Source organism: Luteibacter sp. UNCMF331Sha3.1 (genome assembly GCF_900109915.1).
GTDB lineage: Bacteria > Pseudomonadota > Gammaproteobacteria > Xanthomonadales > Rhodanobacteraceae > Luteibacter.
Map to the genome: position 1 here is coordinate 1,083,470 of NZ_FOBU01000001.1, position 57,142 is coordinate 1,140,611.

Annotated in this window: 53 protein-coding genes (2 of these 53 cut by a window edge); 22 read left to right on the forward strand and 31 right to left on the reverse strand. The window is 67.6% G+C overall.

The window, feature by feature from the left end; all coding sequences use genetic code 11:
- The 6 genes in view from BMX32_RS04745 to BMX32_RS04770 are tightly spaced (each overlapping or abutting the next) and all read right to left on the reverse strand, a layout consistent with a single transcriptional unit that may run on beyond the window.
- Positions 1-830 carry the start of a BatD family protein gene (locus tag BMX32_RS04745; protein WP_089975138.1) on the reverse strand. The gene continues 868 nt to the left of window position 1, outside the view, so the window shows 830 of its 1,698 coding nt (coding positions 1-830); it begins with the start codon at positions 828-830; the stop codon falls past the left edge of the window.
- On the reverse strand, positions 827-2,734 hold the full coding sequence (locus BMX32_RS04750; protein ID WP_089975141.1) for a tetratricopeptide repeat protein: 1,908 nt from the start codon (positions 2,732-2,734) through the stop codon (positions 827-829). Before BMX32_RS04750 ends, BMX32_RS04745 begins: the two co-directional genes overlap by 4 nt.
- On the reverse strand, positions 2,731-3,717 hold the full coding sequence (locus BMX32_RS04755) for a VWA domain-containing protein (RefSeq protein ID WP_089975143.1): 987 nt from the start codon (positions 3,715-3,717) through the stop codon (positions 2,731-2,733). Before BMX32_RS04755 ends, BMX32_RS04750 begins: the two co-directional genes overlap by 4 nt.
- Complete coding sequence (locus tag BMX32_RS04760) at positions 3,704-4,198, reverse strand: DUF4381 domain-containing protein (RefSeq protein ID WP_139206672.1); 495 nt, start codon at positions 4,196-4,198, stop codon at positions 3,704-3,706. The genes BMX32_RS04755 and BMX32_RS04760 overlap by 14 nt, the downstream gene beginning before the upstream one ends.
- A complete protein-coding gene (locus BMX32_RS04765; RefSeq protein WP_029213253.1) occupies positions 4,198-5,115 on the reverse strand; it encodes a DUF58 domain-containing protein in 918 nt (305 codons plus the stop codon). Before BMX32_RS04765 ends, BMX32_RS04760 begins: the two co-directional genes overlap by 1 nt.
- The gene (locus BMX32_RS04770; RefSeq protein ID WP_089975146.1) at positions 5,112-6,104 is read right to left on the reverse strand and encodes an AAA family ATPase; all 993 of its coding nucleotides are present in this window, start codon (positions 6,102-6,104) and stop codon (positions 5,112-5,114) included. Before BMX32_RS04770 ends, BMX32_RS04765 begins: the two co-directional genes overlap by 4 nt.
- A gap of 186 nt (positions 6,105-6,290) precedes the next feature.
- Here BMX32_RS04770 and BMX32_RS04775 point away from each other — a divergent pair, with 186 nt between their 5' ends.
- On the forward strand, positions 6,291-7,535 hold the full coding sequence (locus tag BMX32_RS04775) for a hypothetical protein (RefSeq protein WP_089975148.1): 1,245 nt from the start codon (positions 6,291-6,293) through the stop codon (positions 7,533-7,535).
- Entirely contained in the window at positions 7,532-8,260 is a 729-nt protein-coding gene (locus BMX32_RS04780; RefSeq protein WP_089975150.1) for a hypothetical protein, read from the forward strand. Before BMX32_RS04775 ends, BMX32_RS04780 begins: the two co-directional genes overlap by 4 nt.
- Positions 8,261-8,319: 59 nt before the next feature.
- Here BMX32_RS04780 and pilQ read toward each other — a convergent pair whose 3' ends face one another.
- The 5 genes from pilQ to BMX32_RS04805 are packed head-to-tail and all read right to left on the reverse strand — an operon-like array spanning position 8,320 to position 13,573.
- Positions 8,320-10,590, reverse strand: a complete 2,271-nt coding sequence (gene pilQ / locus BMX32_RS04785) for a type IV pilus secretin family protein (protein ID WP_089975153.1) — start codon at positions 10,588-10,590, stop codon at positions 8,320-8,322.
- Between the two features lie 19 nt (positions 10,591-10,609).
- Complete coding sequence (locus BMX32_RS04790; RefSeq protein WP_029213258.1) at positions 10,610-11,137, reverse strand: pilus assembly protein PilP; 528 nt, start codon at positions 11,135-11,137, stop codon at positions 10,610-10,612.
- The gene (pilO, locus tag BMX32_RS04795; protein ID WP_089975156.1) at positions 11,137-11,787 is read right to left on the reverse strand and encodes a type IV pilus inner membrane component PilO; all 651 of its coding nucleotides are present in this window, start codon (positions 11,785-11,787) and stop codon (positions 11,137-11,139) included. Before pilO ends, BMX32_RS04790 begins: the two co-directional genes overlap by 1 nt.
- The gene (locus BMX32_RS04800) at positions 11,784-12,515 is read right to left on the reverse strand and encodes a PilN domain-containing protein (protein ID WP_029213260.1); all 732 of its coding nucleotides are present in this window, start codon (positions 12,513-12,515) and stop codon (positions 11,784-11,786) included. Before BMX32_RS04800 ends, pilO begins: the two co-directional genes overlap by 4 nt.
- Positions 12,515-13,573, reverse strand: coding sequence for a pilus assembly protein PilM (locus BMX32_RS04805; RefSeq protein ID WP_029213261.1), 1,059 nt, complete (start codon positions 13,571-13,573; stop codon positions 12,515-12,517). The genes BMX32_RS04800 and BMX32_RS04805 overlap by 1 nt, the downstream gene beginning before the upstream one ends.
- Before the next feature lie 234 nt (positions 13,574-13,807).
- On the opposite strand from BMX32_RS04805, the gene BMX32_RS04810 reads away from it, so the two are divergent.
- Together BMX32_RS04810 and BMX32_RS04815 are read left to right on the forward strand one after the other, a co-directional pair.
- Positions 13,808-16,366, forward strand: coding sequence for a penicillin-binding protein 1A (locus tag BMX32_RS04810; protein ID WP_029213262.1), 2,559 nt, complete (start codon positions 13,808-13,810; stop codon positions 16,364-16,366).
- Positions 16,367-16,425: 59 nt separating this feature from the next.
- On the forward strand, positions 16,426-17,088 hold the full coding sequence (locus BMX32_RS04815; protein ID WP_029213263.1) for a hypothetical protein: 663 nt from the start codon (positions 16,426-16,428) through the stop codon (positions 17,086-17,088).
- Positions 17,089-17,144: 56 nt separating this feature from the next.
- On the opposite strand, the gene BMX32_RS04820 is transcribed toward BMX32_RS04815, so the two are convergent.
- From BMX32_RS04820 to glnE, 4 genes are all read right to left on the reverse strand, one after another.
- On the reverse strand, positions 17,145-18,440 hold the full coding sequence (locus BMX32_RS04820) for a citrate synthase (RefSeq protein ID WP_089975159.1): 1,296 nt from the start codon (positions 18,438-18,440) through the stop codon (positions 17,145-17,147).
- Positions 18,441-18,708: 268 nt separating this feature from the next.
- A complete protein-coding gene (locus BMX32_RS04825) occupies positions 18,709-18,954 on the reverse strand; it encodes a type B 50S ribosomal protein L31 (protein WP_029213265.1) in 246 nt (81 codons plus the stop codon).
- Positions 18,955-19,036: 82 nt separating this feature from the next.
- A complete protein-coding gene (locus tag BMX32_RS04830; RefSeq protein ID WP_029213266.1) occupies positions 19,037-19,969 on the reverse strand; it encodes a nucleoside hydrolase in 933 nt (310 codons plus the stop codon).
- Positions 19,970-20,017: 48 nt separating this feature from the next.
- Positions 20,018-22,906, reverse strand: coding sequence for a bifunctional [glutamate--ammonia ligase]-adenylyl-L-tyrosine phosphorylase/[glutamate--ammonia-ligase] adenylyltransferase (gene glnE, locus BMX32_RS04835; protein ID WP_029213267.1), 2,889 nt, complete (start codon positions 22,904-22,906; stop codon positions 20,018-20,020).
- A gap of 175 nt (positions 22,907-23,081) precedes the next feature.
- On the opposite strand from glnE, the gene BMX32_RS04840 reads away from it, so the two are divergent.
- Positions 23,082-24,974 (forward strand): LTA synthase family protein, encoded by a 1,893-nt coding sequence (locus tag BMX32_RS04840; RefSeq protein ID WP_244511408.1) that lies wholly within the window; start codon positions 23,082-23,084, stop codon positions 24,972-24,974.
- A gap of 51 nt (positions 24,975-25,025) precedes the next feature.
- Here the strand turns inward: BMX32_RS04840 and BMX32_RS04845 are convergent, their stop codons facing one another.
- The 3 genes from BMX32_RS04845 to BMX32_RS04855 form a co-directional block, all read right to left on the reverse strand.
- The gene (locus BMX32_RS04845) at positions 25,026-27,395 is read right to left on the reverse strand and encodes a TonB-dependent receptor plug domain-containing protein (protein ID WP_089975160.1); all 2,370 of its coding nucleotides are present in this window, start codon (positions 27,393-27,395) and stop codon (positions 25,026-25,028) included.
- Positions 27,396-27,777: 382 nt separating this feature from the next.
- The gene (gene groL / locus BMX32_RS04850; protein ID WP_029213270.1) at positions 27,778-29,421 is read right to left on the reverse strand and encodes a chaperonin GroEL; all 1,644 of its coding nucleotides are present in this window, start codon (positions 29,419-29,421) and stop codon (positions 27,778-27,780) included.
- Positions 29,422-29,481: 60 nt separating this feature from the next.
- The gene (locus tag BMX32_RS04855) at positions 29,482-29,775 is read right to left on the reverse strand and encodes a co-chaperone GroES (protein WP_029213271.1); all 294 of its coding nucleotides are present in this window, start codon (positions 29,773-29,775) and stop codon (positions 29,482-29,484) included.
- A gap of 198 nt (positions 29,776-29,973) precedes the next feature.
- On the opposite strand from BMX32_RS04855, the gene cutA reads away from it, so the two are divergent.
- The 7 genes from cutA (at position 29,974) to accC (ending at position 36,193) form a co-directional block, all read left to right on the forward strand.
- Positions 29,974-30,318 carry a divalent-cation tolerance protein CutA gene (cutA, locus tag BMX32_RS04860; RefSeq protein ID WP_089975163.1) on the forward strand — a complete coding sequence of 115 codons (345 nt, stop codon included), beginning with the start codon at positions 29,974-29,976 and terminating at the stop codon, positions 30,316-30,318.
- 50 nt (positions 30,319-30,368) lie between these two features.
- On the forward strand, positions 30,369-32,585 hold the full coding sequence (locus BMX32_RS04865) for a protein-disulfide reductase DsbD family protein (protein ID WP_089976953.1): 2,217 nt from the start codon (positions 30,369-30,371) through the stop codon (positions 32,583-32,585).
- On the forward strand, positions 32,582-33,121 hold the full coding sequence (locus BMX32_RS04870) for a TlpA family protein disulfide reductase (protein WP_049808745.1): 540 nt from the start codon (positions 32,582-32,584) through the stop codon (positions 33,119-33,121). The genes BMX32_RS04865 and BMX32_RS04870 overlap by 4 nt, the downstream gene beginning before the upstream one ends.
- Positions 33,122-33,126: 5 nt before the next feature.
- On the forward strand, positions 33,127-33,693 hold the full coding sequence (locus BMX32_RS04875) for a DUF1415 domain-containing protein (protein WP_029213958.1): 567 nt from the start codon (positions 33,127-33,129) through the stop codon (positions 33,691-33,693).
- A gap of 160 nt (positions 33,694-33,853) precedes the next feature.
- Positions 33,854-34,303, forward strand: coding sequence for a type II 3-dehydroquinate dehydratase (gene aroQ / locus BMX32_RS04880; RefSeq protein ID WP_029213957.1), 450 nt, complete (start codon positions 33,854-33,856; stop codon positions 34,301-34,303).
- A gap of 56 nt (positions 34,304-34,359) precedes the next feature.
- Positions 34,360-34,818, forward strand: a complete 459-nt coding sequence (gene accB / locus BMX32_RS04885) for an acetyl-CoA carboxylase biotin carboxyl carrier protein (protein WP_029213956.1) — start codon at positions 34,360-34,362, stop codon at positions 34,816-34,818.
- A 10-nt stretch (positions 34,819-34,828) separates the two neighbouring features.
- A complete protein-coding gene (accC, locus tag BMX32_RS04890; protein ID WP_089975166.1) occupies positions 34,829-36,193 on the forward strand; it encodes an acetyl-CoA carboxylase biotin carboxylase subunit in 1,365 nt (454 codons plus the stop codon).
- A gap of 129 nt (positions 36,194-36,322) precedes the next feature.
- On the opposite strand, the gene BMX32_RS04895 is transcribed toward accC, so the two are convergent.
- The 7 genes from BMX32_RS04895 to BMX32_RS04925 form a co-directional block, all read right to left on the reverse strand.
- On the reverse strand, positions 36,323-36,616 hold the full coding sequence (locus BMX32_RS04895; protein WP_029213954.1) for an STAS domain-containing protein: 294 nt from the start codon (positions 36,614-36,616) through the stop codon (positions 36,323-36,325).
- Positions 36,613-37,287 (reverse strand): MlaC/ttg2D family ABC transporter substrate-binding protein, encoded by a 675-nt coding sequence (locus tag BMX32_RS04900; RefSeq protein ID WP_089975168.1) that lies wholly within the window; start codon positions 37,285-37,287, stop codon positions 36,613-36,615. The genes BMX32_RS04895 and BMX32_RS04900 overlap by 4 nt, the downstream gene beginning before the upstream one ends.
- Positions 37,288-37,308: 21 nt before the next feature.
- Positions 37,309-38,181, reverse strand: coding sequence for an outer membrane lipid asymmetry maintenance protein MlaD (gene mlaD / locus BMX32_RS04905; RefSeq protein WP_029213952.1), 873 nt, complete (start codon positions 38,179-38,181; stop codon positions 37,309-37,311).
- Positions 38,182-38,239: 58 nt separating this feature from the next.
- Positions 38,240-39,007 carry a lipid asymmetry maintenance ABC transporter permease subunit MlaE gene (mlaE, locus tag BMX32_RS04910; RefSeq protein ID WP_029213951.1) on the reverse strand — a complete coding sequence of 256 codons (768 nt, stop codon included), beginning with the start codon at positions 39,005-39,007 and terminating at the stop codon, positions 38,240-38,242.
- Positions 39,004-39,816, reverse strand: a complete 813-nt coding sequence (locus BMX32_RS04915) for an ABC transporter ATP-binding protein (protein WP_089975171.1) — start codon at positions 39,814-39,816, stop codon at positions 39,004-39,006. The genes mlaE and BMX32_RS04915 overlap by 4 nt, the downstream gene beginning before the upstream one ends.
- Positions 39,813-40,430 carry a guanylate kinase gene (gene gmk, locus BMX32_RS04920; RefSeq protein WP_089975173.1) on the reverse strand — a complete coding sequence of 206 codons (618 nt, stop codon included), beginning with the start codon at positions 40,428-40,430 and terminating at the stop codon, positions 39,813-39,815. The genes BMX32_RS04915 and gmk overlap by 4 nt, the downstream gene beginning before the upstream one ends.
- Positions 40,431-40,564: 134 nt before the next feature.
- Positions 40,565-41,527, reverse strand: coding sequence for an AraC family transcriptional regulator (locus BMX32_RS04925; RefSeq protein ID WP_211664170.1), 963 nt, complete (start codon positions 41,525-41,527; stop codon positions 40,565-40,567).
- A gap of 78 nt (positions 41,528-41,605) precedes the next feature.
- On the opposite strand from BMX32_RS04925, the gene BMX32_RS04930 reads away from it, so the two are divergent.
- Both BMX32_RS04930 and BMX32_RS04935 read left to right on the forward strand, forming a co-directional pair.
- Positions 41,606-42,592: an oxidoreductase gene (locus BMX32_RS04930; protein ID WP_089975176.1), complete on the forward strand. Its 987-nt coding sequence runs from the start codon at positions 41,606-41,608 to the stop codon at positions 42,590-42,592.
- A gap of 208 nt (positions 42,593-42,800) precedes the next feature.
- Complete coding sequence (locus BMX32_RS04935; RefSeq protein ID WP_089975178.1) at positions 42,801-43,031, forward strand: hypothetical protein; 231 nt, start codon at positions 42,801-42,803, stop codon at positions 43,029-43,031.
- Positions 43,032-43,218: 187 nt separating this feature from the next.
- On the opposite strand, the gene BMX32_RS04940 is transcribed toward BMX32_RS04935, so the two are convergent.
- The 5 genes from BMX32_RS04940 to BMX32_RS04960 form a co-directional block, all read right to left on the reverse strand.
- A complete protein-coding gene (locus tag BMX32_RS04940) occupies positions 43,219-44,160 on the reverse strand; it encodes a hypothetical protein (RefSeq protein WP_170843563.1) in 942 nt (313 codons plus the stop codon).
- Complete coding sequence (locus tag BMX32_RS04945; protein ID WP_089975183.1) at positions 44,130-44,645, reverse strand: hypothetical protein; 516 nt, start codon at positions 44,643-44,645, stop codon at positions 44,130-44,132. The genes BMX32_RS04940 and BMX32_RS04945 overlap by 31 nt, the downstream gene beginning before the upstream one ends.
- A 347-nt stretch (positions 44,646-44,992) precedes the next feature.
- Positions 44,993-45,919, reverse strand: a complete 927-nt coding sequence (locus tag BMX32_RS04950; protein ID WP_089975186.1) for a M14 family metallopeptidase — start codon at positions 45,917-45,919, stop codon at positions 44,993-44,995.
- A gap of 64 nt (positions 45,920-45,983) precedes the next feature.
- Positions 45,984-47,354, reverse strand: coding sequence for an OprD family outer membrane porin (locus BMX32_RS04955; RefSeq protein WP_089975189.1), 1,371 nt, complete (start codon positions 47,352-47,354; stop codon positions 45,984-45,986).
- A gap of 110 nt (positions 47,355-47,464) precedes the next feature.
- Complete coding sequence (locus BMX32_RS04960) at positions 47,465-48,328, reverse strand: YicC/YloC family endoribonuclease (protein WP_089975190.1); 864 nt, start codon at positions 48,326-48,328, stop codon at positions 47,465-47,467.
- A gap of 78 nt (positions 48,329-48,406) precedes the next feature.
- Here BMX32_RS04960 and rph point away from each other — a divergent pair, with 78 nt between their 5' ends.
- The 8 genes from rph (at position 48,407) to pepQ (ending at position 56,237) form a co-directional block, all read left to right on the forward strand.
- Positions 48,407-49,138 carry a ribonuclease PH gene (gene rph, locus BMX32_RS04965; protein WP_089975192.1) on the forward strand — a complete coding sequence of 244 codons (732 nt, stop codon included), beginning with the start codon at positions 48,407-48,409 and terminating at the stop codon, positions 49,136-49,138.
- Positions 49,135-49,644 carry a GNAT family N-acetyltransferase gene (locus BMX32_RS04970; RefSeq protein ID WP_089975194.1) on the forward strand — a complete coding sequence of 170 codons (510 nt, stop codon included), beginning with the start codon at positions 49,135-49,137 and terminating at the stop codon, positions 49,642-49,644. Before rph ends, BMX32_RS04970 begins: the two co-directional genes overlap by 4 nt.
- Positions 49,645-49,647: 3 nt before the next feature.
- Positions 49,648-50,241, forward strand: a complete 594-nt coding sequence (gene rdgB / locus BMX32_RS04975; protein WP_089975197.1) for an RdgB/HAM1 family non-canonical purine NTP pyrophosphatase — start codon at positions 49,648-49,650, stop codon at positions 50,239-50,241.
- On the forward strand, positions 50,238-51,395 hold the full coding sequence (hemW, locus tag BMX32_RS04980; protein ID WP_089975199.1) for a radical SAM family heme chaperone HemW: 1,158 nt from the start codon (positions 50,238-50,240) through the stop codon (positions 51,393-51,395). Before rdgB ends, hemW begins: the two co-directional genes overlap by 4 nt.
- 125 nt (positions 51,396-51,520) lie before the next feature.
- A complete protein-coding gene (locus BMX32_RS04985; protein WP_089975201.1) occupies positions 51,521-53,767 on the forward strand; it encodes a DUF1631 family protein in 2,247 nt (748 codons plus the stop codon).
- A complete protein-coding gene (locus tag BMX32_RS04990) occupies positions 53,764-54,111 on the forward strand; it encodes a PilZ domain-containing protein (RefSeq protein ID WP_089975204.1) in 348 nt (115 codons plus the stop codon). The genes BMX32_RS04985 and BMX32_RS04990 overlap by 4 nt, the downstream gene beginning before the upstream one ends.
- A 62-nt stretch (positions 54,112-54,173) precedes the next feature.
- The gene (locus BMX32_RS04995) at positions 54,174-54,788 is read left to right on the forward strand and encodes a hypothetical protein (RefSeq protein WP_089975206.1); all 615 of its coding nucleotides are present in this window, start codon (positions 54,174-54,176) and stop codon (positions 54,786-54,788) included.
- 126 nt (positions 54,789-54,914) lie between these two features.
- Positions 54,915-56,237, forward strand: coding sequence for a Xaa-Pro dipeptidase (gene pepQ / locus BMX32_RS05000; protein WP_089975209.1), 1,323 nt, complete (start codon positions 54,915-54,917; stop codon positions 56,235-56,237).
- A gap of 78 nt (positions 56,238-56,315) precedes the next feature.
- Here pepQ and BMX32_RS05005 read toward each other — a convergent pair whose 3' ends face one another.
- Positions 56,316-57,142, reverse strand: the 3' portion of a protein-coding gene (locus BMX32_RS05005) for an acyltransferase family protein (protein WP_089975211.1). Its footprint extends 244 nt past the window's final position; the window shows 827 of its 1,071 coding nt (coding positions 245-1,071); its start codon lies off the right edge, out of view — the gene reads right to left on this strand; the stop codon is at positions 56,316-56,318.

Sequence of the window (57,142 nt, forward strand, 5' to 3'; positions counted from 1 at the left end):
GGCGGCACGCCGTCGAGCACGAGTTTCAGCTCGCGCGCGGGGATCCACGCACCGTTCGCCGCGGCATCGGGACGCGCGCGCACGTCGATGCGCACGCGCTCGGCGACGGCGTTCACCGGTTCGCCCGCTCCGAAGAACGACGTCGCGTCGGTGGGATCGACCGCCGTGCCCTGGAACGTGGGCGGCTGGATCTCGAGCGGGCCCGCGCGCTGAGGGAAGATCGCGTAGTGGCGCTCGACCACGTTGAAGCGGCGGCCCTCGCGCATCGTCTGGTAATTCGCGTCCTGGCCGACGCGCCGGATCTCCGCGCCCTCGACCGTGGGATCGCCGAGTTGCCCATCGGCGAGGTTCACCGCGAAATACAGGCGCAGCGTGTAATCGATCTGCTGTCCCACATACGCGGTGACGGGATCGGCCTTGCCTTCGAGCGACACGGGCCGCATGGCCGCGCCACCCCCCGCGTCCGACGTCGCGGCGACGTCCACGGACACCGGCTGCGTCTTCTGCCCGCCGATGGTCAGCGCGGGAATGACGAGGTGACCCTCGCGCCGCGGACGCAACGCGACACCGAGGATGGTGCGCGCCTCGCGCGTGCCGTTGACGATGCTCAAGGTATGGTTCGTGGACGTGCCGAGCACGACGAAGTCCGCCATCAGCGGCGAGAAATCCGGCGATTCCGACGTCTGGTCGGAGAGCTCGATGTTGAGCGTCACCGTTTCGCCGATGCCGACCTTGCTCCGGTCGAGCGACGCCACGGGTGCCGACTGCGCGAACGCGAGCATTGGCAGGCAGCCCAGCGCGATGGCAAGCAACAGACCGCGCATGTTCATTCTTCCGGCTCCGCGCCGTGCCGGCGTTGGTATTCGAGCATGAACTTTCTCCTTAGCAGCCCACCCGGATCGTCGGGCACGCGCATCAACGCACGCTGTACGTCGGGCGGCAATTTCGACGCCGCTTCCTTTGCCGACACCATGCCGAGGTCGTGTCCTTGCTGCCCGTCCTTGCCGTCGGCCTGACCGGCGAGCTTCGCGTCCATCTGCTGTTTCAGGGCATCCTGCGCCTGCTTCGCCCGGGCCTGCTCGGCCTGGGACTTGGCGGTGGCGTCGCCTTGCGGCGCCTGTCCCTTGCCGGCGTCCTTGCCGCGATCGCCGCCCTCGCCTTCGCCGGCCTTGTCCTTCGCGCCCTGCGCGTTGGCATCGTCGTTGCCGTCGGCGCCCGACTGCTGGCCGCCCTGCCCGCTGCTGCCATCCTTGCCATCCTCCTGGCCCTGCTTTTCGTCGTTGCCCTGCTGGCCGGGGGATGGCTGATTCTTGTCCTGCTGCCCCTTGCCGCCCTGCTTGTCCTGTTTGTCCTTCTCGTCCTTCTGCTGCTGCTTCTGCTGCTTCAGGAAATCGTCGACCGCCTTGCGGTTGGCGGCTGCGTCGGCATTGTTCGGATCGGCTTTCAGCGCACGGTCGTATGCGGCGATCGCGTCTTCGTACCGCTGCTGTTTCGCGAGCGCGTTGCCCAGGTTGTACTGCGCGTCGGTGCCGGTGCCGTGCGCGAGCGCCGCTTCCGCGCCCGCGTAATCGCCGGCCTTGTATGCCGCCGCTCCACGCAGCGCATCGCTCTTCGCGAGCGACTGCGCCGCTTTCGCGTCGCCGGCGGCGAGCGCCCGCGCCGCCTGCTGATCCCGCGTGCGAAAGACGTCGGCGAGCCCGTCCGCACGGGCGGGCGTCAGGGGCACGAACGCGAGCGCGAGCACGAGCAGCCAGCCGCGACGGAACGCGAGTGCGACCAGAGGCAGCAACGGCAGCAGCAGCCACGGGCCGCGGTCCTGCCATTGGCCCGACGCCGCGCCTTCCACCGCCTTGCCCTCGCCGTCGTTCTGCAAGGCGCCTGCGAGCGTTGTCACTTCGGAAGCGCCATCCGCGACGGGAACGAACCGACCGCCACCCGCATTCGCGACGGCCTGGAGCGACGCGTCGTCGCGCGGCGCCATCACCATGTCGCCGCGCTCGTCCTTGAGGAATCCGCCATCCTCCGCCGCGATCGGGCCGCCACGCGCGGTGCCGATCGCGAGTACGGAAACGCGGTCGCCGGCGGCACGCGCGCGCCGGGCAGCCGCCACGGCGGCTGCGTCGGCACGATCGGTGACGAGCACGATGGAGCCACCCCGCACGTCGGCGCGCCGGATCAGATCGGCGGCGAGATCGATCGCCTTGCCCGGATCATCGCCTTCGACCGGCATCGTGTCGGGCGCGAGCGCCGTGAGCAGGTCGTCCACGCTATGCGCGTCGGTCGTCAGCGGTGCCACCGTGAACGCGTCGCCGGTGTAAGCGATGAGCGCGTTCATGCCGTCGCGATTCGCGGCGTAGAGCTCGCGCACCTTGTAGCGTGCGCGACTGAGGCGATCGGGCACCACGTCGTGCGAGAGCATGTGCTGCGACATCGATACCACCACGACCTGGGCGGCGCGCTCGGCGAACAGCGGCTGCGTCTGCCGGTCCCACGAGGGCCCCGCCAGCGCGAGCACCGCGAGCACGGCCGCCGCGACGAACGCCATCACGGGCACGCGCGACGTCGCGGCCTGGCCGTCGAGCAGGTACGGCAGCAGTTCGGGATCGGCGAGGCGCGCGAGCACGCGCTGGCCCGACGAACGTCGTCCGGTCAGCCAGGCGATGGGTGGCACGAGCACGAGCAGCCACAACCAGCGTGGCTCGATGAAATGGAAGGCGCCGAACCATGCGCTCATGCGTGCGACCTCTTTCCGACGAAACGCGGCAGCGCCGCGAGCGCGAACAGGACGAGCGCGGCGAGCAGCGGCCAGCGGAACAACTCGAAACGCGGACGCAACGCGGCGCCCTCCTGCGGCACGGGTTCGAGCGCGTCGATCGCGCGATAGGCCTGCGCGAGCTGGTCGGTGTCGGTGGCGCGGAAGAAGCGGCCCCCGGTCTGGTTCGCGATGTCCGTGAGCATGCCGACGTCGAGATCCGCCGACGGGTTGACCACGCGACTGCCGAAGAAGTCGGGCACGCGCATCGCGTTCGCGCCGATGCCGATCGTGTAGACGCGAACGCCCGCGGCTTTCGCGGCGCGGGCGGCTTCGCGCGGTGCGATGGCGCCCGCGTTGTTCACGCCGTCGGTCAGGAGCACCACGACGCGCGCCTGCTCCGGCATGTCCGCGAGGCGCTTCACGGCCACCGCGAGGGCGTCGCCGATCGCGGTTTCGCGACCCGGCAGGCCGACCACGGCCCCATGCAGCTGCGCACGCACGGCATCCAGGTCGTAGGTCAGCGGCGTCACGAGATACGCCTGCGAACCAAACAGAATGAGGCCCAGTTCGTCGCCCGCGCGGCGGTCGATGAAGTCGCCGGCGATGGCTTCGACGGCGGCGAAGCGCGTGACCGAGCGCCCCGCCAGCTGCATGTCGTCGAGCGACATGCTGCCCGACAGGTCGACGGCGAGCATCGTGGCGCGGCCGCTGCGACGCTGCGGTTCGGGTGGCCCGAGATGCTGCGGACGCGCCGCGGCCACGACGAGGCACAGCCAGGCGAGCGCGAGCAGCGCCGTGGCGGCGAACGGTGCGCGCGCCAGCGACGCCTGCACCAGCGAGATACCGGGCTGCGGCAGGTTGAGGGCCTGCGCCGGTTTCACCGGGCGCAACACGTGGCGAAGCAGCCACGGCAGCGGCAGCGCGAGGAAAAGCCAGGGCCAGGCGAATTCAGGAAGCGACATGCGTGCGCCTCCCGACGGTCGGACGGCGCAGGGCGACGCGTACCCACGTCTCGACGTCGCGCGCCGTGCCGGGCACGTCGATGTCGATGTCGCGCCGGTACTTCATGGCGTCGATCGCCGCGATGGCGTCGACGTCGTGCTTCGGCGACATCGCGGCCAGCGCGTCGCGCCATGCTTCGCCGGAGAGCGCGACGCTGTGCGGATCGCGCGTGCGCGCGACGCGGCGCACGAGGTCGCTGGCGGTGGCCGCGAAGGCGCGCGCGTCGCCGTCGCTGGCGTGACGCGCGGTGGCGTCACGCAGGCCTCGCAGCGACGCGTCCAGGTAGCGATGCCACGCGCGTCGGCGACGCACGACGATGACGACGACGATCGCCACGAGTGCGAGGAGGCCAAGCAGCAGCCACCAGCCCGGCGCGAGCGGCCACCACGGCGACACGTACGGCACGTGGATGTCGCGGAGTTCGGGACCGTTCGGCGGCATCAGCGCGCCCTCGCGCCAAGAAGCGCCACGACCGCGTCGAGCGGATCGGCACTCGTGTCGAGCGTTCGATGGTGCAATCCCAGCCCGGTGCAGAGATCGGTCAGGCGGCGGTGGCCTTCGCCGAGGCCGCGCGCGAAGTCCTCGCGCTGGCGATCGGCCTGCAGCACGACGTCGTAATGCACGCCGCGGTGCGCGAAGGGATAACGACCGGCGGGTGGGGCCGTCAGCTCCAGCGGATCGGCGACGTTCACCACCGACACCTCCGCTTTCGCCACGAGGCCGAGCATGCGGCCACGCGCCGCGTCGTCGACGGCGAAGCCGTCGCTGACGATGAGCACGCGCGACGCGCCGTGCATCAGGCGGCCTGCGCGCTGCAGGGCGGCCGACAGGGTTTCGTCGTCGCCGGGCACCGACGCGTCCCATGCGGCGACGGCACCGGCGACCGCGAGCGCGCCACGCGCCCCGCCCAGCGGACGGAGCAGCTGACGCTGCCCGCCGAAGGCGAGCACGCCGACGCGATCCGCGCCTCGCACCGCGTACCACGCGGCCATGGCCGCGACGCGCGCGGCCTGCACGGACTTGAAGCGCGTGCGTGTACCGAATCGCATGCTCGCGTTGGTGTCGAGCAGGATGAGCAGGCGACCTTCGCGCTCCTCCTGGAACAGCTTGGTATGGGCCACGCCACTGCGCGCGGTCAGGCGCCAGTCCATCCGGCGGACGTCGTCGCCCGCCTGGTACACGCGCGACTCGGCGTAATCCATGCCGCGGCCATGCAGCCGTCCGGGCCGCTGGCCGCTGCGCTGCACGCGCGAGACGACCGGCGGCGAGGGCGCGCGCATCACGCGCGACCGCAATGCGATGAGTTCGGGCAGCGACACACGGACGCGCCCATCGGCGACGGGAGCGGCGACGGTCACGGCAGCGGCACGAGGTCCAGCAGGCGCGCGATCACGGCGTCGATGCGCACGCCCTCCGCTTCGGCCTCGTAGCTCGGCAGCACGCGATGGCGAAGCACTTCGTGGGCGATGGCGTGGATGTCGTCCGGCAGCACGTAATCGCGACGCGCGAGCCATGCGTGCGCGCGGGCGCAACGGTCGAGCGCGATGGTCGCGCGCGGGCTCGCGCCCCAGGCGATCCAGCGCGCCAGCTCGGGGCCATACTTGCCGGCCTCGCGCGTGGCGACCACCAGCTGCGTGATGTAACGCTCCAGCGGTTCGGCCATGTGCACCGCGAGCACCGCGTCGCGTGCCGCGAACACGTCCTGCGGGGTCAGCAGATGCTTCGGCGGCGCCGCCGGATGCAGCGCCTCGCGCGCCTGGTCGCGCGCGAGGCGAAGGATCGCCAGCTCGGCCTCGGCATCCGGGTACCCGATGGTCACGTGCATCAGGAAGCGATCGAGCTGCGCTTCGGGCAGCGCGAACGTGCCCTCCTGCTCGATCGGGTTCTGCGTCGCCATCACCATGAAGAGATCCGGCAACGGCCACGTACGGCGTCCGATCGTGATCTGGCGCTCGGCCATGGCTTCGAGCAACGCCGACTGCACCTTCGCCGGGGCGCGGTTGATCTCGTCGGCCAGCACGATGTTGTGGAACAGGGGCCCCCGCTCGAATTCGAAATTGCCCGTCTGCGGGCGAAAGATATCGGTACCCGTGAGGTCGGCGGGGAGCAGGTCCGGAGTGAACTGGATGCGGTGGAAGTCCGCCTCGACCCGGGTGGCCAGCGCCTTGATCGCCGTGGTCTTGGCGAGGCCCGGCGCGCCCTCCACGAGCAGGTGACCGTCCGCGAGCAAGGCGATCAGCAGGCATTCGACCAGGTGAGGCTGCCCGATGATCCCGCGCGTGAGGTCCTCACGCAGCCGGACGAAGGCCTCCTGGAGGGGTGCGGTGACGGTGGGCAGATCGGACATCGGGGGCGGTTCCGCGAAGGCGTGGGGTTCGATGAGACCACAGGAATCGTCGGAAGTTTAGGGCCGGAGGTACGGGGCCGCCTGCCAGGACGCCGCAGGCGATCCTCCGGCGTCGCCGCGCTGTCGCCCGACATTCGAAACGAGGCCCCTTCCCTAGCGTGTCGACTCCACCCGAAGGAGACACCCATGCGACAGCTCATCCTCGTCGGCGTCATCGGCCTGCTGGCGGCGACGCCATCGTTCGCCCAACCCCCGACACCCGTCACGACCCTCCCCGACCCCGTCGCAGGCTGCGATCCCATGGAGATCGGCCCGGTCTACGACGCATCGCTCGACGCCGGCGCGACACTCGCCTGCTTCCAGCTCGTCACGCCGGACGTGGCGTCCCTCACCAAGCTCGATCTCAACCTCGCCGGCTTCCGTCAGGGCGACATGCACGACGTCAGCCTCGTTCGCGTCGACGCCGACGGCAGCACGCACGCCATGGCATCCGACGCCTCCGGCGATACGTACCGCATCGTCCAGGCGCTGACCGGCCCGTCCACACGCTGGCTGGTGCTGATCGGCCGGACGGGCGCGGGGGCGGCCTCCTCGTTCCAGATGCAGGCGACCGTCGCCGAAGGCAGCGACCGGTACGAACCGAACGATGCGATCGCGAGGTCAACGCCGATTCACGGCAATCGGGTATTCGACGGCAATCTCGATAACGATGCCGACGTCGACAACTACCTCGTCTCTTTCAGGCCGGACCAGAAGGAGGCCGTCATCAAGCTAGATGCACCCGAAGGCGTAATCGCAGAGGTTATCGACGGCAGCAACCGTGCGGGATTGCTGCACGCAGGCAAGGAAATGCGGGTGGACACCTCACATCCGGTTTTCCTCGCAGTCAAAGGCGAATCGACAACGACCGCGCCGAAGTACACCGTGCGCGTCCGCGATCCGAAGGCTATCGCGGTGCTATCCAGGTATTTCAGCAAGGAGAACATCAGCCATCTCGCGCCAGGCGAGAACTCGGACACTCCCGGCGCGGCGAATGTCGCTCGCGAAATGGAGATCGAGGTGACCGCTTACGAAGGCGACCATGCGACACCGCTCGGTGCGGGCCATCCCGTGAGAGTCACTGCGCGAGACATCGGCGCGGATGGACACTGGGTCGTAGGCTCGGTCGACCTGATCACCGACGAGAACGGCAAGGCTCGTGCGACGTTGCCGATATCGGACTGCAAGGGCGGAGAAATGGGGCCGATCCGCGTCATTCCCCGTGTGGAACATCCCTCCGTCTGGTACATCACGTACAACCCGAGTTCTGTGGTGCATGCCTTCGTGCACGGGTCCGATCCCGAAGCTCAAGTACAGCCGCTCATCGAGCGCCCACAGAAATTCCAGCACATTTGTAAGGAAACCGTCGAGCCGATCCGGAGGCCATCATGAAGCTGCCGCCGGTGGGAGTCGTCGTATGGGAAAAGTTCGCCAGGCTCGACCCCGAGCATCCGGAAGCGACGCTGAAAACAATGGGTATCGACGAATTCAACACGGAGTGGATGAAGGAATACGACAGCCGGGAATTCGAGGTCACGACCATGCTGAAAGATCGCACCCGGATGGCCAACGTGTTCACCCAGTTCGCGGAGACACTCGTACCGACATTGGCGAGGCTCGCGGTGGCGAGGCCGGATGTCATCTCGCGAACATTCGATCTGCGAAAGGACGGCGACCTTCTGAAAGTCGTGGATGCCGACATGGAGGCTGATGACGTCGCATGGCTCGAGGCACGCCTCAACGAAGTGCCGGAACTCCGTAGTTGGGCCACGATGTTCAACGATGCGGTCGTCGACGCCTACGGAGACCGGGAGCACGACGTATACCTCACGGAAACGACGACGACATTCATCGGACACCGCGCAGTCGCCGGGCTGGAAAAAACCGTCGATCGCGACGTCAGGTTCATGTCGCTCATCCGGGCGCTCCGCGATACGGATCTCGACGCCGAGCCGTTCATCATGTTCAAGCAACCCTTTCAGGAAAACATCTACCGCTACGCAGCCATCAAGGTGCGCGACATGGTCGTACCGATCGAGACGTACCAGCCGGAACCTGGCGGAGGCATATCGGTAACGAGAGAGGACCCATTGCCTGCCTTCTGCGCAACGGTATAGAGCCGAAAAAAAAGGGGCGGCCCGCAGGCCGCCCCTTTTTTTTTGCATGAGCGCGTCGCTTACTGCAGCGTGTCGCTGAGGATGCGCGGCGTGACGAAGATGAGCAGCTCGGCCTTGTTGTTGCCGCGGTTGGTGCGACGGAACAGGACGCCGAGGCCCGGGATATCGCCAAGACCTGGCACCTTGTCGGTGGTGTTGGTCTTGGTGATCTCGTAGATGCCGCCGAGGACGACCGTCTGACCGTTGTCGACGAGCACCGACGTGTTGATCTCGCGGGTATCGATCGACGGGACGAAGCCACCGCCCGGCGACGGCGTGTTGCCGGCGAGAGCGTCCTTCTTCACGTTGATCTTCAGATAGACGCGGCTGTCGGCCGTGATCGTCGGGGTCACGCGCAGCTCGAGCACGGCGTCCTTGAACTGGACGGTCGCGTTCTGCGCACCACCGCCGGAACCGGAGGCCTGGTAGGTGACGTAGCCGATCTGCGTACCCTGCTTGATTACCGCTTCCTGCTGGTTCGCGGTGATGACGCGCGGGCTGGAGATCACTTCGCTGCGGCCTTCGGTCTGCGCGGCCGAGAGTTCGAGGTCGACGAGGTAGTTCGCGCCGAGAATCGCGAGACCGATGCTACCGGCCGGGTTCGAGACCGGCAGGTTGACGTTGTAGCCGCCCGGCAGGGTGTACGGATCGCGTACCGGAAGGTCGCCCGTGCTGCCGTTCTGGCGGAACTGATTCACGGCGTTCGCGTAACCGACGTCGCTGTTATGGACGCTGGTGACCAGGTCGGCGGTGCCGGTACCGTTGTCGCCGGAGTTCAGGTCGGGCGTGGTGCCGACGATCTGGTTGGCGTTGTTGTGGTTGAACGCCTGCGCGCCCCAGCGCACACCCAGCTGGCGGGTGAACTGGTCGGTGGCGACCACGATACGCGACTCGATCAGCACCTGCTGCACCGGGCGGTCGAGCGTGCCGATGAGTTCGCGCAGGTCACGGATCTTGTCCGGGGTGTCGTTGATCAGCAGCGTGTTGGTGCGATCGTCGAACGAGACGCTGCCGCGCGCCGAGAGGAAACCACGCGTCGTGGAGCCGCCGCTCGTGCTGCCACCACCCTGCATGCTGCCCGAGGTCAGCAGCTTGGCGATGTCTTCGGCCTTGCCGTAGCTGATGGGGATGTAGTCGGAGACGAGTTCCGCGGAATCCTCGGCCTTCTGGCGCGCATCCGCGAGGCTCTGCTCATAGGCGGCCAGTTCGTTCTGCGGGGCGATCCACACCACGTTGCCGCTACGGCGCTTGTCGAGACCCTTGGCACGCAGGATGACGTCGAGCGCCTGGTCCCACGGGGTGTTGACGAGGCGAAGCGTGACGCTGCCCCCGACGCTGTCGGACGCGACGAGGTTCAGCTTGGCCTCGTCGGCGATCAGCTGGAGTGCCGAGCGGACCGGGATGTCCTGGAAATTGAAGGTCAGACGCGAACCCGAATACGTCGGTTCCTGACCCTTCGCGGCCTTGCCGACCGGCGCGGCGGCCTTCTTGGGAGCGACTTCGACGGCGTACTCGGTACCGTTCTGATACGCCGACACTTCGACGTCGCCGCGGGTGCGGATGTCGAGGCGCGCGCCGCCCGGGCGGGACGTCGGCTCGATGGACTGCACCGGCGTGGCGAAGTCGAGCACGTCGAGGCGCTTGGACAGGTTGGGCGGCAGGCTCGTGCCCGGCAGGCTGACCACGACGCGGTCGCCTTCGCGGTGCATTTCGGGCGTCGCGCTGGCCGAACCGAGCGTGACGAGGACACGGCCTTCGCCGTTCTGGCCACGGCGGAAGTCGATGTTCGACAGCGGCGTGCCGGCACTGGAAGGCAGCGCCTTCGTCGGATCGGACACGATCGCGGTCGTCGTCGTGGCGGACGTCGCGCCGTTGTTGACGGTGACGATGAGGTTCTTGCCTTCGACGCGCGTCTTGTACGCGGAGTCGCGGAAGAGCTCGATGGTGACGCGCGTGCGGCCTCCCGCCGAGACGATGGACACGCCCGACGTGGCGCCCTTGCCGATGTCGACATGGCGCGTGGAATAGGCGTTGGTCGTATCGGCCAGGTCGATCGCGATCCGCGGTGGATTGCTGGTCGTGAAGACCTTCGGGTCCGGTGCGCGCTCGGAGAACGCGAGCGTCAGCTGCACGCGGCCACCCGGCTGCGTGTCGTAGCTGACGTTCTGCAGCGCGTTGGCCGCGGCGGCGGTGCCGGCGAAACCACCGGCGAAGGCCAGGGCGGCACCGAGGATCCACCGGCGCGCCCTGTGGCGCGCGCTTCCCGGCAGATGAGTGAGTTTGGTCGTCATGTGCGTCGTCCCCGAGTTCTTATTTTTCACCGACCGCGATGCTTGCCGGACGCTCCATCCAGCCGCCGCTGCCATTCGGCACCAGCTCGACCAGATCGACGCGGTCCTCCCCGACGGCAGTGATACGGCCGTAGGCCTGCCCCATGTATTCGTTACGGTGGACGCGATGGATGACTCCACCGGGGTCCTTCACGAGTGCCTGCAACGACGCACCAGCACCAACCGTGCCAACCATCTTCAGGCTGTCGAGCGTGAACATCTCGAGCGGCTCCTTCGGGCGGTTTTCATCCGGGCGGGGACCGTTCGACGCCGTCGTATCCATCTCCGCCGTGCTCGGGCTGAACGGATCGCGCGCGCCCTGGTCCTGGTAGGCGAACGTTTCGAACGTGCGGATCACCGGCAATGCGGGAATCGGCTCGCCCTTCTTGTGCTTCTCGGCATCGACCCATTCCCGCAGGTCCGAGGTGCCCTTCGTGCAGCCGCCGAGCGCCAGGACGCCGAACACCGCCACGACGAGGGGCCGGAGGATGGCATGGTTCCGCGTCATCACTTCGTCCCCTTTGCCGGTGTGGCTGGCTTCGTCTCGTCGTCCTCGAGGTAGCGATACGTCTTCACCGTGCCCTGCAGCACGAGCTGGCCCGCACCGACCGGATTGCCCTTGGCGTCCTTGTCCTTCGGGCTCAGCGAGACGTCGTGCAGCGTCAGGATCACGACGCGGGGCAGCGATGCCACGCCGCTGATGAACGTGCCGAACTGGTGGTACGTGCCGACCATGCGCAGCGTGATCGGCTTCTCGGCGTAGAAGTCCTTCGGCGTCTCGGGGCCGGGCTGGAACAGCTCGGTCTCGATGCCGGACGCGAGAGCCGTCTGCGAGATGTCGATGAGCAGCTCGGGCATCTCGGTGCGGCTGGGCAGCTGACGAAGCAGCGTGCGGAGCATGTCCTGCATGTCGGCCAGCTGCTGTTCGAGCGCCTCGAGGTTGGCGGACTTCGCCTGCTTCTGCGAGAACTGCGTCTTGAGCTGTTCTTCCTGGCTTTCCTGCTGCTCAAGGTCGTCCTGCTGGCTGCTGATCTGGAAGTACCAGCCGCCGAGCAGCACGATCACGAAGACCAGGCCCGTGAAGAAGGTCTTTACCGATTTCGGCCAGCCACCGATGTTGTGGCGATCGAGATTGCGCAGATCGTCGAAGAACTTCATGGCTTGGCTCCCGTCGGAGCGGGCGCGGCCGGCGGTGCGGCGGCCCTCGTCGCGCTCGCGGCCGTGCCGGACGAGGCCGGCTTCGCGGTCATCGCCTGCGCGGCCTGGGCCAGCGGAGCCGGCACCGCGGCGGCCGGCGTGGCCGGCGGCGCGGCGGTGGACGAACCCGCGGGCGCGTCGGTCTCCGCCGGGCTGTTGAGGCGCACGTCGAGGCCGAAGCTATAAGGCATGCGGGACGCGTCGTGCGTGTTCTCGGTCTTGCGAAGGTCCGCGTGACCCATCCACGGCGACGCCTCGATGTTGCGCATGTACTCGGCCACGCTCGAATTGGACTGGGCGACGCCGTCCAGCGACATCGATTCGCCCGACTGCTTCATGCCGGCGAGGCGGGCACTGGCGGGAATCGTCTTCACCATTTCGTCGAAGAGATGGACCATCTGCGAGCGGTTGGCCTGCAGCTGCTCGATGATCTGCTTGCGCTGGAGCAGGTCGGCCCGGACCTTCTCGAGGTCCTTGATCTTCGCGATGCGATCGTCGAGCTGCTTGATCTCGGCCTGGAGGTAGGTGTTGCGCTCGCCCTGGTTCTCGATGCGCGCGTCCATCCACAGCGACCAGCCGATCAGCGCCACGAGCGCCGCGCCGAACGCGACGCCGAGCTGGATGAAGAATTCCCTTTCCCGTTGCTTGCGGCGCTCCGCGCGCCAGGGAAGCAGGTTTATGCGTGCCATCAGTCGAAGCTCCTCATGGCCAGGCCGACGGCGATCATCAGGGCGGGGGCATCCTGGGCGAGCGTCTGGGCCTGCACGCGGCTGGAGAGCGCCATGCGCGCCAGCGGGTTGGCGACGACACAGGGAACGCCCAGCTGCTGCTCGAGCAGTTCGGTGATGCCCTCGATGGCGGCGCAGCCGCCGGCCAGGACCACCTGGTCGACGCGGCTGTATTCGCTGCCGGCGAAGAAGAACTGGAGCAGGCGGCTGACCTGCTGCACCAGCGACTCCTTGAACGGCTCGAGCGCCTCGGTCTCGTACGATTCGGGCAGTCCGCCCTTGCGCTTGGCCCGGCCGGCTTCCTCGTAGGACAGGCCGTAGCGGCGCATGATCTCGTCGGTCAGCTGCTTGCCGCCGAAGACCTGCTCGCGCGAGTAGATGGTGCGCTGGTTCTTCAGGACCGCCAGCGTGGTCATGGTCGCGCCGATGTCCACCACGGCGACCAGCGCGTCGCGCGAGACCGCCAGCTGGTCGGCGACCATGCCGAAGGCGTTCTCCATCGCGAAGGCCTCGACGTCGACGACCCGGGCGGTCAGGCCACCCAGGTCGAGCGCGGCGATGCGCATGTCCACGTTCTCCGTCCGCGAGGCGGCCAGGAGCACGTTGTTCATTTCGGGATTGTCGCGAACGGGTCCCAGCACCTCGAAATCGAGGCTGACTTCTTCGATCGGGTAGGGGATGTACTGGTTGGCTTCGACCTGGATCTGCCCTTCGAGGTCGTCCTCGGAGAGATCCGCCGACATGGGGATGACCCGGGTGATCACGGCGGAGCCGGCCACGGCGGCCGCGGCGTGCCTGACCTTGGCCCCGGATCGGGCCAGGGCCCGCCGAATGGCTTCGCCCACCGCCTCGACCTCGACGATGTTCTTTTCCACCACCGCATTGGGCGGCAATGGCTCGACCGCGTAGTGCTCGACGCGGTATCGGCCGCCGGCCTGGCTCAGCTGAAGCAGCTTTACCGCGGTCGAGCTGATGTCGACACCGATCAACGGCGCCGCTTTCGGTGTAAAGAGCCCCACGTTGTCCCCCTTCCCCGCGCCTTGTCGGAATTGGTCTTCGGCGCGAAGGCATTAAATCTAAAACTTAACGGATTGGCAACGGGCGGCCTGAGCCCGTACCGGCACTAATTCACAAATCCAGTCACCGGGTTAGCGAAACCCCTTCACAAAGGGTCGCACGTTTGGCACCCCCGGCCCCGGCCCACGTGGCTCTATACTCCGGCTCGACCACACGGCGGTGACCCCTACCCCAACATGCGAATCCTCAAGCGTCTGCTGCGCTATGCGCTGTACCTGGCACTGGCCGGCATCCTGTTCGTGGCGGGCGCCCTCGGCGTCGCCTACTGGCTCCTGGCTCCCCGCCTGCCTTCGGTGGCGGTGCTACGCGACTATCACATGCAGGTTCCCCTGCGTGTCCTGAGCTCGGACGGCCGCCTGATCGCCTCGTTCGGCGAAACCCGACGCATCCCGGTGCGCATCGCCGACGTGCCGGCGCGGCTGAAGAACGCGGTGCTTTCTGCCGAAGATGCGGACTTCTACAGCCACCCCGGCGTCGACTGGCACGGCATCGCCCGCGCCGGCATCCATGTGGTGCTCTCGGGCGGCGACAAGGGTCCGGGCGGCTCGACGATCACCCAGCAGGTGGCGCGCAACTTCTTCCTCAGCCCCGAAAAGCTCTATTCGCGAAAACTGACGGAAGTGTTCATCGCGCTGCGCATGGAGAACGAGCTCACGAAGGACCAGATCCTGGAGCTCTACATCAACAAGATGTTCCTGGGCCATCGGTCCTACGGGCTCGCGGCCGCCGCCGCGTACTACTACGGCAAGACGCTGGACCAGCTCACCGTCGCCGAAAGCGCGTCGCTCGCCTCGACGTTCCAGCTGCCTTCCGTGGTCAACCCGCTCAACAACCCGAAGCGTCTCGTGGCACGGCGCAACTGGGTGCTCGGGCAGATGCTGGCGAACCGCTTCATCACCAAGGCCGAATACGACCAGGCGATCGACGAACCGAACGACGCCTTCCCGCACGAGCAGCAGATCGAGGTGGATGCGCCGTACCTGGCCGAGATGGTGCGCCAGCAGGTGCTCGAAAAGCTGGGCAACGACGCCCTCACCGAGGGCTACATCGTCCATACCACCGTGCCGAGCGACGGCCAGGCGGCGGCCAACGACGCCCTGCGCAACCGGCTGTCGGCGTACGACCGTCGCCACGGCTACCGCGGCCCCGAAGGCCATGAGGAACTTCCGGCGCAGGCGGGTGCCGAAGACTATGACCGCGTTCTCGCCGGCTACACGAGCGTCGCGGGCATGATCCCCGGCATCGTCACGGAAACCGGCGCAAAGGAGGCCAAGGTGTACCTCTCGCCCAAGGAGACGGTCACGCTGAGCCTGGCATCGATGGCCTGGGCTCGCCCTTACGTCAACGAGGGCCGCTCCGGCGCCGCGCCGACCCGCGTCGACGCCGTGCTGAAGCGCGGCGACGTGGTGCGCCTGTTCCGGGCCGCGAAGGACGACGTCAACGAGGACGTCGCCAGCGAGGAAGGCAAGCCGGCACCGGAGCCCGCGCAGCTCGAATGGCGCCTCACGCAGATTCCCGCCGTGCAGGCGGCGCTGGTGTCGCTCGATCCCGAAGACGGCGCCGTGCGCGCGCTCGTGGGCGGTTTCAGCTTCACGCGCTCCAAGTTCAACCGCGCGGTGATGGCGGCACGTCAGCCGGGCTCCAGCTTCAAGCCCTATCTCTATTCCGCCGCCTTCGAGCGCGGCTTCACGCCGTCGTCGATCGTCAACGACGCACCGGTGGCGTTCCCCGACCCGTCGCGTCCGGACGGCATGTGGACGCCGGCCAACGACGACAACAAGTTCAGCGGCCCGATGCGCCTGCGCGAAGCGCTGGTGCAGTCGAAGAACCTCGTCTCGGTACGCCTGCTCGACGCGATCGGCCTGCGTTTCGCCCGCGAATACATGACGCGCTTCGGCTTCACGCCCGACGCCCTGCCGCAGAACCTCTCGCTGGCCCTGGGCACCGCTTCGGTTTCGCCGATGAGCATGGCGCGTGGTTACGCGGTGTTCGCCAATGGCGGCTACCTGGTCACGCCGTACTTCATCTCGCGCATCGACGATCGCGACGGCAACCCCGTCTACGTCGCCAACCCCGAACGCGCGTGCGCCGAGTGCCAGGAACGCCTGCTCAACCCGACGCCGCCCGGTCCGCCCACCCAGCCGTCGACCGCGCTGATCCCCGCCCGCCCCGCGGTGGCCGGCACCGCGGGCAACGGCACGGGCGACGCCGTGCTTCCGGCCGACGCGCACGCGAGCGCGTCAGAGGCCCCGAAGCTCGCGCCGCACGTGATCGACGTGCGTAACGATTATCTCGTCACGTCGCTGATGCAGGATGTCATCAAGCGCGGCACCGGCTCCGCCGCGAAGGCGCTCGGACGCGACGACCTCGCCGGCAAGACGGGCTCCACCAACGACCATCGCGACGCCTGGTTCGTCGGCTTCAACGGCGACGTGTCCTCGGCCGTGTGGGTCGGCTTCGACGACTTCAGTTCGCTGGGCCGCGGCGAGTTCGGTGCCAAGGCGGCCCTGCCGATCTGGATGGACTACATGGGTGCGGTGCTCAAGGACAAACCGTCGCATGCGCTCGCGATGCCGCCCGGCATCGCCACGGTACAGGTCGATCCCGGCTCGGGCCTGCCCTCGCCGGGCGGCATGAACGAAATCATGAAGGTCGAGGACGTCGATCGTCTTCGCGAACAGGCGACCCAGAAACAGCAGGAGGAACAGCAGGAACACGCCTACGACATCTTCTGACGCGCGCCGCGCGAGCGAGCGCGCGCCTGGCACACGAACACACCATACGGGGGTGAGTCATGGCACGAGGCGAGCACCACAGGATCCATGCGCAGGACCGGACGCAGAAGAATCGCGTCCTCGTCGCCCAGGAGGCGGCGCGCCTGATGAGCGAGCATGGCATTCGTGACTTCCACCACGCGAAACTGAAAGCGGCCGAGCGGCTCGGCATCGTCGATACGCAGGCCCTGCCCCGCAACAACGAGATCGAAGACGCGCTACGCGAACATCAGCGCATCTTCCACGCCGACACGCAGCCGCAGGCCCTGCGCGCGCGCCGGGAAGCGGCCGTCGAGGCGATGCGATTCATGCGCGGCTTCGATGCCCGTCTGGTAGGCGCCGTGCTCGAAGGCACGGCCGACGAACATTCCGCCGTCTGCCTGCACGTCTTCAGCGACGATCCCGATGCGCCGGCGCTGTTCCTGCGCGACCAGGGCATCCCGCTGGAAACCCAGAGTCGTCGCCTGCGCTGGTCGAACGGCGACGCCGACCAGGACGAATTCCCCGTGCTGCTGTTCGGCGCCGACGGCATTCCGTTCGACATCACGGTGCTGCCCCTGGACGCGCTGCGCCAGGCGCCGCTGGATCGCGTGGACGAGCGGCCGATGCGGCGCGCGACGGCGTCGATGGTGCAGCAGCTGCTGGCGGAAGAGGATATCGAGGCGTTCAACGCGTCGAGTTAGCGCGCTGGCTCTCTCCGAATCCCCAAAAAAAACCCCGCTTTCGCGGGGTTTTTTTATTAGCGCTTGTCGCTCGGGGTGTAATCGCGAACGTCGGCGCCGGTGTAGATCTGGCGCGGGCGGCCGATGCGCGATCCCGGGGTCTCGTGCTGCTCGATCCAGTGGGAGATCCAGCCCGAGGTACGCGCGATGGCGAACATTACGGTGAACATCTCGGTCGGGATGCCGAGGGCCTTGTAGATGATGCCCGAGTAGAAGTCGACGTTCGGGTAGAGCTTGCGCTCCACGAAGTAGTCGTCCTTCAGCGCGGCTTCTTCCAGCTTCATCGCCACTTCGAGAAGCGGGTCGTTGACACCGAGCTCGTTGAGCACGTTGTGGCACGCCTCGCGAATGATCTTGGCGCGCGGGTCGAAGTTCTTGTACACGCGGTGGCCGAAGCCCATGAGACGGAACGAATCGTTCTTGTCCTTGGCGCGCTTGACCGCGGTCTCGACCTTGTCGGCGGTGCCGATCTCCTCGAGCTGCAGCAGCACGGCTTCGTTCGCGCCGCCGTGCGCCGGGCCCCAGAGCGCGGTAATGCCGGCGGCGACCGACGCGTACGGATTGGCACCGGTGGAACCGACGAGGCGCACGGTGGACGTCGACGCGTTCTGCTCGTGGTCGGCGTGCAGGATGAACAGCAGGTCGAGCGCACGGGCGACGACCGGGTTCACGTGGTACGTCTCGCTCGGCACCTCGAACATCGTGTGCAGGAAGCGGGTGACGTACTCGAGGTTGTTACGCGGATAGCGGTTCGGCCAGCCGATCGAATGACGATAGATGGCGGACGCGATGGTCGGCATCTTCGCGATCAGGCGAATGGCGGCGAGCTTGCGGTCTTCCGGACTCTCGACGTCGAGGTCGTCGTGGTAGAAGGCCGAGAGCGATGCGACCGAGGCGGCCAGCATGGCCATCGGGTGCGCATTGTGGTGGAAGCCCTTCAGGAAGTCCTTCAGGTTCTCGTGCATCATCGAGTGATGCGTGATGTCGTTCGAGAACTTCTCGAACTCCGGCTTCGTCGGCAGCTCGCCGTTCAGAAGCAGGTACGACGTCTCGAGGAAGGTCGACTTCTCGGCCAGCTGCTCGATCGGGTAGCCGCGATAGAGCAGCACGCCCTTGTCGCCGTCGATGTACGTGATGGCGCTCTTGGTGCTGGCGGTGCTGCCGTAACCCGGGTCGTACGTGAAGTAACCGGTGTCCTTGTACAGCGTGCCGATGTCGACGCACTCGGCGCCGAGCGTGCCGCCGATGACCGGCAGTTCGCTTACGGGCTTGTTGGATTCATCGACCAATTTGACGGTTTTGGCGTCGGACACGGCGAGCTCCTCTGACTTTAGCGAGGCCGCCGCCCTCTTGGACCGACGGCATACCTATGGGGTGGAAAACAGCGCCGTCGGGGAGGCGCCGTACCGGCCGCGACGTGCGACCGAAGTTCCCCATTATCGCACAGAGGCCATTCAAACGTCCGTTAGCCGGGCGTGTAAATAGCGCACGCAAAAAGACACGGGGCAAGCCTTGGGCTCGCCCCGTGTCTTCGATCCTCGCGAAACGCCACCCCGCGAGCGGCGCGCGGAATTCGCGGTATTACTTCTTGCCGTAGCGCTGGCGGAACTTGTCGACGCGACCGCCGACGTCCAGCGTCTTCTGCTTGCCGGTGTAGAACGGGTGCGAGTGGCTGGTGATATCGAGCTTGATCACCGGGTACTCGTTGCCGTCTTCCCACTTGACGGTTTCCTTGCTGGACATCGTCGAGCGCGTCAGGAACGCGAAATCGGACGACAGGTCCTGGAAGACCACCTGCTGGTAATTCGGATGAATGTTCTCTTTCATGGCTTGAACCTGAGAAATAGCGGGGTGAAAAGAGCGGCATTGTAACGAGCCGCCGCCCCCCGTGCAACCGGCGCAGGCGCGGTCAGGCCGCTCCCAGCGCCCCCGCGATCAGGGCGGCGAACCGGTCCTGGTCCACTTCCAGCACGATCCGCGCGTTGGCCTGCCCGCCAAGGCGCCGGTGCCAGTCGACCACCGTGGCCCCACGGGTCAGTCGCCCGTCGAGTTCGATGGCCACGTGGCGGGTCTCGGCGCGCACGACCATGTCCGGATCGAGCGCGACGGCCATGGCCAGGGCGTCGGCCGCGATGAAGCCCGTGCGCTCGTGTTCCGCGTTGAACCGGCGCGCGGTGCCGAAGATCTTCTCGAAGAACGTGGCGCGCGCGTCGCCCGAGGCGACCCAGCCTTCGTACACGTCGTCGGGAAACGCGTGGCGTACCGTCGCCTCCCAGTCCACCAGATCGAACATGGGGAACGCCTCGAACACGACGTGCGCCGCCTCGGGGTCGAAGCCGATGTTGAACTCGGCCGGCACCTTGCCCGTGTTGCCATGGCCGGTCACCGCGCCACCCATGACGACGAGACGCTTCACGCGCGCCGGCAGCGAGGGGTCGAGGCGGACCGCCAGTGCCAGGTTGGTCAACGGCCCGAGCGCGACCAGGGTCAGTTCGCCCGGACGTTCCGTGGTGAGGCGGATGAGCGCCAGCGCGGCGTGCTCCGCCTGCGCCGGGTGCGCGGGCTCGGGGAAGCCCACGTCGCCGAAGCCGTCGGCCCCGTGGACGAAGGCGGCGTCTTCGTCGGGCGCGCGTACGAGCGGCGACGGACAACCGGCGAATACCGGGGTCGTCGCCCCGATGAGTTCGACCAGGGTCCGCGCGTTACGCACCGTGTGCCCGAGCCCGACGTTGCCGGCGGCCACCGTGAGCGCCGCGACGTCGGCATGCTGGTGCGCCATGAGGATGGCCAGGGCGTCGTCCACGCCGGGGTCGGTGTCGATCAGCAACGGAGTTCGGGTCATCGGTATCGCGTCCATGAGCGGCCGGACAGCATACCGCCGGCCGGGCCGTCAGGCATCCTGCGCCGCCGTCGCGTCGCGTTTCTCGAAGTCGAAACCCAGCGCTTCCGTCACCTGGCGCACGCCGGCGCACAGCGCGTCGAGCTCCGGCGTACGCGTCGCGATGCGCGAGCGCAGGTCGAGCGTGCAGGCCAGTCCCATCTGCAGGAGATCGGCATGGGCCACGTGCAGCGTGTCGGCCTGCGCCTGCGTCAGCAGGCCGGCCTCGCGCAACACGTCGATCAGCGTGCTGCTGGCCGGCGTGTCGAGGATGGAGGGGTGCTCGCTCGCGTGGGCGAGCACCATGCCCTGCAGCACGAACTCGATGTCGATGAGCGCGCCGGTGCCCTGCTTAAGATCGATGCGCGTCGCGTCGGAGCGGTCGCGCTCGGCGCGCCAGCGCGCGCGCATCGCGCCGACTTCCGTGTACACGCGACCCGCGTCGCGCGACGCCCCGAGGATCTCGCGCCGGATCGCCATCAGCGCATCGCCGAGCCGGACGTCGCCGGCCACCGGGCGCGCCCGCAGCAGCGCCTGATGTTCCCATGTCCAGGCGCGTTCGCGCTGGTAGGTCTCGAAGGCATCGACGCTGGCGACAAGCAGACCCTTGGATCCGTCCGGCCGCAGGCGCGTGTCGACGTCGTAAAGCTTGCCCGCATGGGTCTGCACGCTGAGCCAGTGCATCACGCGCTGCGCGAGGCGCTGGTACCAGCGTGTGCCGTCGACCGGGCGCGGACCGTCGCTCATCGTGTTGGCCCGCCGGCCGTCGTAGACGAAGACCAGATCGAGGTCCGACGCGAAGCCCAGCTCTTCGCCGCCCAGGCTGCCGTAGCCGAGCACGGCGAAACCGCTGCCGTCGCCGGGCAGGCGTCCGTGCTGCGCGGTGAGTTCGCGCGTCGCCAGCGCGAGGATCGCGCCGACCACCGCCTCGGCCAGGCCACCGAGACGACGCGCGGTGGCGGTGGCGTCGGCGCGGCCGTCATTGAACGCCAGCCCGAGGCGGAACGCGATGCTCGACCGGAATTCGTTGATGCGCTCCAGCTCGCGTTCGGCGTCGCGCTCGTCCAGCGCGCCCAGCGTGCGCGCGATCTCGGCGGCGATGTCCGCGCGCTTGAGCGGGAGCTTGTCGATGCGTGGATCGAGCACGTCGTCGAGCAGCAGCGGCTGCGCGATCACGCGCTCGGCGAGGAACGCGCTGTCGGCGAACACGCTGGCCACGCGACGGCGCGCGTTCGGTTGCTCGTCGAGCAGCGCGAGGTACGACGATCGTCGTGCCACGGCCTGCACGAGGCGCAGCATGCGCAGCAGGCTCGCGGTCGGCGCCACGCTGCCGCGCGCCGCCCCGACGAGCTGCGGCATCAGGCGGTCCAGGCGCTCGGCCGAGCGCGCGGACATCGATCGCACCGCCGACGCGCGGGGCAGCTTGACCAGCTCCCCGGCCACTTCGCTACCGGGCACGAAGCCGGACGCCTCCATCGCCGCGGCGGTCAGCGTCTCGTCACGGGCCGCGTTCCAGAGGGCGACGTCGGCGACGGGCGCGGTCGCGGTGCCCCCCGCCTCGGGCACCAGCACCGCCGCGAACTCGGCGGAAACCGCGTCCCGATGACGCGCGAGCTCCAGGGCGAGTTCGTCCCAGCTCGCATACCCGCTGCCGAGCGCGAGGCGTTCGCGCGATAGCGCGTCGTCGGGGATGTCGTGCGTCTGCGCGTCGCGCAGCATCTGCACGCGATTTTCGAGACGGCGCAGGAATACGTAAGCGGCGCGCAGCAGCTTCGCGCGCGCCGCCGGGATGTAACCGCGCGCCTCGCAGGCTTTCAGCGCCGGGAGCAGCCCACGCACGCGAAGCGATGGATCGCGGCCGCCGCGGATCATCTGCGTGAGCTGCACGATGAATTCGATCTCGCGAATGCCGCCCGGGCCGAGCTTGAGATTTCCCGCAAGGTCCTTGCGCGCGACCTCGGCGTCGATCAGCGACTTCATCTCGCGCAACCCGGCGAACGCCGTGTAGTCGAGATAGCGACGGTAGACGAAGGGCCGCAGCATGTCCTGCAGCTCGCGCCCCGTGGTGCGATCCCCGGCGACGGGCCGTGCCTTGATCCACGCGTAACGCTCCCAGTCGCGGCCCTCGCGCTGGTAGTACTGCTCCATCGCGCTGAACGGCAGTGCGAGGCGCCCTGCCTGCCCGAACGGCCGCAACCGCAGGTCGACCCGCGCGCAGATACCGTCGACGGTCGGCTCGGCGAGCAGGCGCACGAGCTGCCGCGCCTCACGGACGAAGTATTCCCCGTTGTCGAGCGGCCGAGGGCCGTCGGTCTCGCCGCCGTGCGCATACGCGAGCACGAGATCGATGTCCGACGAGAAGTTCAGCTCGTTGCCACCGAGCTTGCCGAAGCCGAGCACCACCATCCGCTGCGCGACGCCCGCGGCGTCGCGCGGCTGTCCGTAACGCGCGTGCAGCGCGGTTCCGGACCAGCGCAACGCCACTTCGAGCAATGTCTCGTACAGCGCGCTCGTCGACGAGAGCGTCTCGTCGATGTCGTCCAGGCCGTTGACGTCCCGGAACACGATGCGCAGCGCCTCGGCGTGCCGGAACCGACGGAGGATCCCCATGCAGGCCTCCTCGTCGGCCGGCAGGTCGAGTGTCGCGCCGCGGGTGCCGGCGTCGCCGTTCGCCCTCAACCGCTCCAGACCGGCTGGCCCCAGCAGCTCCGGCTGGCGGCGCAGCACGTCGAACGCGAAGTCCGACGCAAGGAGCGTCCGGCGGATGCGCTCGGCGACGCCGGCGTCGTCATGCAGCGGAATGCGGGCGGCACGGCATGCCGCCATCACGTCGGCATAACGGGCATCGATGAGTGCGCGCAGTTCGGGGCTTTCGCGCGGAGCCGGGGCGGAGGCGTTCATGAGGCGGTCATTGTGCCTCACCCGCGCCATGTCGCGCCCGCGGCGCCCGACATCCGCGCGCCCGGCAGTCGGCATGCGCATCTCGTGACGGTGTGAATGACCGCCTGACAACCGGTTCATGTCCGCTGCGTTACAGTTCCATGACCTCGTGAAAGGGGGTCAGTCAGAGGACGTTATGACTTTCGATTCAAAGCGTTGGCGCGACGTGACGAGCCGGGTGGCATTGCCGCTCTGTCTTGCCGTGGCGTTCGTTCTCTACACCGGCTTTCTCGATGGCAATCCCGGCGTGGCGTCGACCGAATGGGCCAGCCGTCCCTGGCACATGATCGTCAACGCGGTGCCCGGTCTTCTCCTCGCGACGTTGCTGCTCGTCCTCACGCGTCGCGCGTGGCTGTCGTTCGGCATCGCTTTCATGGCCCAGGGCGCCGTGCTCGTCGTCAGCGCGATCAAGATGAAGAATCTCGGCGCGCCGCTCTTGCCTGCGGATTTCCGCATGGTCGGCCAGCTCAAGAATGGCGGGCTCCACCTTCTTGGTGGTTACCTGCCGTCCAATCCCCTGCCTTACATCGCCATCCTGGCCGTCATCGCGCTCATCGTCGCGCTGGCGCGCTACGAACCACCCCTCTTCGCCCGCCGCACGCAGGGTCGCCGTCTCGTCACGGGCCTCGCGCTCGCCGGCCTGATCGGTACCCTTCTCGCCGGTGTCCCGGGCTGGGCCACCGTCTACGACAAGGACCGGCTGAGCATGCAGCCGTGGTCGGCAGCCGACAACGCGACGTGGAACGGCACGATCACGACGATCATGCAGTTCCGGCTGGTGAACGAAGGCAAGGGCCAGAAGATCGATCGTGCCGAGGCCACCCGCTTCATCGCGGACAGCGATGACGACCTGCGCCGGCACATGGCGGCCGCGGCGACGAACAACCGACAGACCCCGGATATCGTCGTCGTGCAGAGCGAGTCGTTCTTCGATCCTGCCATCGTCAAGGGTATGGAAGACCGGAACTTCGCGCCGAACCTGCGTCGCCTCGCCGAACACGCGAGCACCGGCCGCCTGCACGTGCCCACGTATGGCGGCGGCACGATCCGGACGGAGTTCGAAGTGCTCACCGGCCTGTCGCTGCGTTACTTCCCCACGATGCAGTTCCCTTATCTGCAGATGCACGCCAATGTCGTGCCTGGGATGGTGCGCACGCTCCGGTCGCATGGGTACGAGACGATCGCGGTGCATGGCAACGATGCGTCGTTCTGGAACCGCAACACCGCGTTCCGCTCACTGGGCTTCGATCGCTTTGTCTCGCAGGCCGACTTTCCGAAGGGCGCCCGCCGCGATGGCGAGTACATGGCGGACAGCGCCATGACCGACGAGATCATGAACCAGCTGAAAGACTCGGGGCCTCCCCGCTTCGTTTTCGCGATCAGCATGGAAGCGCACGGGCCGTACGACAAGTCCGTCAACGTCGACGCGAAGGCGCGCGATGCGATCGACGTGCCCGACGGTCTGACGCCCGATGTCGCGCTCGAGCTGCGCAACTACATCTACCACATGCGCCACGCGGACGAAGAACTCGGCCGACTTGCCGAACTCCTCAAGCACCGCGAGAGGCCCACGCTGCTGCTGTTCTACGGTGACCATCTCCCGGCGCTGACCGCGGCGTACGACAAGCTCGGCTTCGTCAACGGGGAGAGCATGTTCGCGCAGACGGTACCCTACATCCTCATCGACGCGCACCAGGACGGCCCCGCTCCGGAACGCGCCGATCTCGCGTCGTGGATGCTGCCGGGCAAACTGCTAGAGCAGGCCGGCGTGCACGACGACGCCTACTTCGCGCTCACGCAGGTCGTGGCACCGAAGCTCGCCCCCCTGACGCGCGCCCCCGGCACGGAGGCCACGATCGACGATCCGATGCAGAAATACGCCGACGTCTCGATGGGCAACGTGGCGATGCTGCGCATGAAGCGGAAACTCGATCCGCTGGTGGCGCAGTACATGGCCGTGGACGGCAACGCGGTCGCGCGCCAGCCCGGCGCGACGGACGAGGCCGCGGCGTCGGGCGCCGAGCAGTAAGAGTCGTCCGATACGAATCCTGCACGATCCGCGGTGGCGACTCATGGATGCTTACCAGCGGTACGCCACGCGGGTGTAGAGGTAACGACCGCTGTAGCCGAACGGCGAGTAATCCGGGTACGGCCATGTGCCGCCCACCGCACCGTCGCTGCCCGCCTTGTACTTCTGCGGATAAACGTTGGTGAGGTTGTCCACGCCAGCGGTCAACGTCCAGCCGTCGACCGCGTAGCTCGTCGACAGATCCAGCAGCCAGCGCGAGGGAAACGTCTGGTCGTAGCCCGGATTGCTCACCGGATCCTGGTTCTGGCGGAACTGCCCGTAGCGGGTGAGGAAGCCATGGAATCCCCATCGCCCCAGCGTGTAGTCGCCACCGAGGGCGATCTTGTCGCGCGGTGCGCCGTCGGTGATGTAACCCTGCGCGATGTGGCCGACGCGCACGAGTTCGAGACCGTTCTGCGCGAGTTGCGGTGGATTCGGGGCGATCGACAGGATCGACGTATGGTTGCGGTTGTACGCGGCGGTGAACTGGAGCACCCCGGCATCGCCGAGGTCGAGCCGGTAACCGCTGCTGAAATCGACGCCGCGCGTACGGGTCTTCAGCGCGTTCGTGAAATAGCTGCCGCCCTGGATGTTCGTGTAGCCCTGACTCGTCAGATACGCGCGCACGTCGTCGCCGACGAGGTTCTCCGACGGCACGATGCGGTTACCGATCGTGATCTGGTACACGTCGAGCGAGAAGGTCCAGTTGCCCGGGAGGTACGTCGCGCCGAGCGTGTAGTTGTGCGACTTTTCGGCTTTCAGCGGCTCCGCGCCGAGGGCACGCGCCACGGGATCGCTCACCGCGAAATTGCGGATCTGCGTCGGCACGCCGCCGATCACGTTCGTCGATGTGGTCGTATAGAACTGCTGCGCGAGCGACGGCGCGCGGAACCCGGTGCCGGCGGTACCGCGTAGCGCGAACGTGTCGGTGAAGTCGTAGCGCGCCGACACCGTGCCCGAGGTCGTGTTGCCGAAGTCGGTGTAGTCCTCATGGCGCACGGCGACCGAGCCGCTCAGCTTGTCGGTGATCTGGTTTTCGAGGCTGATGTACTCCGCCACGTCGTGCCGCGCGTGATAACCCGCGTCCGCGGGCTGAAAACCGGGAAATCCCTGCGACCCCGTGCCGAAGTACGACGCCGGATCGCCTGCTTCGATGCCGTAGCGCTGGTACAGATACTCCACGCCGAACGCGAGCGTCACCGGGTTCCGCAGCCAGCCGACGGCGATATCCTTCGCGATGTCGACATCGAACGCCTTCTGCGTCGAGATCAGGCGACCGGCGTTGAATCGCGTCGGACTGGTCGCGCCGAGATCGACGTTGAGGGTGTGGATCGGGTCGATGCCGACGTGGTCGCGGCCGTAGTTGCCGCTGACGTCCCAGCGCCAGCCGCTCTCCGTCGTACCCCGCACGCCTGCGACGAGCGCGCTGTCGATCGAACGCACGTCGTTTAGCGGAAGGAATCCTTGCGGATAGATCGACGGGACGTTGCGTGCACTGTTATAGGCGCGGAACAGTGCGGGAGACGTGCCCTCGCGGCTGCTCGTGCTGGCGAACGCATAGAAATCCGCGTGCGGCGCCAGGCTGTACTGGACGTTGAGCAGGGCCTGATGCGTGCGGATGTCCGGCTCGCCGATGCGCTGGGTGCGCTGGCCGTAGACCGGCGACGTCGGATCGCGGAAGTCGCGTCCGCCCCGGTTGGTCGAATCGGCATGGCCCTGCACCACGCTCAATCTCGCCCACCCCTTGTCGCCACCGAGCGGTACGCCGAGGCTCGCCTCCCCCTGCCATTGCTTGCCGTCGCCGGCGCTGTAGCGGCCCGCGGTGACGCTGGCTTCGTTGCTGCCCGCTTTCGCGGCGCCCTTCAGCACGATGTTGATCACGCCCGCGATCGCGTCGGAGCCGTACTGCGCCGATGCACCGTCGCGCAGTACCTCGATGTGGTCCACCGCCGAAATCGGAATCGAGTTGAGGTCGGCCGGCGCGGAACCGCGCCCGAGGGCGCCCTGCAGGTTCAGGAGCGCACTCGTGTGCCAGCGCTTGCCGTTCACCAGCACGAGCGTCTCGTCGGGCGAGAGGCCGCGAAGCGCGGCAGGTCGCACGATGCCCGAGCCGTCGTTACCCGGCGCACGCGGAAAGTTAAGCGACGGCACGAGACGGGAGAGTACCGCGCCGAGCTGCGTGTCGCCGACGGACTGGAGATCCTTCGCCGTCACGATGTCGATCGGCGAGAGCGAGCTTTCCTGGCTGCGATTCACCGATCGCGTGCCGGTGACCACCACGGTGTCGAGCTGCGCGGGTGGCGCTTCCTGCGCGGCGGCGGACGTGCCGAGGCCGGCGGCGACGAGAACGGAAAGAAGACGACGGGCGGGGAGGGGTTGCATGGGGTGCGATCCTTGGAGGTATAGCGATGGATGAACGACGCCGTTCGCGGTACGCACGCGAACGACGCTAGCTCGCCGCGGGGGCGAAGGCTTGGAGAAATGGAGGGTGTCGGCCCCGCTATGGCGGGACGGTGCGCGCGAAGGGCGCTAGCGAATTACGACCGGCAGCCGCAACAACACGCCGCGACCCACAGGGTGGTCGTCGAAGGCGTGCTGGCGATGTGCTGCGGGTTCGAAGTCACGGATGCCTCGTGGCGGTGGTCCGATGAGCCGTCTGGATGGCCAGACGTCGCTCGATGCTGTGCCATGGACGTCGCCGTGTCAACCCAAAAAAAAGCCCCGCTTTCGCGGGGCTTTTCGTGACGCATCGGGAAAGCGGGACTTAGAAGTCCATGCCGCCCATGCCACCCATGCCGCCCGGGGCGCCATGGCCGTGGCCTTCGTCCTTCTTCGGCAGCTCGCTCACGGCCGCTTCGGTCGTGATGATCGAGCCGGCCACCGAGGCGGCGAACTGCAGTGCCGAACGGGTGACCTTGGTCGGATCGAGGATGCCGAACTCGATCATGTCGCCGAACTCGCCGTTGGCGGCGTTGTAACCGAAGTTACCCGAGCCGTCCTTCACCTTGTTCACGATGACCGACGCTTCGTCGCCCGCGTTGGTGACGATGGCGCGCAGCGGGGCTTCCAGCGTGCGACGCGTGATCGCGATGCCGAGGTCCTGGTCCGTGTTCTTGCCCTTCAGGCCTTCGAGCGCCTTCAGTGCGCGGATCAGGGCGACGCCGCCGCCCGGGACCACGCCTTCTTCGACGGCCGCACGCGTGGCGTGCAGGGCGTCTTCGACGCGGGCCTTCTTTTCCTTCATCTCGACTTCCGTCGCGGCGCCGACCTTGATGACGGCAACGCCACCGGCAAGCTTGGCGACACGCTCCTGCAGCTTCTCGCGGTCGTAGTCCGACGAGGTCTCTTCGATCTGCGCCTTGATCTGGCCGATGCGCGACTGGATGCGCTCGGCTTCGCCGGCGCCGTCGATGATCGTGGTGTTTTCCTTGGTGATCACGACGCGCTTGGCACGGCCCAGATCGTTGATCGTGGCCTTGTCGAGCTGCAGGCCGACTTCCTCGGAGATGACGACGCCATTGGTGAGGATGGCGATGTCTTCGAGGATGGCCTTGCGACGATCGCCGAAGCCCGGCGCCTTGACGGCGGCGACCTTGACGATGCCACGGATCGTGTTGACGACGAGCGTCGCCAGGGCTTCGCCCTCGACTTCCTCGGCGACGATCAGCAGCGGCTTGGCGGCCTTCGCGACAGCCTCGAGCACCGGCAGGAGCTCACGGACGTTCGAGATCTTCTTGTCGTGGATGAGGATGAACGGGTCGTCCAGCTCAACCTGCTGCGACTGCTGGTTGTTGATGAAGTACGGCGAGAGGTAGCCGCGATCGAACTGCATGCCCTCGACGACGTCGAGCTCGTTCTCGAGGCCCGAGCCCTCTTCGACCGTGATCACGCCTTCCTTGCCGACCTTGCCCATCGCGGTGGCGATGATGTCGCCGATGTTGGCGTCGGAGTTGGCGGAGATCGTGCCGACCTGCGCGATGGCCTTGTCGTCGGCCGTCGGCTTCGACAGGCTCTTCAGCTCGGCGACGGCGGCGGTGACGGCCTGGTCGATACCGCGCTTGAGGTCCATCGGGTTGATGCCGGCGGCCACGGCCTTGAGGCCTTCCTGGATGAACGCCTGCGCGAGGACGGTTGCGGTCGTGGTGCCGTCACCGGCGACGTCGGACGTCTTCGAGGCGGCTTCCTTCACGATCTGTGCGCCGATGTTCTCGTACTTGTCGGCGAGTTCGATTTCCTTCGCGACCGAGACGCCGTCCTTGGTGACGGTCGGGGCGCCGAAGCTCTTCTCGAGCACGACGTTGCGGCCCTTCGGGCCCAGGGTGACCTTGACGGCGTTCGCGAGGGTGTTGACACCCTTCAGCATGCGAGCGCGCACGTCTTCGCCGAAGCGGACTTCTTTTGCTGCCATGATCGTTGAATCCTTGAATGATTAGGTGGGAGAAAGCGCGGCGGACGGGGCGAGCGGAGCTCAGCCCTCGAGGATCGCCACGATGTCGTCTTCCTTCAGGAAGACCAGCTCTTCGCCGTCGACCTTGATTTCCTGGCCGGCATACTTGCCGAACAGCACAACGTCGCCTTCCTTCACGCCCATCGGGCGGAGCTGGCCGCTGGCGAGCAGCAGACCGGTGCCGGCGGCGATGACCTTGCCGCGGGTGGGCTTTTCGGTCGCGCTATCGGGGATGACGATGCCACCAGCCGAAACACGCTCTTCTTCGAGGCGCTTGACGATGACGCGGTCGTGCAGCGGGCGCAGTTTGCTCATGACTTCTCCAAACATGTGTTTGACGGGTAAGGAATTTGGTCCACCCTGTTAGCACTTGGCCAGGGTGAGTGCCAGAATTTTAGCCAGAAGACTCCCTGGATCGGAAGGCCCCCGGTCTGCTGGACAGATGGCGCCATCGGCGAACCGTTCAAGTGGCCGGGTTCAAAAAAAGGCGTCGGGGCGGCCACAATGCGACCCATGTCCGAACCCATCGCCATCCTCGTCGCCTGCCCGCCGGGCGAACCCGCCGCCTCCCTCGCCCGCGCCCTGGTCGAAGCCGGGCTCGCCGCCTGCGTGAACCACCTGCCGGGCATGCGGTCCACCTACCGCTGGAAGGGCGAGATCGTCACCGACGCCGAAGACCTCCTGGTGGTGAAAACGCTGCGCGAGGCTTTCGCCGCCGTGGAAGCCTTCGTGGTGGCGCACCATCCTTACGACGTGCCCGAGGTCGTCGCGCTTCCGCTCGTCGACGGCCATGCGCCCTACCTGGCCTGGCTCGAAGCAAGCGTGCGTGCAAGCGAATCCGGGGTACCCCGGTCATAATGTCCGACGCCCTTCGCGGTTCGTCGCCGCCCAAGATCCACGGAGTCGCCATGACGTCGTTTGCCCGCCTCGCGCGGAACCTGGTCGCTTTCCTCGGCCTGATCGCCACCCTTCCGGCGTTCGCGCAGGACGACGACCTGCTGCCGGTCACGCAGGCCTTCCACCTGACCAGCGACGCCAGCCAGCCCGGCACGGTGAAGCTGCACTGGACGATCGCGCCCGACTATTACCTCTACCGCGGCCGCATCCGGATCAAGGCGGCGGACCCGGCGGTGAAACTCGGCGAGCCGACGCTGCCGGACGGCCTCAAGAAGCACGACGAGTACCTTGGCGATGTCGAGATCTACCACGGCGACATCCTGGCGACGGTGCCCTACACCCTGACCGACCCCGCGACGAAGACGCTCGCGCTGGACGTCCAGTATCAGGGCTGCCACGAGGTCGAGCCGAAGATCTGCTATCCGCCGAACACCGAGCATCTGAAGCTCGCCATCGGCGGCCCCTCGACGATCCCGGCCGGCACGCCCGCCGCGCCGGCGGCCAGTGCTGCGTCGCTGCTCGGCGCTCCCGCGGCCGTGCCCGGCACGGACGCCGAGCCCCTGCCGGCGGAGCAGGCGTTCCGCTTCGAGGCGCTGGTGAAGGACCACACGAGCCTGCTGCTGCGCTGGTCGATGCCGAAGAATTACTACCTGTATCGCGACAAGACGCAGATCGCGGTGACGTCGCCGTCCGGTGTTTCCGTCGGCGAGCCGGACTGGCCGAGCGGTACCGCCCACCACGACGACAACTTCGGCGACAGCATCGTCTACTACGACCAGGTCGAGGTGCCGGTCGCCCTTGCGGGCGCGGGCAAGACGGGCACGGTCGTCCTCGCCGTCGCCTATCAGGGCTGCCTCGAAAACGGCGTCTGCTACCCCGTCATGAAGCGTCAGGTCACCGTCGACCTCGGCGCGGGCACCGCGTCGATCGGCGGCAACGCGGCGACACCCGCCGCGCCGGCCGAGGTGGCGCCGACGCCGCCACCGCCGGGCCTGAGCCCGGGCGGCGACGCACCGGTCGGTATCTTCGCCGCCATCGGCCTCGCGCTGCTCGGCGGTCTCGTCCTCAACCTCATGCCCTGCGTGCTTCCCGTGCTGTCGCTCAAGGCGATCACCGTGCTGGAAAGCGGCGAGAGCCATGCCGCGGCACGCCGCCACGCGCTCTGGTACACCGCGGGCGTGCTCGTCGCGTTCGCCGCGCTCGGCCTCGTCATCGTCGGCGTGCGCGCCGCGGGGCATGGCCTGCAGTGGGGCGCGCAGTTCCAGCAGCCGCTGGCGATCGGCCTGCTCGTCTACGTGATGCTGGCCGTGGGCCTGTCCATGTCGGGCGTGTTCGAGATCGGCGGATCGCTCGGCAACATCGGCAGCGGACTCGCCTCGCGCTCCGGCCCGTCGGGCGATTTCTTCACGGGCGTGCTCGCGGTCGTCGTCGCCAGCCCGTGCACCGCGCCGTTCATGGGCTCGGCCATCGCGTTCGCCTTCGCCGCCTCGCTGCCCGTGGCGTTCCTCGTCTTCCTCGCACTGGGCCTCGGTCTCGCGCTGCCGTTCCTGCTGATCGGCTTCGTGCCCGCGATCGCGCGGCTGTTGCCGCGGCCGGGTCGCTGGATGGAGACGCTGAAGCAGGCGCTCGCCTTCCCGATGTACCTCACGGCCGTGTGGCTGCTATGGGTGCTGACGAAGCAGCGCGGCGCCGATGCGGCGGCGCTGGTGCTGGGCGGCGGCGTGCTGCTCGCGATGGCGCTGTGGTGGTACGGCCGCCACCGCGGCGGGCGTCCGCTCGCCTGGGTGCTGACGGGTGTGCTCGCCATCGGCGCCGCGGCGGCGCTGTGGACCGTTCATGGCCTTCCGCCCGCCTCGCCGACGGCGACCGCCGCCCGGGACGGCTCGGTGCCCTACTCGCCCGAGAAGCTCGCGGAACTGCGTGCCGCGGGCACGCCGGTGCTGGTCGACATGACCGCCGACTGGTGCATCACCTGCAAGGCCAACGAAAAGGCCGTGCTCGACACCGACGCGTTCAAGGCGCTGCTCGAGCGCACGGGCACCGTCTACATGAAGGGCGACTGGACCGACGTCAACGCGACGATCGCCGCGTTCCTCGAGCAGTACCACTCCGTCGGCGTTCCGCTCTACGTCGTCTATCCGAAGAACGGCGGCGACGGCCGCAAGCTGTCGACGGTGCTGACGTACGACACCGTCGCGCAGGCGCTCGAGGCCGCCGCGCGCCCATGATGCGCGGACCGACGTCCTGGATCGTCGCCCTCGCCCTCGTGGCGGCGGCGACGGGCCTTTACCTGGAACATCGGCGGATGAACCCGCCACCGCCCGCCGGCGTCACGGTGGCCGATGTCGGCGATCTTCCGCCGGAGGCCACGTTCGTCAGCGTGGAAGGCAAGCCGCACCAGCTCTCCGACTGGCGCGGCAAGCGCCTGCTCATCAACTTCTGGGCCACCTGGTGCGCGCCCTGCCAGCGCGAGATGCCGCTGCTCAGCGACAACGCGGCCCGCTATCGCGACCGCAACGTCGCCATCCTCGGCGTCGCCGAGGACACGGCGAACGCGGTGCGCACGTATCTCGCCAACCGGCCGGTGAATTATCCCGTGGTGCTGGCCGACAACGACGCGCCCGGTGGCTCGCTGTCGTTCGGCAACATGCGGCGCGTGCTGCCGTACAGCGTCCTGATCGGGGAAGACGGGCGTATCCTGCGCCGCAAGCTCGGCAGTTTCAGCCAGGCCGAACTCGACGAATGGCTGGCTCCCGCACGATGACCGACATGGATTCCATCCCACCCTCGCCCGACGACGCGATCGACGCCACGCGCGAGTGGCTGGAGCGCGCCGTGATCGGCCTGAACCTCTGCCCGTTCGCCAAGGCCGTGCAGCGCAAGGGGCAGGTGCGCTACGTGGTGAGCCAGGCCACCCAGCCGCTGCAGCTGCACGAGGACCTCGTGCGCGAGCTGGAGCACCTGCGCGACACGGATCCGGAAACGACCGATACCACGCTGCTGATCCACCCCTACGTGCTCGGCGACTTCCTGGACTTCAACGAGTTCCTCGAAGTGGCCGACGATACGGTCGCCGATCTGGCACTGGACGGCGAGATCCAGGTCGCCAGCTTCCACCCGGCCTTTCAGTTCGAAGGCACGGCGAGCGACGACATCACCAACTACACCAACCGCTCGCCCTTCCCCACCCTGCACCTGCTCCGCGAGGCGAGCATCGACCGGGCGGTGGCCGCCTTTCCCGACGCGGCGGCGATCTTCGAGTCGAACATGGAAACGCTGGACAGGCTGGGGCACGAAGGGTGGAAGGCGTTGTTCGACGGTCCTGCGAACCCCTGAGGCGGGAGCCAGCCCGAAGGAGGCGCGACCATACGGTGGCGTGTGGAAAGTCGCGATCTCCAGCGAACTGCGTCGAACTTCACCGAACTGGACAAGCCTTGGGGTTAGGCGCACACTTCGCGGCGTTCCGGAGCTCCGGACCCCACGGTACAGGTGAACAGTGGCCAGGATCCTTGTCCTGCACGGACCCAACCTCAATCTTCTCGGTGTTCGCGAGCCCTCGGTCTACGGCCATGAGACCCTCGCCGACATCAATACCTCGCTCCAGTCCCGGGCGGTGGCCGCGGGCCACGACCTCGGCTGGTTCCAGTCGAACGCCGAGCACGAGCTGATCGGCCGGATTCATCAGGCGCGCGACGAAGGCACCGCCTGGATCCTGATCAACCCCGCCGCGTTCACGCATACCTCGATCGCGCTGCGCGACGCGCTGGCCGGTGTGGCGATTCCCTTCATCGAGATCCACCTGTCGAACCCGCACGCACGCGAGCCGTTCCGCCATCACTCGTACGTGTCCGACATCGCAAGCGGCGTGATCTGCGGCTTTGGCGGCGACAGCTACCGTCTGGCGCTGGAAGCCGCCCTGCTTCGCCTGGCCGTGCCGGCCGCCTGATTCCCCTTCGCGGGTGCGCGATGCGCGCCTGCTCCACCACCAAGAAGGTTTGTCCCATGGACCTGCGCAAGATCAAGAAGCTCATCGACCTGCTCGAGGAATCGAACCTCGCCGAGCTGGAAATCAAGGAAGGCGAAGAGGTGGTCCGTCTGTCGCGCGTGCCGAAGGGCACCGTGGCGCCGCAGATGATCGCCGCTCCCGCACCTGCCGCCGTGGCCCCCGCCGCTGCCGCACCCGCCGCCGCGCCGGCCGCGCCGGTCGTGGAGACCGGCCTTCCGGCGGGTCACGTGGTCAAGGCGCCGATGGTCGGCACCTTCTACGCGGCATCGACCCCGGGCGCTCCGGCGTTCGCCGCGGTCGGCCAGCAGGTGAAGGCCGGCGAGACGCTGGGCATCATCGAAGCGATGAAGATGTTCAACCAGATCGAGGCCGACGTGGCCGGTACCGTCGTCGCCGTGCTCGTCGAAAACGGCCAGCCGGTGGAATTCGACGAACCGATGTTCGTCATCGCCTGAGGCCAGCCGCATGCTCGAGAAGGTCGTCATTGCCAACCGCGGCGAAATCGCGCTGCGGGTGCTGCGCGCGTGCCACGCGCTCGGCATCAAGACGGTCGCGGTGCATTCCACCGTCGATCGCAACCTGAAGCACGTCGGCCTCGCCGACGAATCGGTATGCATCGGCCCGGGTCCCTCGGCCGACAGCTACCTCAACATTCCGGCCATCATCGCCGCGGCGGAAATCACCGACGCCGGCGCGATCCATCCGGGATACGGCTTCCTCTCGGAGAACGCCAACTTCGCCGAGCAGGTCGAGAAGTCCGGCTTCGTCTTCATCGGCCCCACGGCCGACGTCATCCGGCTGATGGGTGACAAGGTCGAAGCGATCCGCGCGATGAAGGCGGCCGGCGTGCCCTGCGTGCCGGGCTCCGGCGGTCCGCTCGGCGACGACGTCGACGAGAACATCCGCATCGCCCGCGAGATCGGCTACCCCGTGATCATCAAGGCGGCGGGAGGCGGCGGCGGTCGCGGCATGCGCGTCGTGCGCACCGAAGCCCACCTCGCCAATTCCATCGTCATGACGAAGCAGGAAGCCAAGGCGGCTTTCAGCAACGATCAGGTCTACATGGAGAAGTTCCTGGAAAATCCGCGTCACGTGGAGATCCAGGTGCTCGCCGACGGCCAGGGCAACGCCATCCACCTCGGCGAACGCGACTGCTCCATGCAGCGTCGCCACCAAAAGGTGGTGGAAGAAGCGCCGGCACCGGGCATCACGCCCGAACTGCGCGCCGAGATCGGCAAGGTGTGCGTCGACGCCTGCATCCGCATCGGCTACCGCGGCGCGGGCACGTTCGAGTTCCTTTTCGAGAACGGCCGCTTCTACTTCATCGAGATGAACACCCGCATCCAGGTGGAGCATCCGGTGACGGAGCTGGTGACGGGCGTCGATCTCGTGCGCGAACAGCTGCTGATCGCCTGCGGGCAGAAGCTGTCGATCCGTCAGGAAGACATCGTGCTGACGGGCCATGCCATCGAGTGCCGCGTGAACGCCGAAGACCCCGACACCTTCATGCCGAGCCCCGGCACGGTGAAGCGTTTCGAGGCACCGGGTGGCCCGGGCGTGCGCGTGGACACGCACCTGTACGACGGCTACCGCATTCCGCCGAACTACGACTCGATGATCGGCAAGATCATCGTGCACGGCCCCGACCGTGCCACGGCCATCGCGCGCATGCGCATGGCACTCGCCGAGACGGTGATCGAAGGCGTGAAGTGCAACATTCCGCTACAGCAGCGGATCATGGCCGACGTGGGCTTCCAGCAGGGTGGACAGAACATCCACTACCTGGAAAAACGCATGGCTGAGCAGAAAGAAACACCGCCGTCGGTGTAAAAAAAATCCCGCCGAAAGGCGGGATTTTTTTATGCCGCATCCTGGTCGCTCTGGTGGGAGCCAGCCTGCTGGCGATGGGAGCTCGCGGCAAGCATCCTTCGCCAGCAGGCTGGCTCCCACCAAATGAAGTCAGAGAAACGAATCGACACCCGACACGCGCGCGAGCGCGTGCATGCCGGCGGGCAGGTTCGTCACCGACAGCGACCGGCCCTGCGTGCGGCTGTGCGCCAGCAGCGCGATCACCGTGGCGAGGCCAGCGCTGTCCGCCTGCGTCAGGCCGGCAAGATCCAGGCGTGCCTGACGGCCGCGATCGAGTTCGGCACGGGCTGCCGACAGGACGTCGGCAGCCGTGGCGAACGTCAGCGCGCCGGACACCGCGAGGGTGTCCGGGCCGGCGCTGGCGAGCTGGAACGGCGAGGTCACTGCTTCGCGCCGCCGCCGGCCTGCTTCAGCTCGTCGATCGCCGCGGAGCCCTTCTGCTCGAGGTCGGCCGTGAGCTTGTCGAGACCTTCCTTCTTGATCTCGGCATCGACCTGGTTGCGGTAATTGGTGATGTACGAAATGCCTTCGATGATCACGTCGTACGCCTTCCAGTCGCCGCTCGCCGACTGGCGGAACGCGTAATCGACCGACACCGACTTGCCGTCGTCGAGCATGACCTGCGTGCGCACGACCGTGCGCTTCTTGTTGAGGTCGCCGGTGAACGGCAGCACCTTGACGCGGCCGCGGGTGTAGTTGAGAAGCCCTTCGGCGTAACGATGGGTAATCGAGTTGTAGAAGGCTTTCGCGAACCGCTCGCGCTGCTGCGGCGTCGCCTTCGCGGCGTTCTGACCGAGCACGAGGATCGACGCGTAGTCGATGTCGAAGTGCGGCAGGAACGTGTCGTCGATGACGGCGATCAGTTTTTCCTTGTCGCTCTTCAGTTCGGCCTGATGACCTTCGATGGCCCTGGCGAGGTCGTCCGAGATCTGCTGCACGACCTGCTGGGGCTGCTGCCCCTGCGTGGCGGCCGGAGCCGAGGCCTGTGCGAAAACGGGAGCGGCCGCGACCGTGGTCATGGCGAGGGCGATAGCGAGTGAAAGCTGGCGCAACATGCGGGTGTCTCCTGACCGGGCTTACTTCTTGCCGGCGTTGTCGGGTTGGGCAGCGCCCTGGGCGCCGGACTTGTTATCGCTCGGCGATCCATTCACGAGGAATTTGCCGATCAGGTCTTCCAGCTGGAGCGCGGACTGCGTGAGCACGAAGCTGTCGCCTTCCGCCAGGAACTCCGGGGACCCGCCGGGCTGGATCGCAACATACTGACTGCCGATCAAACCGCTTGTGAACACGGCCGCCGACGAGTCATCCGGAATCTGGGAGTAGCGCTTGTCGATCGCAAGGGTCACCGTGGCCTGAACCGCGCCGGGCTTGACCACGACGGACTCGACGCTGCCGATCGGAACGCCCGCCATCTTCACCGCCGCACCCGGCTGCAGGCCGCCGATGTTCGTGAAGTCGCCGCTGACGTGGTAAGTGCCGCCCAGGCGGTCGGGGGCACTGCCGCCGCCGAAGAACTTGCCGATCATTTCCTCGAGCTGCTGCGCCGGACGGGTCAGGCCGATCTCGCCGCCTTCCTTCACCGGCGTCTTCGACTGGCCGAACTGGATGCCCACGTACTGGTCGCCCAGCAGGCCGCTGGTGTAGATCGTGGCCACCGAGTCCTCGGGGATGTCCTTGTGGCCGTCGTCGATGGCGAGGGTGACCTTCGCCTCCTCCTTGCCCGGGACGAGGTCGATGGCCTGCACCGAACCGACGCGGACGCCGGCGATCTTCACCGGCGCGCGGACCTTCAGCTGGCCGACGTTGGCGAAGCGGGTGTCCACGCTGTACGTGGAGCCGCTGTGCGAGTTGGCCACGGACGTGGTCTGCGTGGCGAGGTAGGCCAGCGCGGCGAAACCGAGCACGATGAACAGGCCGGTGCCGACGGCATAGGAACGTCTCTGGGTCACGGCACGATCCTCGGAAGCGTGATGGGGAAAAGGATGGTCATGGCGGGTCTCCGGCGCCTCAGATCAGGAACGAGGTGAGGACGAAGTCCAGCGCCAGGATGGCGATGGACGAGGCAACCACCGTGCGCGTCGTCGCGTACGCGACGCCTTCGCTGGTGGGCGGGGTGGTATAGCCCTGGAACACGGCGATCAGCGACACCACGATGCCGAAGGCGATGGACTTGAGCAGAACGCCATCGATGATGTCCTTGTGGACGTCGACCGACGCGGTCATGTTGGACCAGAACGTGCCGTTGTCGATGCCGAGCCACGTCACGCCGACGAGGTGTCCGCCGAACACGCCCATGGCACAGAACACGATGCCGAGCAGCGGCAGCGCGATCACGCCCGCGAGGAAGCGCGGCGCGACGACGTAGGCGATGGGATCGACCGCCATCATCTCCATGGCGTCGAGCTGGTCGGTGGCGCGCATCAGGCCGATCTCGGCCGTGATCGACGTGCCCGCGCGGCCCGCGAAGAGCAGCGCGGTGACGACCGGGCCGAGCTCGCGGTAGATGGCGATGGCCACGACCGTACCCGTGGCGGACGTGCCGCCGAAGATCGAGAGCACGTCGTAAAGCTGCAGGCCGAGCACCATGCCCACGAACAGGCCGCAGGTCATCACGATGGTCAGGCTCATCGCGCCGACGAACCAGATCTGGCGGACGGTCTCGCGGCCGTGCCGGAAGCTGCGCGGAATGGCCGCGAGGATCGTCAGCAGGAACAGCCCGCTCGCGCCGATCTGCGCGAGGCTGCGAACGACGACGTTGTCGTCCCTGGTGGTCATGCCTTGCCTCCCGGAAAACCGAGCTCGCTGGCGTAGTCGCCGGCGGGATACTGGAACGGCACCGGGCCATCGGCCTCGCCGCCGAAGAACTGCGCCGTCCACGCCGAGCCGTCGGTCGCCAGCGTGGCGGGCGCGCCCTGCGCCACGACCTTGCCGTTGGCGATGAGGTACACGTGGTCGGCCACCTTCTGCACCGCGGCCAGTTCGTGCGCCACCAGCACGCTGGTGATCCCGAGCGTCTCGTTGAGCGTGCGGATGAGCAGCAGCACCTGGTTGAGCGCGATCGGATCGAGGCCGACGAAGGGTTCGTCGTAGAGGATCAGCGCAGGATCGAACACGATCGCTCGCGCCAGCGCCACGCGACGCGCCATGCCACCGGAAAGCTCGGTGGGCATCAGGCGAGCCGCGCCGCGCAGGCCCACGGCCTGCAGCTTGGTGAGCACGATGTTGCGGATCAGTTCTTCGGGCAGCCGGGTGTGCTGGCGCAGCGGGAAGGCGACGTTCTCGAAGACGTCGAAGTCCGTCAGCAGCGCCGAATTCTGGAACAGGTAACCGATACGCTCGCGCAGTTCGAACAGCCGCTCGCGCGACAGCGTCGGCACGTTCTCGCCGTCGAGCTCGACCGTGCCCGCATCCCCGCGCATCTGCCCGGTGATGTGCTTCAGCAGCGTCGTCTTGCCCGTGCCGCTGGGGCCCATGATGGCCGTGACCTTGCCACGCGGGATATCGAGGTCGAGGTTGTCGAAAATGGTCTTGCCGTTGAGGACCGTGGTCAGTCCGCGCACGCGGACGATGGCGTCGTCGGTCATGGTGCGAGAAGCTCCTCGATCAGCGATTCGTGGCGGTGGACCGACCACGGCGTGCGCAGGCGCACGGCCCGGACGATCGCCTGGAGGTCGCCCAGGGCGTCCTCGAAGCGGTCGTTGACGATGATGTAGTCGAACTCGTGCGCGTGGGCGATCTCTTCGCGCGAGTTGAACAGGCGGCGCTCGATGACGTCGGGGGCGTCCGAGCCGCGGCCACGAAGGCGGCGCTCCAGCTCGACACGGGACGGCGGCAGGATGAACACGCTGACGCAGTCCGGCTTGCCCTTGCGCACCTGACGGGCGCCCTGCCAGTCGATCTCGAGGAGGACGTCGTGACCCTGGGCCAGTTTTTCTTCGACGACCGTGCGCGACGTGCCGTAGAAGTTGCCGTGGACCTCGGCGTGCTCGAGGAAGATGCCGTCGGCGATCTCGCGCTCGAAATCGGGGCGCTCGACAAAGAAATAGTGGCGCCCGTACTGCTCGCCCACCCGCGGCGGACGCGTGGTGTGGGAGATCGACAGGGAGATGGCCGGTTCGCATTCGAGCAGCGCGTTGACCAACGTGGATTTGCCCGCACCGGAGGGCGCGGCCACCACGAACAGGGTGCCTTCGGTCATCCGCGGGGTTCTCGTTGGGGGTTCATGGCTCGCTCCCGGTGGCACCGGCGCACCGAACGGGTCGGTATCGGCACGCATCCTGTTTGTGCAAATCGGGATTGTACCGGGTTTCGGTTATCGGCCACCTTTCGTTCCTACGAGGCGAGGTCCGCGTCGAGCGGTGCGGCTTCCCCGGGATGCTCGTAGCGGCGGGGCGAGACCCCGACGATGCGCTTGAACGCGTGGCTGAACGCGCTCTCCGACGCATAGCCCAGTTCGTCGGCGAGGGTCGCCACCGCGACGTCGCCCCGGCGCAGCGCGTGCATCGCCAGGCGCATCCGCCACTGGCCGAGATAGGTCAGCGGAGCGACCCCCGCGGCCTCGCGGAAGCGCGATGCGAACACGGTTCGCGACATGGCCGCCGCATGGGCGAGCTGCTCCAGCCGCCACGGCGTGCCGGGCGCGTCGTGCATCAGGCGAAGCGCCGGCGCCAGTCGCGGATCGGCCGCGAGCCGCAGCCAGCCGGACCGGATCGGCGCGCCCGAGGCGAGGTGGGCGCGCAGGACATGGATGAAGAGCAGGTGCGCCAGCTGCGACGAGGCCAGCCCGGCACCGGGCAGGCCATCGGTGCTCTCCTCGACCATGCGGTCGATGATCCAGCCCATTCGCCGTGCCTCGGCCGTCCCACCGCGAACATGGATCAGCGGCGGCAGGGCATCCGCGAGCATCGGCGCATGGGCGCGGTCGAAGCGCACGTGACCGCCGATCGAGAGCACGTCGTCGCCCTGCCCGGCCGCGACGATGGGCGTGGTGCGACCCGCGAAGATCGCGTGGGCGTCGACCGACGTCAGCGCGAGGTCGCTGGCCATGGTGAAGGCTTCGGGCACGGTCAACAGCAGGACGTCGCCCGGCCCGACCCGGATCGCGTCGCCGGCGTCGCCCAGCCGGAGCCAGAAGGCGCCGCGCACGCACGCGAAGAACTTCAGCTTGTCCGGCGCCGGAAACCGGATCGCCCAGTCGCCGCCGGCGGTGAATCCGCCGGAGACGACCGATTCGATACTGGCGAGCCGGAGAATCCCGGAAATGGAGTCGTTGGTCATATCCGGACGATTGGGCATGCAAGACGAACTTTCAAGCATTCATCGTTCGGAAAACCGCGACTACGCTGATCTGCCCCGCCCCCGAGGATGTTCCCCATGCGCACCCCGCAGACACCGATCCATTCCGGCTTCACCGAAGCATCCACCGCCGCCGACGTGCTGGCCGGCATCGACCTTTCAGGCAAGACCGCCATCGTCACCGGCGGCTATTCCGGCATCGGCGTCGAGACCACCCGGGCGCTCCGCGCCGCGGGCGCGCGCGTCGTGGTCCCGGCGCGCGACCTCGCGAAGGCCGCCCGCACGCTTGCGGGCATCGATGCGGACATCCGCCCGATGGATCTCGCCGATCCCGGCACCATCGACGCGTTCGCGGAAGGCTTCCTGGCCGACGACACCGCGCTGCACATCCTGATCGACAGTGCCGGCATCATGGCCTGCCCCCTGACGCGCGACGCCCGCGGCTACGAGATGCAGTTCGCCACGAATCATCTCGGCCATTTCCAGCTGGCCGCCCGGCTGTGGCCCGCCCTGCGTCGCGCGAACGGCGCGCGCGTGGTTTCCGTGTCGTCCCGCGGACACCGTTTCGCGGGCGTCGATTTCGACGACCCGCATTTCGACCGACGCGACTACGATCCCTGGGTCGCCTACGGCCAGTCGAAGACCGCCAATGCCCTGTTCGCCATCGGCCTCGACCGGCGCGGCAGCGAGCACGGCGTCCGCGCATTCGCCGTGCACCCGGGCGCGATCGTGACCGATCTCGCTCGCCACATGAGTCAGGACGACCTGCGCGCCCGCGGCGCCATCGACGACGAGGGACGCCCGGTGGTGGATCTGTCGAAGGGCCTGAAGAGCGTGGCGCAGGGCGCATCGACGAGCGTGTGGACGGCGACCAGTCCGCGACTCGATGGCATGGGCGGCGTCTACTGCGAAGACAACGACATCTCTCCGCTGCTTGTCGACGCCGACGCGACGATCGGAAGCCTCAGCGAGGACGTCGGCGTGCGCCCATGGGCCGTCGACACGGACGCCGCCGAGCGGCTGTGGACGCTCAGCGAAGCACAGACCGGCGCGACGTTCGCATAGATTCAGGTGAAAGCATCATCACCCGGAAACGACGGCTTAATATCGATGGGAGCAACGTTGTCATCGCTTCGTTACGCAGGATGCGGCGAAGCGAGGCCCGGCCCATCGATATACGCTCGCGCCGGTTTTCCCCGGTCGACGCGAGGACGCGAGCACCGGCTCGCCCCACCAGCTCCTGCGCACACCTTCGTGCGATCGAGGCATGGTCATGTACGTCGCCAACACTCTCAAATCGCTGAGCTACTACCCACACCAGGTGCACTTCGAAACGGTGCGCGATGTGGACAACATCCGGCGCCATAACTGGTCGCCGGGCTACTACGAAGACGACGACGGTTCGCTGGATCATCATCTCGCGAGCCCCGACGACGGCACGTCGGTCGACGATCCGATGTCGCCGGCCACCATCGAGGGCAATCGCGACGCCGTTTCCGCGTAGGCTGGCGTCACCGTCATCCGCGAGGCTCACGGCGAGGTCTGACGCCCCAGATCCGTGTTGTAGACAACCCCACCCTTCATGACGAACGCGACCCGTGCCAGCGACCCGATATCCTTCGTCGGGTCGCCGGACACGGCGACACGGCCTCGTCAGCGAGCGATCGTGTAGTCAGGCAGCAAACCTATGTTCACCGCACGCGCTTCGACGGCTTCATGGCAGCCAGAAGATCGGATGCGGAGTCGTCACCCCATCCCGAAAACGAATGAGCCAGCGTACCGCTCTTGAAGACATGAATCGTCGGCATCCGTGTGAAGTCGACGCCCGACCATGTCCGGTTGTCGTACGCGATCGTCGCCGGGAACATCGGAAACTGCCTGTTCCAGTCCAGAAGTACTTCCTTGTCCAACTCCGCCCCACTCATCAGCCATACCGTGCGCATGCCCGATAGAGCTTTGAGCACCGCGCCGTTACCAGCAATGCTGCGTGCGGCGTCCTCCGCGAAATGGCACCCAATCACTATCACGACGTAATCGCCGCTCGCGGGCAGCGCCACGTTGGAAAGGCGCAGTTCGCCCGACTCGGACAATGAGTATCCTGCGGGAGACGATGTATCGATGTCCGGCGTCGCGTCGAACCCCGTGAGATCGGCGAAGTCGTGACCCTTGTATCGCTTCCTCAAGATATCCGCGGCCGCGAACCGCCGCATGACAACAAGTCCTTCGTGATAGGCATCGATCTCGCTGTCGGCGATCGACCCACGCCGGCTCATCTCGTCCAGCGCACGCCCCATCGCCCCGAGATAGAGGGGGCGACCCTCGTAATCTCCGGTCTGCGCGAAGAAATTCATGATGCCTAGCACCTTGAACGTTCTTCGCAATTCGTCGTCGCCGACCTCGATGAGGTTCTCTAAACGTGGCGCGAAGGATTCCGCAAAAACACGACGAAAGGCCGCGCTTTTGTCCGCCACAGGCGTATGCGCCATCCTTATGCTCGACACCCTCGACCACAGGTCCGGAGAGCTCTCGCCCGCCATCGCCGTGAATGGCAAGAGAATCGCGATGCAGAAGATTCGTGCAAGCGCGGCCTTTCCCATCCCGATCAGCGCCTGACCTTGCAGAGGTACGAGCAACGAGAGCCTTCGAGCGGCTCACAGTAGCCACTTCCGTGGCCAGGTCCAACGAGGCAGGCCTGGCTTAGTCGAGTCACTGGCTGCGCCCTGCCAAGACGGCCTTCGACATAGTGGTCGGCTTCCGACGCGACCGAACGGTGGGCGATCGACGACGCGTCGGATTGCAGACCAAAGAGTGCAAGAATGGCGTAGATATCCGAGGAGGCCATTCCCTCGAGCTCTACGACCGAGTAGGAACCAAGGCCCGCCGGCGAAAAAACCAGCGAATCAAGAAAAGATTTCATCTTCGATTCGCCCATCGTGTGAATCGGCGAGTCCGGGGTGACGGCGAGATACGCGTCGAGCTGAGACTTCGAATGGATGGGTGCCAGCCTGGCATCCATCGCCGCTTCGACCGACGGATAGCCATCGAGCGAGACTTCTTTCGCCGCCACGCTAAAGCTGCAGATGGATAGGAGCGCCGCGAGCGCAATGTTGTATTTCATACGTCCTCACAAAGGCAGATTGCCGTATCACGATCGGAACGCCGACCGCCTCTGATAAGGATGAATGGCCCGTTGTCGAGGTCCTATAGGCAACGGCGGATGCTGAAGCGGACTCGGCCATGTCGTCGCGTGCGCAATTCCCTACTCAAAGCGCGCCGTGCGACGTCGTGGGCCGCTTGCCGACTCCCGATAGATCACCACCCCTTGCCTGCTGCCGCCCTCGACGCGACGGGTAGATCCGAATACATCGACCGGATCAGGCCACAACGCGGGGCCAGCATGGACAACCGGCCGCTCGCGTCGAGGCAGGCAGCCGGGTCAAGGTGGCCGCGCAGCGGCCTTCGTCTTCAGCCGTTCGGATGCGCCAGCGCGAAATCGATCGCCGCGCGGATCGCCGCCACCTGCGCATCGTTGCACTGCTGCGGCGTGGCGCGCGGACTGTCGGGATAGACCTCGGTCGTGGTCACGTATCGCGCGTTCGTGATGCCGGCACAGAGACCCAGCGACTTCAGCGGATATTCGATCACCCCCGGTGCGACGACCGGCGAGCCGATGATCTCGCCATGGGCGTCGGCCGGCGCGATATGCGTCACCTTCGCCACGGCCTCGATGATCGCCTGCTGGAACGCCGGCTGCGGGTTCTCACTGTCGTCGACGAGGTAGAACCCATCCGGGATTTCGCCCGGCTCGTAGGCCTTGCCATCGCGCGCGGCAAGCGCCGGACGAAACTCCGACTCGTCGGAATCCGTGGTCTCGTGCAGGTCGATGTGCATGACCGTGCTGTCGCGCAGCGGCGCCAGCAGCGCGACCAGCGCGGCGGATTCGCCGGACGGGCTACCCTCGCGGAAGTTCCGGTTCGGATCGATCGCATCCGGATTCCAGCGATGGATGCGCTCGTAGGCCCAGGGGCTCACGCACGGCACCACCAGCACATTGGCACGGCCGGCATAGTCGTCGCCGTGATCCCGCAGGAACTGCAACGCACCGTGCACGCCGCTCGTCTCGTAACCGTGCACGCCTCCCGTCACCACCATCGTGGGCAACGCGTCGTTCCAGCCGCGGCTACGCACGGCGAGAAACGGATAGCGGGTGCCCTCGTAAGTCACCGATCCGTACTCGACGACGTCGAAACCGTCCCGCATCGCGTCGATCGCGACGACGACATCGTCGGCGTGGCTGCGCTGCTTATGCTGCCGCGAGCGCCAGGCTGCGATTTCCGCGGAGCCCCAGGGCTTTCCGGGCGTGCCGATGGGGTACGAGGCGTGCTGGCTCATGGCGACTCACTGGGATGGGCAACGGCAGGCACTCTAGCATCCGCGCCGCTCCCGCCCCAGCGGGTCAGAACGTGTAACTGATCATCAACCGGTTGTTCGTCCAGGAGCGGCCGCCCGGGTTGAGATTGTTGGTACCGCCCACCGTGTGTTCCCAGCGGTCGCGCAGCTGGAGCCCCTTCAGCACCTTGTCGAGTTTCCAGATGACGTCCATGTACAGGTTGTGGCTCACGCCGCGCAGCACGGTGTCGTAACGCGCGTAGGCCGCGGCGACGACGAGGTCGTCGTGAAACAGCGCGTATTGGGCGCGCGCCTTCCATGCGGTACCGGGGCCCAGTTCCACGAGGCCGCGCAGCATCGACGTGGTGTAGAGGGGATCCGTCGCGTAGCTGTTCGTATAGGGCGAGATGATCGCCCCCGCACCCGTCGCGTTCCGGTCGCTGTCGAGCTTGTTGTACGCGACGTCGAATTTCGCCTTGCCGATGCCGACGCCGGCATCGACGCCCCACGCCGATGCGTCGACGCGTTGGCCCGCCACCCCGGTGATGGGCGTGTGCGTGCCGACGAGGACGTTGCCCGAGCCGCTGGTCTCGCGCACGACCTGGGCACCGAGGAACGGTTTGAACGCGCCCACGTCCGCGAACGTGTACATCCCGTCCACGTAACCCATCCGGCCGAAATGCTCGAAATCGTAGTACCAGGCCTGGGCCTTGAACGACTTCGAGGCGTACGTGCCGCCTATGGCCGTGGTGCCGTCCTGCGAGCGTGCCGACGGCGGAAGCGCGCCGTTGTTCCCGTACATGTTGTCGCCGTGGTACGTCGAGGGGTAATAGACGTTATCGTCGTTGTAGCCGTCCGACGTGCGGCTCTTCCAGCGCAGGGTGCGAATCGCATAAATGTCCCAGCCTTTCGCCGGCCGGAAATCCACCATCGCACCCTGGTAGGACGCCGGGACGACGCGCGAATCGGACTGTCCCATCCAGGGCGTGTTGAGGTACTGGTCGCCCGCGCGCACCGTCACCCAGGGATTCGCGTATTCGACGAACGCCTGCGTGAACCCGTCGATGGTGTTGCCCGGACCCATGAGCGACGTATCGATCCGACCCACGTCGTGCGACTGGGTGCCGAACGAATGCGCCGAGAACCCGGTCGCCACGGCGCTGAATCCGCTCACGCTGCCGCTGCGCACGGTAAGCAGGCCCGTCAGCGAATTGGCGAACTGGTCCTTGCTGGACGGGTTGTCGTAGTCGCGGTCGAACCGGTAGAGCCTGACCTCACCGTTGACCTTCGCGTCGGCGAAGAAATCGTCGGCATGCACGCCGGCGACCACGCCCGCGAACAGCAGCGCGCCGACGAGGCCCCGGCGCATGGAGGCGCGATGGCGTGGCAGCGTGTGACCGCCGTGGTGGCGCGAAGCGCGCAGAGGGATGAAAGTCATGAGGTAGCGAGTCCGGTCCGAAAGGAAGCCCGTGCGGCGCCGGGCGAATCGTCACCGGCATTGTCTACGTCATGCCCCCGCCGCGATTGATCGTTCTTGCCCGAAACGCGTCACTCGATGTTCTGCACCTGCTCGCGCATCTGCTCGATCAGCACCTTCAGCTCGACGGCCGCGTTGGTCGTGCGCGCATCGACGGACTTGGAGCCGAGCGTGTTCGCTTCGCGGTTGAATTCCTGCATGAGGAAGTCGAGGCGACGGCCCACCGGCTCCTTCAGCGCGAGCACGCGACGTGCCTCGCTGATATGGGTGGCCAGGCGGTCGAGTTCTTCGTCGACGTCGATGCGCGTGATCTGCAACACCAGCTCCTGCTCCAGGCGGCCGGGATCGACCGGCTGGCGGACATCGGCGAGACGGCTTTCGAGGCGGGCACGGAGCGCCGTGCGGATCTCCGGGAGCCAGGTGCGCACGTCGCCGACGATCTTTTCGATGCCATCGAGGCGATCCCGCAGGATCTCGCCGAGCTTGGCGCCTTCGCGGCCGCGGGTGTCGCCGAGCACGCCCAGCGCACGATCGAGCACGTCGAGCAGAGCCACCTGCAGGGCGTCGGCGTCGGTTTCCGGCTGCTGCATCACGCCGGGGAAGCGGAGCAGCTCGGTGAATTCGATGGTCATGCGCGGAAAGCGCTGCTCGAGGTCGAGCGCCAGTTCGGACAGCCGGGACAGCGCCGTCCCGTTGATGCGCAGGCCTTCGCCGGCGCCAGCCTCGGAGCGCAGGCGCACCGTGACGTCCACCTTGCCGCGCGAGAGCCGCTGGGCGATCCGTTCGCGCAGCGCGCTTTCGAAGCTGCGCAGGTCGTCGGGCAGCCGGGGGCTGATCTCGAGGTAACGGTGGTTGACCGTGCGGAGTTCGCAGGTCAGCGTGCCGGACGGGCCCGTACTCTCGGCGGAGGCGTAGGCGGTCATGCTGCGGATCATCGGTTGCCTCGCTCGCGCGTGGAGGAAAGGCCGCAATGGTAAACTGACCCACCGCCCGCGCCCAAATCAGGCCCCCACATGACCCTTTCCCGCCCGAGCGGCCGCGCTGCCGACCAGCTGCGCGCCGTCAGCATCGAACGCCACTACACGCGCCACGCCGAGGGCTCCGTCCTCGTGTCCTTCGGTGACACCCGGGTGCTGTGCACCGCCTCCGTCGAGGAGCGCGTACCGCCGTGGCTGCGCGGCAAGGGCGAGGGCTGGGTCACCGCCGAGTACGGCATGCTCCCCCGCGCCACCACCGACCGCACGCAGCGCGAAGCCGCGCGCGGCGGCCAGGGCGGCCGCACGATGGAGATCCAGCGCCTGATCGGCCGCTCGCTGCGCGCCTGCGTCGACCGCGCCGCCCTCGGCGAGCGTGTCATCACGCTCGACTGCGACGTCATCCAGGCCGACGGCGGCACGCGCACGGCGGCGATCACTGGTGCCTACGTCGCACTGGTCGACGCGGTGGCCACGCTGACCAGGCGCAACGCCATCAAGCGCAACCCGATCCTCGGCGCCATCGCCGCGGTGTCGGTGGGCGTCTACAACGGCGTGCCGGTGCTCGACCTCGACTACGCCGAAGACTCCAACTGCGATACCGACATGAACGTCGTGATGAACGATGGCGGCGGTTTCATCGAAGTGCAGGGCACGGCCGAGGGCCACGCCTTCCGCCGCGACGAGATGAACGCCATGCTCGACCTGGCCGCCAAGGGCATCGGCGAACTGGTCGCCGCGCAGCGCGCGGCGCTCGAGTCCGCGCCGTGACGTCCGTCCGCGCCGCCGCGGCCGCCGATCTCGACGCGATCCTGGCCGTGCATCGGGCGGCCTTCGGTCGCGACACCGAGGCCGACCTGGTGCGCGATCTCGTGGCGGCGGGTCGCGACACGATCAGCCTCGTCGCCACCGACGAAACCGATGCCGTCATCGGCCATGTCCTGTTCTCGCCCGTCACGATCAAGGAAGGCGACGACGGAAAGGCGCTCGGCCTCGCGCCGGTGGCGGTGCTTCCCGAGCACCAGCGCCTCGGCGTCGGCCACGCGCTGATCGAGGAAGGCATCGGCGCGTGCTTCGTACGCGACGCGCGTGCCATCTTCGTGCTCGGCTCGCCGGCCTATTACGCGCAGTTCGGCTTCAGCAAGGCGTCGGCGCACGACCTGTTCGACGTCTACGACGGCGGCAACGCCTTCCAGGTGCTGGCGCTCACCGTGGACGGCCTGGCCGGCTACAGGGGCTGCGTGCGCTACGCACCCGAATTCCCGGCGGGCAGCTGAGCGATGCGTATCGTCCTGGCCTCCGGCAACGCCGGCAAAGTCGTGGAACTCGAGCAACTGCTCGAGGGTTCGGGCGTGCAGCTCGTGGCGCAGACGTCGCTGGGCGTCAGCGACGCCGAGGAGACCGGCCTCACCTTCGTCGAGAACGCGCTGATCAAGGCGCGCCACGCGGCGCGCGCCACGGGCATGCCCGCGCTCGCCGACGACTCCGGCATCTGCGTCGACGCACTCGACGGCGCACCCGGACTCTACGCGGCGCGTTACGCGGGTACGCATGGCGACACGGCCGCCAACAACGCGAGGCTCCTGCGCGAGCTCGACGGCGTGCCCGCCGGGCGTCGCACGGCCTATTTCATCGCGGTGCTGGTGCTGCTCCGCCACGCGGACGATCCGGCGCCGCTGATCGCCGAGGGCCGCTGGCATGGCCGCATCCTCGACGCGCCGCGCGGCGCCGGTGGATTCGGGTACGACCCGCTGTTCCTTCCCGACGGGTTCGACGTATCCGCCGCGGAACTGGACTTCGCCCTGAAGAACCGCCTGAGCCATCGTGGTCAGGCACTCGACCTGCTCAAGGCACGTCTCGCCGGATTCGCATGACCCTCGTTCCGCCGCCGCTTTCCCTTTACGTGCATATGCCGTGGTGCGTGCGCAAATGCCCGTACTGCGACTTCAACTCGCACGGCCTGCGCGGCACGCCGGACTATCCGGCGTACGTCGACGCGCTGCTCGCCGATCTCGACGCCGACCTGCGCGATTTCGGTGACGCGGCGCATGGACGCCCCATCGAGACGGTCTTCTTCGGCGGCGGCACGCCCAGTCTTTTCTCGCCCGAGCTGGTCGGCCGCTTCCTCGACGGGGCACGCGAGCGCCTGCCGTTCGTCGACGCCGCCGAGATCACGCTGGAGACCAATCCGGGCACGGTGGAGCATGGCCGTTTCGACGGCTACCTCGCCGCGGGCGTGAACCGCATCTCGTTCGGCGTGCAGAGTTTCGACGACGACAAGCTGCGCCGCCTCGGCCGCATCCATTCGTCCACCGAGGCTACCGATGCGGTACGTCAGGCGCAGGACGCCGGCATCGGCAACATCAACGTCGACCTCATGTACGCCTTGCCCGAGCAGTCGCTCGAGGGCGCGCTGGACGACGTGGAACGCGCCATCGCGCTGCGACCGACGCATGTCTCGCACTATCAGCTGACGCTCGAACCGAACACGGCGTTCGCCGCCAACCCGCCGCCGCTGCCCGACGACGACGCGGCATGGGCGATCCAGGAAGCCTGTGAGGCGCGCCTGGCCTCGGCGGGCTTCGGTCAGTACGAGGTCTCGGCGTACGCCCGTCCCGGCCGGCGCTGCGCGCATAACCTCAACTACTGGCGCTTCGGCGACTACCTCGGCATCGGTGCCGGCGCCCACGGCAAGATAAGCGACGCCGCGGGCGTCCGCCGCCGCTGGAAAACGCGCCTTCCGGCCGCCTATCTGGCCGCCGCCGGTCGGCCCGCCCGGATCGGCGGCGACAACCGCGTGGCCGCCGACGACCTCCCCTTCGAGTACATGCTCAACGCGCTGCGTCTGATCGACGGCGTGCCGGCGACGGACTTCGCGGAGCGTACCGGCCTTCCCGCCGCGTCGATCGCGGGGGCGCGGGAAAGCTGCATCGCCCGGGGCTGGCTGGTCGACGATCCCGACCAGCTGAAGACCACGCCACTGGGCCAACGCTTCCTCAACGACGTGATCGAAGCCTTCATGGCCTGACGCGGGCCGTTCGCGCGCGTCGCCTAGTCCAATCGCACTAAGCCATAAGCGGGTCGTGTCGACGCTGGCGTCGCCGTGGCCCGCCCACCTAAACTTACGATCGAGGTCGGGGAGGACCTGAACGAATGAGCGCAGGCACGCAGCCGCCGTACGGCCGGACGGGACCGCATCCCGTCGCCCTGTCGCCGCGTGCGGAACGCGAAGCGCAGCAGGGTCTGTCGCTGTGCCTGACGTGGCTCGACATGCCGCTGCGCGAAGCGCTGCGCGACTTCGATCACCGCCTCTTCTCGGCCGCCGAGAGCAGCCGCAACCATCTCGAACAGCAGGCCTGTTTCGAAAGCCGGACGATCGTCGAGCGCGATGGGCCGGGTTTCCGCAACCGCTTCGCCGCGCACCTGTCGGAGCGATTCCGTAGATTGGGCGAGATCGGCGAGACGAAGCCCGTCGCATCCGCCGAGCACCTGACCCTGTCGCTCGTGGATCCGGAAGAGCAGGAGCAGACCGACGCGCTCGCCAGCATGGCGGCCCGCGGCGAGGCGCGCAGCGCCAGCAGCCTGTTCGAACTCGGCTACCGCCTGGCCGTGCTGGCGGGCACCCCGCCGCTGGAAGGCGAGGCGCTGCCTGCCGGCCCGCGCGCCCTGACGGCGGCGTTGCAGGCGGCGGTGCTTCCCATGCCGTTGTCCATCGCTCACCGGCTCGTGCTGTTCCAGTCCATCGACGCGCACGTGCTCGTGCATGGCGAGGCGTTCTACGGCGCACTCAACGAGCACTACCGCACACGCGGCATCCTTCCCGGCTTCCGCGTCTATCCCAACGTGCGCATCGCGACGCCCCCTGCCGGCGACCGCCGCGCGAAGGGTGCCGAGGGTGGCGAGTCCGCCGGGGGCGTTGGTGGCGTCGCGGGTGGCGGGTCCGGCACCGGTGCGGCAGGTAGCGGCGTCGGCGGCGCGGCGATCGACGGCCACATCGGCGTGCTCGAAGGCCTGCGCGCCCTCCTCGCCTCTCGCGTGGAAACCGGCCGCGGCGCGGGTTTCGCACCGGGTCGCCTCGCTTCGGAAGACGAACTGCAGACCGCCCTGTTCGCGCTGCAGGGACACGTCACCGACGTCACCGACGCGGCGCAACGCGAAATCCGCAGCGCGCAGGCGCTGCGCGACGAACTGCTCAACCAGCTCAATCAGGGCCGGCCGGCCGGCTCGCCGCCCGCCGAACTGACCATCGAACAGGGCGACACCGTCGAACTGACCGCGCGCCTGTTCGAAAGCCTCGGTCACCAGCTCGCCGTGAGCAGCCCCGGCCGCGCGGTGCTCGGCGGCCTGCAGTGGCCGATGCTGCGCGCCGCGGTGAACGACCGCGGTTTCTTCGACCAGGCCGAACATCCGGCGCGGCAGCTGTTGGACACGGTGAGCGAAGCCGCCCAGCACTGGCTGGATCCCAACGAAGGCGAGCCCGACGCGGCGCTGGTGGATCGCCTCGAGCGCCTCGTCGTCGAAGCCAGCCACGCGCAGGTCATCGATCCGACCTGGCGCGCCGACATCGAACAACAGATCGCGCTGCTCTCGCGCAAGGCGCACGTCGCCGAGCGACGCCAGATCGAAGCGATGGAAGGACGCGATCGCCTGGAGCGTGCGCGCCAGCGCGCCACCGAGATCATGGGTGAGCGCATGGTCAAGGGCACGACGCCGCGCGGTGTGCTGCGCATCTTACTGGAGCGCACCTGGGCCGACGTGCTCGCGCTGCACATCCTTCGTGGCGGCGAGAATGGCGAGGCGTTCCTGTATTGCCTCGGCATCACCGACCAGTTGCTCGGCCGGCGCCCCATCGTCGACGGCAACAAGCTCCGCCAGGACGTGGAGCGCGGCCTCGAACACCTCGGCATGCATCCGTCGGAAGCCGCGCAAGTGGCGGCGGGCGTGTTCGAGCCGACGGATCGGCAGACCGACGAGGGCCTCACGTCCACCGACGTCGCGGTGCGCCTGAAGCAGCGGCCGCGCCTCGGCGAAGGCACCGCGCACGGCGAACCCGTGGTGCCCGTCGTGCCGACGCCGCTCGACGCTTCCGCGCAGGCGATCCACGATGGATTCGCCAGTCTGCGCTTCGGCACGTGGTTCGAGTTCGTCCAGCCCGACGGAAGCATCGCGCTACGCAAGCTCGCCTGGTTCTCGCCGACCACGGGCCGCTGCCTGTTCGTGAACCAGCGCGGCGCGCGCACGGAAGACATCGATCTCACCCGCCTCGCCCGTCTCATCGCGACCGGCGAAGCGCGCGAATGGAAGGAACAGCGCATGTCGATCGTCGATCGCGCATGGAAGGCCGTGGCGCGCAACCTGCGCCGCGAGGGTATCCGCGAACGCATGGCGGGCCACGCATGATCCGCGACGCCGAACAACGCCGCGCACCGCGCAAGCGCGCCACCGCGCCCATCGCGGTGAAGAACTGGTTCACCGAACAGGAGATCGGCCAGCTCGGCAACCTGTCGGCCACCGGCGTGATGCTGCTGCTCAAATCGCAGCCTCGCGACGGCGCCGTCTACCAGGTGGTCTTCACATTGCACGACGCCCACCACAGGCAGCATCGGGTCGAAATCGGCATCCAGGAACAATGGCACGAACCGGCGGCGTCCAACGGACAGTTCTGGGCCGGTTATCGCATCGTCGCCGCCAGCGAAGACGACGTGCGGGCCATCGACGAATGGATCGGACCACCCGCGGACTGACTGAACGGAAGGCGCGCAGCATGCTTTACGATGAACCCCACGGAGGGTCACCATCGCTCATCATGAGCGATGCCACCACCATCCTGGTCGACACCGATCTCGAGCGCGACGACGCCGCCGCGGCCGCGATGGATCTGTACCTGCACCTCGTCGGCGACGGCATCATCGCCGCGCATCCGAGCGGCGACGAAGAAGCCCGCTTCCGGGTGCTCGACGAGCGCTTCGTCGCCGACACCGGCATCGTGGCCATCGGCCTCCATGCGAGCGGCCATCGCTGGCGCGAAGACGGACGTGGTGGCGCGGAACTCGTCGACGGCGGCCGTGAAAACGGGATCTTCTGTCGCTACGACGGCAGCTTCTCCATCCGCTGCCCCGAATGCGGCGACCGCCTCTCGCCCGGCGACGACGGCAGCGAGGCGCTGGAGGAAGCGCTCGCGGTCTGGTGCGACGCGCCCGATTCCGCCTACGTGGCCTGCCCGTCCTGCGCGACCTGGACCCCGCTCCATCTCTGGCGGTCCCCGGAGCACGACTTCGCTGTGGGCCATTACGCCATCACCCTGTACGGCGCCCACCTGAAGGGCCTACTGGGCCAGGCCAACGCACACGCCGCGACCGCCCTGCGCCATCGCCTCGGCGATCTCGCCGGCGATTACACGGTGGTTTTCGCCAAAGCCTGACCGGCACGAGGCCGCCGCACTGGCGGTGCCGCTGCAGCCGGGCCGCCCGCCGCGACGTCCGGGGTTGGCTCCGGACGCCCACAGGCGCACCATTGGCGTTTGCCCCACGTCCCCCGGAGTCTCCCCATGAACGACGCGCTGGCCGCGCTCTATCCCCAGCACCTCGCCACCCTGCGAGAGCGCACCGACACCGCCCTTGCACGTGGCGGTTTCGATCACCTCGTGGTGCCGGCCGGACGCCCGATCACGAAGTTCCTCGACGACCAGGATTACCCGTTCGTCACCAACCCGCATTTCAGGCACTGGCTGCCCCTGACCGACGCGCCGGGCAGCTGGCTCGTGTACACGCCCGGCGAGAAGCCGAAGCTGGTGTTCCTGCAGCCGCGCGACTACTGGCACGTGGTGCCGGAAGCGCCGACCGGCTACTGGGTCGATCAGTTCGACATCGTCGTCGTCCGCAAGCCGGCCGATGCGATCGCCGAACTGCCGGCCACGCTGTCACGCTGCGCCATCATCGGCGACCAGTACTGCAACCTGCAGGACGTCTGCGCGAACAATCCGCCGGCCGTGGTCGATCACCTGCACTACCACCGCGCGTACAAGACGCCGTACGAACTGGAGCTGATGCGCGAAGCCAGTCGTCGCGGCACGCGCGGCCACCGCGCCGCCGAACGCGCGTTCCGTGACGGGGAAAGCGAACTCGGCATCCATCTCGCCTACCTCACCGCCGTCGGCCAGATCGACGCCGAGCTTCCGTACGCGAGCATCGTGGGTCTCAACGAACACGGCGCGGTGCTGCACTACACCAACTTCGATCGCAGCGCGCCGGCGGAAAGCCGCTCGTTCCTGATCGACGCCGGCGCCAGCGCATCGGGCTACGCGAGCGACATCACGCGTACGTACGCCGGCAGCAAGGCCGGCGAATTCCAGGCGCTGATCGATTCCGTCGACGCGGCCGAGCGCTCGTTCGTCGCGAAGGTCCGTGCTGGCCAGAGTTACCCCGACCTGCACGTGCATGCGCACCACGCGCTCGCGGGCGTCCTGCGCGAGCATGGCTTCATCCGCATGAGCCCGGAAAGCGCGGTCGAATCGGGGGTGTCCTCGGCATTCTTCCCGCACGGCCTCGGCCACGGCATCGGCCTGCAGGTGCACGACGTTGGCGGTTTCCAGGCATCGGAAACGGGCGGCACCATCGCGCGACCGGAAGGCCACCCATACCTTCGCCTCACCCGACAGCTCGAAGCCGGCATGGTGGTCACGATCGAGCCAGGCATCTACTTCATCGACATGCTGCTCGCCGAGCTCAGGAACAAGCCGTTCTCGAACGACATCGACTGGGTGAAGGTCGACGCATTCCGCAAGTACGGAGGCATCCGCATCGAAGACGACGTGGTCTGCACCACGGGCGAGCCGGAAAACCTGACGCGCGATGCGTTCGCGCTGCTCTGACACGACGCGATCTGATTCGTTGCTCATCATGTGGGAGCGCGCTAGCGCGCGCAAGCGCGCTCCCACACGATCCTGTCCCTACACCTTCAGATAGATACCGCGGCGATCCATCCACCGCACCACCAGCCACCACACCGCGACGAACGCGACACCCCAGGCCGCCGACGGCACGTACGGCCCGAACAGCGGCGTCATCCACGACGCGAACGCCACGCGATAGAGCCACGGCGCGATGCCGAGCGCGATCAACACGTAGACCATCAACCCGGATCCCGCATACGCCGCGATGGCGTTGACGCCGAACGCACGCCCCGGCAGACGCCAGCCGCGGCGATCGGCGAGCAGATGAACGACGAGCAGCAACGCGAACGACCAGCCGCCGGTCCACAACACGTAACTCGGCGTCCAGAGGTTCTTGTTGAACGGCCAGATCCACTGCGTCACGGCACCGGCCACCAGGCATCCGATGGCGGCGACCAACAACGCGCGCACATTACCCGCGCGCAACCATGCGCCCGCGCGCATGCCCAGCAACGTCGTCGCCAGCGCGGGAAACGTGGCGAGCAAACCTTCCGGATCGTGGCCACGCCCCGTCGCCGGATCGATCGCATAGACGAACGGCCCGAAGACCACCGAGTCGACGCGGCTCACCCCGTTCGTCCACGGCTCCATGCCAGCCAACGAGAGCACCAGGCCGTACCCGACGAGCAGCGCCACGAACAGCACGTCGCGCATGCGCGGCCGCGCATACACCGCGAGCAGCGCCGCCGCCGCGAAACACACACCGATACGCTGAAGTACGCCCGGCAAGCGAAGATGCGCATCGGGAATGGCCAGCCACGCCACGACGTTGAGCAGCAGGCCCAGACCGACGATGCGCGCCGCCCGACCAAGCGCGGCCCGAC

Coding starts and splice junctions, on each gene's coding strand:
- glnE (WP_029213267.1), bottom strand. CDS start 22,906: ATGAACGCCTCCGCCCCGGCTCCGCGCGAAAGCCCCGAACTGCGCGCA.
- gmk (WP_089975173.1), bottom strand. CDS start 40,430: ATGACCGAAGGCACCCTGTTCGTGGTGGCCGCGCCCTCCGGTGCGGGC.
- BMX32_RS04935 (WP_089975178.1), top strand. CDS start 42,801: ATGTACGTCGCCAACACTCTCAAATCGCTGAGCTACTACCCACACCAG.
- BMX32_RS04790 (WP_029213258.1), bottom strand. CDS start 11,137: ATGACGCGGAACCATGCCATCCTCCGGCCCCTCGTCGTGGCGGTGTTC.
- BMX32_RS04800 (WP_029213260.1), bottom strand. CDS start 12,515: ATGGCACGCATAAACCTGCTTCCCTGGCGCGCGGAGCGCCGCAAGCAA.
- accC (WP_089975166.1), top strand. CDS start 34,829: ATGCTCGAGAAGGTCGTCATTGCCAACCGCGGCGAAATCGCGCTGCGG.
- BMX32_RS04995 (WP_089975206.1), top strand. CDS start 54,174: ATGAGCGATGCCACCACCATCCTGGTCGACACCGATCTCGAGCGCGAC.
- BMX32_RS04945 (WP_089975183.1), bottom strand. CDS start 44,645: ATGAAATACAACATTGCGCTCGCGGCGCTCCTATCCATCTGCAGCTTT.
- BMX32_RS04875 (WP_029213958.1), top strand. CDS start 33,127: ATGGATTCCATCCCACCCTCGCCCGACGACGCGATCGACGCCACGCGC.
- pilO (WP_089975156.1), bottom strand. CDS start 11,787: ATGAAGTTCTTCGACGATCTGCGCAATCTCGATCGCCACAACATCGGT.
- BMX32_RS04840 (WP_244511408.1), top strand. CDS start 23,082: ATGACTTTCGATTCAAAGCGTTGGCGCGACGTGACGAGCCGGGTGGCA.
- BMX32_RS04955 (WP_089975189.1), bottom strand. CDS start 47,354: ATGACTTTCATCCCTCTGCGCGCTTCGCGCCACCACGGCGGTCACACG.
- BMX32_RS04830 (WP_029213266.1), bottom strand. CDS start 19,969: ATGACCCGAACTCCGTTGCTGATCGACACCGACCCCGGCGTGGACGAC.
- BMX32_RS04810 (WP_029213262.1), top strand. CDS start 13,808: ATGCGAATCCTCAAGCGTCTGCTGCGCTATGCGCTGTACCTGGCACTG.
- BMX32_RS04985 (WP_089975201.1), top strand. CDS start 51,521: ATGAGCGCAGGCACGCAGCCGCCGTACGGCCGGACGGGACCGCATCCC.
- BMX32_RS04855 (WP_029213271.1), bottom strand. CDS start 29,775: ATGAGCAAACTGCGCCCGCTGCACGACCGCGTCATCGTCAAGCGCCTC.
- BMX32_RS04815 (WP_029213263.1), top strand. CDS start 16,426: ATGGCACGAGGCGAGCACCACAGGATCCATGCGCAGGACCGGACGCAG.
- BMX32_RS04775 (WP_089975148.1), top strand. CDS start 6,291: ATGCGACAGCTCATCCTCGTCGGCGTCATCGGCCTGCTGGCGGCGACG.
- BMX32_RS04915 (WP_089975171.1), bottom strand. CDS start 39,816: ATGACCGACGACGCCATCGTCCGCGTGCGCGGACTGACCACGGTCCTC.
- BMX32_RS04865 (WP_089976953.1), top strand. CDS start 30,369: ATGACGTCGTTTGCCCGCCTCGCGCGGAACCTGGTCGCTTTCCTCGGC.
- BMX32_RS04925 (WP_211664170.1), bottom strand. CDS start 41,527: ATGCCCAATCGTCCGGATATGACCAACGACTCCATTTCCGGGATTCTC.
- BMX32_RS04870 (WP_049808745.1), top strand. CDS start 32,582: ATGATGCGCGGACCGACGTCCTGGATCGTCGCCCTCGCCCTCGTGGCG.
- BMX32_RS04950 (WP_089975186.1), bottom strand. CDS start 45,919: ATGAGCCAGCACGCCTCGTACCCCATCGGCACGCCCGGAAAGCCCTGG.
- BMX32_RS04755 (WP_089975143.1), bottom strand. CDS start 3,717: ATGTCGCTTCCTGAATTCGCCTGGCCCTGGCTTTTCCTCGCGCTGCCG.
- BMX32_RS04760 (WP_139206672.1), bottom strand. CDS start 4,198: ATGCCGCCGAACGGTCCCGAACTCCGCGACATCCACGTGCCGTACGTG.
- cutA (WP_089975163.1), top strand. CDS start 29,974: ATGTCCGAACCCATCGCCATCCTCGTCGCCTGCCCGCCGGGCGAACCC.
- BMX32_RS04825 (WP_029213265.1), bottom strand. CDS start 18,954: ATGAAAGAGAACATTCATCCGAATTACCAGCAGGTGGTCTTCCAGGAC.
- BMX32_RS04780 (WP_089975150.1), top strand. CDS start 7,532: ATGAAGCTGCCGCCGGTGGGAGTCGTCGTATGGGAAAAGTTCGCCAGG.
- mlaE (WP_029213951.1), bottom strand. CDS start 39,007: ATGACCACCAGGGACGACAACGTCGTCGTTCGCAGCCTCGCGCAGATC.
- BMX32_RS04845 (WP_089975160.1), bottom strand. CDS start 27,395: ATGCAACCCCTCCCCGCCCGTCGTCTTCTTTCCGTTCTCGTCGCCGCC.
- BMX32_RS04990 (WP_089975204.1), top strand. CDS start 53,764: ATGATCCGCGACGCCGAACAACGCCGCGCACCGCGCAAGCGCGCCACC.
- accB (WP_029213956.1), top strand. CDS start 34,360: ATGGACCTGCGCAAGATCAAGAAGCTCATCGACCTGCTCGAGGAATCG.
- groL (WP_029213270.1), bottom strand. CDS start 29,421: ATGGCAGCAAAAGAAGTCCGCTTCGGCGAAGACGTGCGCGCTCGCATG.
- pepQ (WP_089975209.1), top strand. CDS start 54,915: ATGAACGACGCGCTGGCCGCGCTCTATCCCCAGCACCTCGCCACCCTG.
- BMX32_RS04930 (WP_089975176.1), top strand. CDS start 41,606: ATGCGCACCCCGCAGACACCGATCCATTCCGGCTTCACCGAAGCATCC.
- BMX32_RS04750 (WP_089975141.1), bottom strand. CDS start 2,734: ATGAGCGCATGGTTCGGCGCCTTCCATTTCATCGAGCCACGCTGGTTG.
- BMX32_RS04900 (WP_089975168.1), bottom strand. CDS start 37,287: ATGTTGCGCCAGCTTTCACTCGCTATCGCCCTCGCCATGACCACGGTC.
- hemW (WP_089975199.1), top strand. CDS start 50,238: ATGACCCTCGTTCCGCCGCCGCTTTCCCTTTACGTGCATATGCCGTGG.
- rdgB (WP_089975197.1), top strand. CDS start 49,648: ATGCGTATCGTCCTGGCCTCCGGCAACGCCGGCAAAGTCGTGGAACTC.
- pilQ (WP_089975153.1), bottom strand. CDS start 10,590: ATGACGACCAAACTCACTCATCTGCCGGGAAGCGCGCGCCACAGGGCG.
- rph (WP_089975192.1), top strand. CDS start 48,407: ATGACCCTTTCCCGCCCGAGCGGCCGCGCTGCCGACCAGCTGCGCGCC.
- BMX32_RS04960 (WP_089975190.1), bottom strand. CDS start 48,328: ATGATCCGCAGCATGACCGCCTACGCCTCCGCCGAGAGTACGGGCCCG.
- BMX32_RS04770 (WP_089975146.1), bottom strand. CDS start 6,104: ATGTCCGATCTGCCCACCGTCACCGCACCCCTCCAGGAGGCCTTCGTC.